This window comes from Burkholderia sp. AU15512, from assembly GCF_002223325.1.
GTDB lineage: Bacteria > Pseudomonadota > Gammaproteobacteria > Burkholderiales > Burkholderiaceae > Burkholderia.
On sequence record NZ_NKEX01000005.1, the window covers coordinates 228,099 to 283,318 of the forward strand.

Sequence of the window (55,220 nt, forward strand, 5' to 3'; positions counted from 1 at the left end):
CCGACCGCTACCTGAACGACGGCGACCGCTGCGCGTTCGGCGCGCGCTACCTGACCGTGCGCGCGACGCCCGGCCACACGAGCGGCTGCATCAGCCTCGTGCTCGACGACGAATCGATGGCGTTCACCGGCGATTGCCTGCTGATCCGCGGCACGGGCCGCACCGATTTCCAGCAGGGCGACCCGCGCGCGCTGTATCGCGCGGTGCACGGCCGGCTTTTCACGCTGCCGGCCGCGTGCCTGCTGTATCCGGCGCACGACTATCGCGGGCTCACGGTGACGAGCGTCGGCGAGGAGCGGCGCTTCAATCCGCGTCTCGGCGGCGACCTGAGCGAAGACGATTTCGCGGGCTACATGCGCAACCTCGGGCTCGCGCATCCGCGCCAGATCGACGTCGCGGTGCCGGCGAACCTGCAGTGCGGCGTCGCCGCGAACGCGCCCGATGTGCAGGCCGCGCCCGACTGGGCGCCGCTCGTCTATACGTTCGCCGGCTTCTGGGAAATCGATCCGCAATGGCTCGAGGATCATCTGCCGGCGGTGCAGGTCGTCGACGTGCGCGAGCCGGACGAATTCACCGGCCCGCTCGGCCACCTGCCCGGCGCGACGCCGATTCCGCTCGGCGAACTGGCCGCGCGCGCCGGCGAGATCGCGCGCGACCGACCGGTCGTGACCGTGTGCCGGGCCGGCGGGCGCTCCGCGCAGGCGACCGTCATTCTGCTGAAGGCCGGCTTCGACACGGTGGCGAATCTCGGTGGCGGGATGCTGCGCTGGCGTGCCGAAGGGCGCGTCGTGATGGACGGCCGATCGTAACGCCCCCACTCGCACGGCAAAATAAATGCCGACTCGCTGTCGAAACGGCCGCGTGCCGTTCGTCGTCAAGGTATCCGATCACGTGGCGCCGCATCACGCGGCGCCGAAACCCTGAGAGACCGCACGATGATGCCCACGCTCTACGCCCATCCCTTTTCGTCCTACTGCCAGAAGGTGCTGACCGCGCTGTACGAGAACGGCACGCCGTTCGCGTATCGCGTGCTCGCGCACGACGATCCGAAGCCGATGCAGGAGCTGGCCGCGCTGTGGCCGCTGAAGCGCTTTCCGGTGCTCGTCGATGCCGGCCGCACGGTGATCGAGGCGTCGATCATCATCGAGTATCTCGGCCTGAATTATCCGGGCCCCGTGCGCCTGCTGCCCGACGATCCGCACGCGGCGCTCGAGGTGCGGACGATGGATCGTTTCTTCGACAACTACGTGTCGACGCCGCAGCAGAAGGTCGTGTTCGACGCGCTGCGGCCGGAGGCCGAGCGCGATGCGCGCGGGGTGGCCGATGCGCGGGCGATGCTGGAGACGTCGTACGCGTGGCTGGACAAGAAGATGGCCGATCGCGAATGGGCGGCCGGCGACCGCTTCAGCCTCGCCGATTGCGGCGCGGCGCCGTTCCTGTTCTACGCGGACTGGACGCACCGGATCGATCCGTCGTTCGCGAACGTGCTGGCGTATCGCCGGCGTCTGCTGGCGCGGCCGTCGTTCGCGCGCGCGGTCGACGAGGCGCGGCCGTTTCGCCCGTTCTTTCCGCTGGGTGCGCCTGATCGCGACTGATCGGCGCGGGCGACGCGCGGCGCGCCGCCACTGCGCATGGCCGGCAGCGCGTGCCGGGGCGGCGGAACGTCAGCAGCGGCAGCATCGCGGCGTCTCCCCGTCACATCGTGTGGGTGGCTGACTGCGCGAGCGTCAGCAGTTCGTCGAACTGCGTGATCAGCTCGAAGCACAGCAGGAACGCGAGCGTATAGGCCGGCGCGGGAAAGCGCTTGATCATCGCGAGCACCTGCGGCGCGAAGCGCGAACGGATCGTATCGCGCGTCAGCAGCCACGCGAGCGCGATGCCGATCGCGGCGCCCGCGATCAGGTCGGTCGGGTAGTGAAAGCCGAGATACGCGCGCGGCACGCAGATGAACACGACCGCATACAGCAGCGCGAACACGCCGACGCGGCGCGCGATGATGAAGATGCCGGTGGCGATCGCCATCCACAGCATCGCGTGATCGCTCGGAAACGAACTCCATGCCTGCAGCGTGGCCGCGCGGAGCCCCGCCGACGGAAAGTGCAGGTGCAGGTCGGGGTTGTAGATCGGCCGTACGCGGAACGGCAGCACCTGCGCGAGCAGCCGGCCGAACGCGAGCGCGACGAGCCCGCTCGCGATCGTCGCGACGACCAGCTCGCGTTGCCGCTCGCGGTTCGGGCCGGGCTGGAACCACAGCCAGCACAGCACGGGAATGAGCACGAAGCCCTTGAACGTGTACAGGCCCGCGATCACGCGGATCGCGTGATTCATCAGCGGGCCGAACGTGATGTGGGTGAGGAAGGTCTGGATCGGGGTGTCGAAATCGTTCATGTTCTGTGCGACCCGGGCGGACGCTCAGCGCATGACATGCGGCCGGCAGGATCGAAAAGCGCGCTCGTACCGGAGCGCAACGGGGGGCAAGTATGTCACCCGATATTTCGAAGAAAATGCGAAAAAATACCGGGAATCCCCTGATAAAACGGGGCTTTGCGGTGGGGCCGGATGGGCGAGCGCCACGTGGCGGGGCGCATCGAATCGTCCGACGTTTTCGCATCGATGCGCACGGCCGCCGGAAAAATAATCGGTTGAACTGGACATTCGTTCGAGCGGGTGCGGACCGTGCGCGGAATGGGAGCTTTTCGTGCCGAATGCGCACGAATCGGCCGGGCTGCGCCGCGTCATGCGTGCGGCGATCGAAAATAAAAGAAAAGGCGGGCAAGCCCTGTGGGCCTGCCCGCCTTGGGCGTGCGATGCGGAATTTCAGTGGCGCCAGATCCGCACGGCGAGCGCGGCGAGCGACGTCACGACGGCCAGCCCGGTCACCGCATTCCAGCCTAGTTGCGCGAGCAACAAACTGCCGATCGCGGCGCCGGCCGCCATCCCGATGAACATGCCGACGAACAGCACCGCGTTGAGGCGGCTGCGCGACGCGGGGTCGATCCGGTAGACGATTGCCTGGTGCGCGATCAACGTGGCCTGCACGCCGAGGTCGAAGCCGATCGTCGCGACCGCGAGCAGCACGAGCTGGGCATGCGCCGACATCAACGGTGCGGCGGCCATCGACGCGAACGACACCGTCGCGATACCGATGCCGATGCGCGTGACGCGTTCGGGGCCGTGATGGTCGGCCAGGCGCCCGGCAATCGGCGCGGCCAGCGCACCAGCCGCACCTGCGAGCCCGAACGCGCCCGCGGCCGCGCTGCCGAGGTGGAACGGTGCGCCGTGCAGCATCACCGCGAGCGTCGACCAGAACGCGCTGAACCCGACGGCCAGCAGCCCCTGCGCGAGCGCGGCGCGGCGCAGCGCCGGATGCTGGCGCCACAACTGGCCGAGCGACCCGATCAGTGCGCGATACGGCAGGCGCGTGGTCGGCTCGAAGTGCGGCAGCCCGCGCGCGGCCACGACGCCGATCACGGCGACGCTGACGGCCGCGAGCGCGAACATCGCGCGCCAGCCGGCCGTTTCGGCGACGAATCCGGCCACGACCCGCGACAGCAGGATGCCGAGCAGCAGCCCCGTCATCACCGTGCCGACGATGCGGCCGCGATGCGCGTCGTGCGCGAGCGTCGCGGCGGCCGGCACGACGTCCTGCGCCATCGTCGCCGCGAGGCCGATCGCGAAGCTCGCCGCGAGCAGCAGCCCGAGCGACGGCGCGATGGCGGCGAGCAGCAGCGCGACGACCAGCGTCGCGGCCTTGGTCACGATCACGCGGCGCCGGTCGAAACGGTCGCCGAGCGGCGCGAGCAGCAGGATGCCGAGCGCATAGCCGAGTTGCGTGAGCGTGGGGACGAAGCCGATTGCCCGTGCCGACGCGCCGAGATCGGGCCCGAGCGCGCCGAGCATCGGCTGCGCGTAGTAGAGCGGCGCGACCGCGAGGCCGGCGGCGGCCGCGAGCAGCAGCACGAGCCGGCGATCGGGCATCGAATGGGCGGCGGGCTGGGCCGGGGCGTGAGCGGCGCGGGGCGCGGCATCGAGACGGGACGGGGTGGACATGGCGTACATCCTGGTTGCGATGAAGGAATGGACGCGAGTGTGGCGGCATGCGGCCGGCCACGGTAGTGCCGCCCTGCGCAGATTTGTTATACGCTCCACGAATGACCGAAAAATCTCCGTTCTCTCCCGCTGCTGGCGGGTCTCCGCGCATTCAGTCGGTGCCGGTGGACGGCGCCGGCTATCGTTTCGAGCTGATGGAAACCTTCGTGCGCATAGTCGAGGCCGGCAGCCTGTCGGCCGCGGCCGCGCAACTGCATACGACGCAGCCGACGATCAGCCGGCGGCTGCAGGCGCTCGAGCGCTCGCTCGGCATGCGGCTCCTGCAGCGGACCACGCACACGATGCGGCTGACCGTCGACGGCGAGCGCTGCTTCAAGCGCGCGAAGGAACTGCTGGCGAACTGGGCGGCGTTCGAGGCCGATCTGCGCGGCGCGCAAGAGGAGCCGGACGGGCTGTTGCGGGTCGCGGTGCCGCACGCGTTCGGCCAGGAGCGTTTCGTCGAGCCGCTCGCGCGGTTCCTGCGCGACTATCCGCGCGTGTCGGTCGAGTGGCTGCTGCAGGACGAGGTGCGGGATTTCGTCGGCAGCGGCATCGATTGCGCGATCCAGGTGGGGGAGCCGACCGATCCGGCCGTGGTCGCGATCCGGCTCTCGAAGGTGCCGCGCTTCGTGGTCGCCGCGCCGTCCGTGCTGAACGGCGCCGACGTGCCGGCCGACCCCGATGCGCTCGCCGCGCTGCCGTGGCTCGCGCTGCGCACGTATTACCGCACGGAGCTGGCGCTCACGCATTCGGTCACGGGCGAGACGCGACGCATTGCGATGCGCCCGCGCATCACCACCGCGAACCTGTACGCGCTGCGCAGTGCGGCGCTGCTGGGGGTGGGGGCGTGCGTCGGCTCGTCATGGATGCTGGCCGATCACCTCGCGCGCGGCGAGCTCGTGCACCTCGCGCCCGAGTGGCAGGCCGCGCCGCTGCCCGTCTACCTGACCTACCCGCATGCGCAGTTCTATCCGTCGCGGCTCGTGCGGTTCGCCGCGATGATGCGCGAGGCCGTGCCGGGGCTCGTCGAAGGGCGCGATACCTGACCTCCGATGCGGGATGTGCCGCAAGCGGAGGGCGGTGGGCGGCCGCAGCGGCTTCAGCCGCGCCGGATCCCTTCGGGCAGCGCGCTGATGCGGCGCACCTCGGGCGAATCGAGCCACGCGCGCGACGTCGCGCAGTCGGCGAACATGTCGGTCGCATCCTCGCCCCAGAACAGGTCGCCGTCGAGTGCGAAGGTCGGCACGCCGAATACGCCGTGCGCGATCGCATCGTCGGTGTTCGCACGCAGCGCGTCCTTCACCGGCTGGGCGTCGACGGCCGTCACGCCTTCCGGAAAGCCGACCGCTTCGCACAGCGCGGCGAAGCCTTCCGGCGTCGACACGTCCTGGCCGTCACGCCAGATATGCCGGAAGATCCGCCGGATCGCGTCGGGAGAATTGCCCATCGCGATCGCGAGGCGCAGCGGCTTGATCGGATTGAACGGGTGCGCGGGCGGCATCCGGAACGCAATGCCGAGCTTGTCCGCGCGGTATTGCGCGTGGCGATAGGTGAAGACGCGTTTCGCCGCGATCTCGGCCGGCGCTTTCTGGCCCCAGTGCGCGAGCAGCGCGCCGAGCACGATGGGCTTCGGCTCGAACGCGGCGGCGGCCGGCAATCGGTCGAATTGTTCCTGTTGCAGATAGGCGAACGGCGAAACGAAATCGAAATACCAGGTAGCGGTGCGCGCGGCGTTCATGGTGGCGGCCCTCAAGCGTGTCCGGTTGGCGGTGGCTCGCGCGGCACGCCCGCAGGCGGCGCGCGATGCATGCATCGGCGGCCAGTGTCGCACGCAGCCGCCTTTTGCGCAGTGGCGTGGCCAGGCGCGCGCCGCTGTCGGTTATGACGCCGCGTCGCCGTGGTCCGCTGGCGATGCGAGCCGCGCGAGGCTGTCGCGCACGGCCGCTGCGTCGTAGCGTGCGCCCGAGCCGCCGAGCGCGACGGTCGCCTTCTGCGCGAGCGGCAACAGCATCGCGAGCGCCGCCGCCATGGCCGGTGCGTCGGCGAGCCGCGATTTCGGGCCAGATACGGTCAGCGCGCCGACACACTCGCCGGCCGCCCCGAACACGGGCGCGGATGCCGACGCCGTCTCCGGGTCGCGCTCGCCGTACGACGCGGCCCACAGCTGTTCGCGCACGTCGTGCCATTGCGCATCCTGCATGTCGGTAAACGCCAGCAGCACCTTCCCGGACGCGCCCTGGCGCACCGGAAACTCCTCGCCGACACGAATCGACACGCGCACCGCACGGGCGGGCTCGACCCGGTACAGCACCGAGCGCATGTCGCCCTGGCGCACGTAGAACGACGCCGTTTCGCCGAGTTCGCGGCTCAGCGTCTCGAGCAGCGGCTCGACCACCGGGCCGACCCGGAACGAACGCTGATACAGCGCCGCGAGCCGCAGCGGCTCATGTCCGATCGCGTACTGGCCGTCGTCGAGCTTGCGCATGAAGCCGCCATGTTCGAGCGCCGTGAGCAGGCGCAGGATCGTGCTCTTGTACAGCCCAGTGCGGCGCGACAGCTCCGCGAGCGACAGCCGGTCGTCGGTCTGCCCGAACGCACGGAGGATCGCGAACGCGCGATCGAGCACGGCGACGCCGCTGGACGCTTCTTCGACCGGTGAATCGGGCTCGCTGCCGGCGTGATCGGTTTGAGTCTTGGGCACTCCCTGCTTCCTTCTGAGGACGATCGATCGACTATATCGTTCTGTCTGACAGAACTCAAGTTCCAAAAAATCGCAATCTCACGGGTATACCCCGCTTACCGCCCATTTAACGCGCGCATAGAGTTCTATCAAACAGAACGATGTTCTTTCAGATAGAACGATGGGGTGTCAAATGAGCGTTTCCGAATATCCGAAGGTGCTGGTCAGCGAGGTCGGGCCGCGCGACGGCCTGCAGAGCATCCAGGCCGTGATGCCGACGGCCGGCAAGCTGCGCTGGATCACCGCGCTGGCCGCGGCCGGCCTGCGCGAGATCGAGGTCGGGTCGTTCGTGCCGGCGAAGCTGTTGCCGCAGATGGCCGATGTGCGCGAAGTCGTCGCGCACGCGCTGGCGATTCCCGGGCTGCACGTCGCCGCGCTCGCGCCGAACCTGCGCGGCGCCGAGGGCGCATTCGAGGCCGGCGTGCACAAGCTGACGCTGCCGGTCTCGGTCACGGAAGCGCATTCGCTGGCGAACATCCGCAAGACGCCCGCGCAGATGATCGACGAGGTGCGTGCGATCGTCGCGCTGCGCAATGAGCGGTTTCCGTCGGTGCAGATCGAGGCGGGCGTGTCGGTCGCGTTCGGCTGCACGATCGCGGGCGCAGTGAGCGACGACGAGACGATTGCGATGGCGGCGGCGATGGCCGAATGCGGCGTCGACGAGATCGGGCTGTCCGACACGAGCGGCTATGCGAATCCGGCGCAGGTGCGCCGGCTGTTCCTGCGGCTGCAGCGCGAAGTCGGCGACAAGGCCGGCGGCGCGCATTTCCACAACACGCGCGGGCAGGGGCTCGCGAACGTGGTCGCGGCGCTCGACGCGGGCGTGACCACGATCGACGCGAGCCAGGGCGGCCTCGGCGGTTGCCCGTATGCGCCGGGCGCGACCGGCAACATCGTCACCGAGGATCTCGTGTTCCTGCTCGAGGCGATGGGATTCGACACGGGTATCGACGTCGACGCGCTGCTCGCCGCGCGCGCGATCCTGCACGCGGCGCTGCCGGCCGAGGCGCTATACGGCCATGTGCCGGACGCCGGGTTGCCGAAGGGCTTCCGTTACGCGGACGGCCGCGCTCCGAGCGCGATGCAACCGGAAGGATGCCTGACGGGAGTCGCGCAATGAACGACCAACAACCGGCTTCGACGCTGCCGTACGCAGGCACGCGCGTGATCGAGATGACGCACATGGTGATGGGCCCGACCTGCGGGATGCTGCTCGCCGATCTCGGCGCGGAGGTCATCAAGATCGAACCGATCGCGGGCGACAGCACGCGCGCGCTGCGCGGTTCCGGCGCGGGCTTCTTCGGGATGTTCAACCGCAACAAGAAGAGCCTTGCCGTCGACGTGAAGGATCCGCGCGGGCTGGAGATCGTGCTGCGGCTCGTGGCGACCGCGGACGTGTTCAGCGAGAACTTCAAGAGCGGCACGATGGACCGGCTCGGCCTCGGCTATCCGGCGCTCTTCTCGCTGAATCCGCGCCTCGTGTACGTGTCGCACAAGGGCTTCCTGCCGGGGCCGTACGAGCATCGCACCGCGCTCGACGAAGTGGTGCAGATGATGGGCGGCCTCGCATACATGACGGGCCCGGAAGGGCGGCCGTTGCGCGCGGGGGCGAGCGTGAACGACATCATGGGCGGCATGTTCGGCGCGATCGGCGCGATGGCCGCGCTCGCGCAGCGCGAACGCACCGGCCGCGGCCAGCAGGTGCAGAGTTCGCTGTTCGAGAACAACGTGTTCCTCGTCGCGCAGCACATGATGCAGTTCGCGGTGACCGGGCAGGCCGCATCGCCGATGCCGAGCCGGATTTCCGCGTGGGCCGTCTACGACGTGTTTTCAGTCAAGGATGACGAACAGATCTTTCTCGCGGTCGTATCGGACACGCAGTGGGCGCTGTTCTGCGATGCGTTCGGCCTCACCGCGCTGAAGGACGATCCGCGCCTCGCGACCAACAACCTGCGCGTGCAGGCGCGCGAGTGGCTGTTGCCCGAATTGCGCGCGCGGCTCGCGCCGTATTCGGCCGCGGAGATCGGCGCGATCTTCGAATCGAACGGCCTGCCGTACGCGCCGATCACGAAACCGCAGGACCTGTTCGACGATCCGCACCTGCTCGCCACGGGCGGCCTCGAGGCCGTGACGCTGCCGGCCGACGCGAGCAGCGCCGGGCGGCCGGTCGACACGCGCACCGCGCTGCTGCCGCTGACGCTTGCCGGCGAACGCCTGCGGCTGCGCGCGGCACCGCCCGCGCTCGGCCAGGACACGCGCGCGCTGCTCGGCGAGCTCGGTTACACGCCGGACGATGCGCGTGCGCTGATCGAAGCCGGCGTCGTCGCGGGCCAGCAGGGCGCGGACGATGCGGCGCCGGGCGGCGCGCCGTCACCGAACGAACTGGCGAGCGCGTAGCGCGGCCGCGATTCATCGAACGAACAAAGGCGTCCCGGCCGTGCCCACGCACGGGCGCTGCCGCCCCCTCCACGGAGACAACCATGACATCCGCTTCCCCGGCACTGGCCGACGATCGCGAGACCGACGCGTCGCTCGAGCAACGGGCCGTGCGCAAGGCCGCGTGGCGCTTCATTCCGCTGCTCGCGCTCGCGTACTTCTTCAACTATCTGGACCGCACGAGCGTCGGCTTCGCGGCGCTGACGATGAACCGCGACCTCGGGCTGACCGCGACGCAGTTCGGCTGGGGCGCGGGGATCATGTTCGCCGGCTACTGCTTGTTCGAGGTGCCGAGCAATCTCGCGCTGTACCGTTTCGGCGCGCGGCGCTGGCTTGCCCGCATCATGATCACGTGGGGGCTGATGGCGGCTGCGACCGCGCTCGCGACCGGGCCGACGAGTTTCTACGCGATCCGGCTGCTGCTCGGTATCGGCGAAGCCGGATTCTTTCCGGGCGTGATCTTCTTCCTTGCCGTGTGGTTTCCGGCGAGCTACCGCACGCGCGTGCTGGCGTGGTTCACCGTGTCGACGCCGCTGTCGTCGCTGATCGGCGGTCCGTTGTCGACGTGGCTGCTGCAGCTCGACGGCGTGCTCGGGCTGGCCGGCTGGAAGTGGATGTTCATCGTCGAAGGGCTGCCGGCGTGCGCGCTCGGTTTTCTCGTGCTGAAGCTGCTGTCCGATTCGCCGGCGCATGCCGCGTGGCTGTCCGACGACGAGCGGGCGGCGCTGCAGCGTGCGTTCGAGCGCGACGGCGCGGCCGCCGGCCGCAAGAAGCGCTTCGGCGTCGCGCTGCGCGACGTGCGCGTGTACCTGCTCGCGCTGATCTCGTTCGGCTTCACGATGGGTTCCTACGGGATCGGCATCTGGCTGCCGCAGATGCTGAAGGCGCACGGCATGTCGACGATGCAGACGGGCTGGCTGTCCGCGGTGCCGTACTTCTTCGCGACCATCGCGCTGCTGTGGTGGGCGAAGCGCGTGGACCGGCGCGGCGGCCCGGTCGCGAACCTGGCGATCGGGCTGTTCATCGGCGCGGTGGCGCTCGGCGTGTCGACGCACTTCCTGACGCTCGGGCCGGCACTCGTCGGCATCACGCTTGCGCTGATCGGCACGATCGCCGGCCGCACGATCTTCTACACGCTGCCGTCGCGCTTCCTGTCCGGCCAGGCCGCGGCCGGCGGGCTCGCGCTGATCAACTCGATCGGCGCGCTCGGCGGCTTCGCGGGCCCTTATCTCGTCGGCTACCTGAAGGACAGCTTCGGCACCTTTACCGCCGGCATGCTCGGCCTCGCGATCGTGCTGGCGATCACGACGCTGCTCACGCTGTCGTTGTATGCGTTCGACCGGAGCGAATGACATGGATATGACGATGTCGATCAAGCGACGCCGGCTGCTCGGCGCGGCCGCCGCCTCGCTCGCGCTGCCCGCGTTCACCAAGGCGCGCGCGGCCACCCAGGAAGGAGTTTCCCGCATGACGACGCAAAGCAACTATCTCGCGGTCCGCCCCGACTGGCTCGCGTCGGCGCTCGAACCCGCGCTCGAGCCCGACCTGCCGATCGTCGACGCGCATCATCACTTCTATGAGCGGCCGGGCTGGATCTACATGCTCGACGACTATCTGCAGGATGCGCGCTCGGGCCACAACATCCAGGCGTCCGTCTACATGCAGGCGCAGACGCGCTATCGCGACTCGGGCCCGGCCGAACTGAAACCGGTGGGCGAGACGGCCTACGTCGCGGGCGTGACCGAACCGCTGCAGCACGGCCCGGTGGCGGTCGCGAAAGGCATCGTCGGCCACGCGGACCTGCGTCTCGGCGAACGCGTGCGCGAGGTGCTCGAAGCGCATCTCGAAGCCGGTCGCGGGCGCTTCCGCGGCGTTCGTCACCTGACGACCTGGGACGCCGATCCGACGCTCGCCAATCCGCTGTCGGCGGTGCCGCGCGGGCTGCTGCTCGATCCCGCGTACCGGGCGGGCGTCGCGCAGCTCGCGCCGCTCGGGCTGTCGTATGACGCGTGGCTGTTCTTTCCGCAACTGCCCGAACTGTTCGAACTGGCGAAGGCGAACCCCGACACGCGCGTCATCGTCAATCACTGCGGCGGTGTCGTGCGGATCGCCAGTTATGCCGACAAGCGGCCGGAGGTGTTCGCGCGCTGGTCGGCGTCGATGCGCACGCTCGCGCAACTGCCGAACGTGTACGTGAAGGTCGGCGGGCTCGGGATGCGCATCAACGGTTTCGATTTCGAGAAGGGCGAACGGCCGCCGTCTTCCGCGCAGCTCGCCGACACGTGGAAGCCGTGGATGATGACCTGCATCGACGCGTTCGGCCCCGGGCGCTGCATGTTCGAGAGCAATTTCCCGGTCGACAAGGGCTCGTATTCGTTCGTGAACGGCTGGAATGCGTTCAAGCGGCTGACCGCGCAGGCGAGCCCGGACGAGCGCGACGCGCTGTTCCGCGGCACGGTCACGCACGCTTACCGGCTCGGCTGACGCGCGCCGTCGGCCCCGGCGCGGCGCTGGCTCATCCAGCTTCCACCAGCGCCGCGAGCCGCGCCAGCGCCATCTGCCAGCCGGTCTCGTTGTCGGCGGCCGGCACGCCCGGCGGCACCCCGTCGTGCACCGCGTCCACGCGCGTGCCGCCGGCTTCGTCGGACAGCGTGATCGTGATCGTCATGGCGCCGCGCAGCATCGGATCGTCGGTCTCGAACACGTCGATCTCGACGATCTGCTCGTCCGGCACGAGCGTGACGAAGCGGCCGTGATAGGTATCGGTGCGCGCGGTGGTCTTGCCGGCGCCGGCCGACGGCGCGTCGTAGCTCAGCGATACCCGCAGCGCACCGCCTTCGCGTGCGTCGTACGCATGCACGCGGCACGTCATGCCGTCGGGCACCTTCCATTGCTCGACCGCGTGCGGATCGAGCAACGCGCGGTAGACGCGCCCGCGCGGGGCGTTCAGGTGCCGGCTGACCCGGGTCGAATGCGTGTGCGTGTGCAACATGTGGCCTCCCGCGGCGTGCGCACGACGGTGCACGCCGGCGGCCGGCGTGTCGTCATGCTTCCTTCAGGAATCCTAGGCGCGCGAACGGCGGCATGCAATGACCGCACACGCGGTCGCGCTCGGCTCAGCGCAATGCGGCCGCGAATTCGTCGAGCTGCGTGATGCAGGTGTTCCAGCCCTCGAAGAAGCCGAGCGCTTCGTGGCGCTCGCGCGTGGCGGCGTCCGGATGCATCACGCGCGCTTCGTAACGGCTGCCCATATCGTCGTCGGCCATCGTGATGATCGCGGTGAAGCCCATCCACGGCGCCTGCGGCCGCCAGCCGCCCGTGAGCATCGACGTGAACGCGATGCGCGATTCCGGCACGATCTCGAGGAAGCAGCCGGGATTGTCGCTGGTGCCCCCATCGGGGCCGCGCATGTAGGTGTGGAAGGCGCCGCCCGGCCGCAGGTCGAACGCGCGCACTTCGGTGGTCCACGGTTTCGGGCACCACCATTGCTTCAGCAGTTCGGGGTCGGTCCATGCACGCCACAGCGCGTGGCGCGGCGCACGCAGCGTGCGCGTGATGACGAGATCGTGGGCTTCAACGGGGTCGACGGGGCTGGCTGACATCTTGCTCCTCCTGGTGACGGCGTTCGACGAATTCGACGAGACGATCGGATCGGGCTTCCCACAGCGCACGCTGCTCGGCAAGCCATGCCTCGGCTTCGGTCAGCCGGCTGCCGACCAGCGTGCAGGTGCGCGAGCGGCCGGCCTTGCGGGTCTGGACGAGACCGCTGCGCTCGAGCACGGCGACGTGCTTCATGAACGACGGCAGCGCCATGTCGAACGGTTCGGCCAGCGCGGAGACGGTCCGTTCGCCGTGGCCGAGCATGCTGACGATCGCGCAGCGCGTCGGATCGGCGAGGGCGTGGAAAACGTCGCTGATGCCCGGTTGAAAGTTAGCCATGTGGCTAAGTATAGGGGAGGCGAACGGCGATGCAACGGAATTTATCGTCGCGTAGGATGATGGGGCGGTAACACGCGCCGACCCGTTGCGGCGTTGCCGAGCGCCTGCCGGCGTTGCGCGAGCCGCGACGGCCGGCCGGTGTTCCTTCCCATCTGGGCGCACGCCGAACCCGCGTGTGCGGCCCAACTGACTACCGGAGTTGGCATGACCGAATCCGTTACCGTCCGCCGCGTCGGCGCGGGCGAAGCGAAGCGCTGTGTCGAAGCACTGGCCGACGTGCTGATCGATTGCGTCGAGGGCGGCGCGTCCGTCAGCTTCATGTTGCCGATCGAGCGGGCGACGGCCGTCGCGTTCTGGACGAATGTCGCCGACGGCGTCGCGAACGGCGAGCGCATCCTGCTCGTTGCCGAGGACGCGGCCGGCCGGATCGTCGGCACCGTGCAGGTCGTGACCGCGCAGCCGGAGAACCAGCCGCATCGCGCCGATATCTCGAAGATGCTCGTGGCGCGGCACGCGCGCCGGCAGGGCATCGCCGCGCGGCTGATGGCGGCGGCCGATGCAGCCGCACGCGACGCGGGCAAGACCGTGCTCGTGCTCGACACCGTGACGGGCGGCGACGCCGAGCGGCTGTACGAGCGGGCCGGCTGGCAGCGTGTCGGTGTCGTGCCGAACTATGCGCTGATGCCCGACGGCACGCTCTGTGCGACGACGTATTTCCACAAGCAGCTCGGGTAACGGCATTCGTCATGCATCCCGTCGCCCCGGCGCTCCTGTTCCTCACACTCGCGGCGGGTGTCGTGGCGCTGACCGCGCCGGTGTTGCTCGCGGTCGCATGGCGGCGCCGCACGCAGGTGCCGTTGCGGGTGTTTTTCTACGGGATGCTGACCTTTTTCGTGTTCCAGCCGGTGCTGCGCCTGTCGTGGCAGGTGCCGTTGTTCCGCTGGCTCGCGCACGATCCCCGCTGGCACCTGACGATGCTCGTGTTCGCGGCGCTGACGGCTGGCATCTTCGAGGAGTGCGGGCGCTGGGTCGCTTTCCGGTATCTGCTGCCGAAGCGACATGATGCGCCGACGGCCGTGATGCTCGGGCTCGGGCACGGCGGGCTGGAAGCGATGCTGCTGGTCGGCGTCGGATTCATCGCGCTCGCTGCCGCCTACCTGCTCGCGCGAGCAGGCGTCGTGGTGCCTGAAGGCGCGCAGTCGCTGATCGGGTCGCAGTTCTCCGGCATGACACTTGCGTCGCCGTTACTCGCGCTGTTCGAGCGTGTGAGCGCCATGGCCGCGCACGTGGGGCTGTCGCTGATCGTGCTGCAGGCATTCGTCCGCGGCACGAAGCGCTGGCTCGCGTATGCGATCGCGTTTCATTTCCTGTTCGACCTCGCCGCCGTGCTGCTGACGCGGTACTGGCATGTCGATACCGTGCTGGTCGAGGTGCTCCTGTTCGTGTGCGGTGTCGCGCTTCTGTGGCTGGGTGTTCGCTGGAGCCGCCGGATGACGGGTGCCGGCGAGGCCAGCACGGGGCCTGTTGCCTGATTGGCAAGGCGCCGTTCGAGAATCGAGCAGGGCCGCGGACATCGCCGGTCCGATATATTCACGCAGGAAGACTTCAGCAGAACGAGAACGCCCCGGAACCACCGCCCCGATGAAACGCTCCCATGTCGCTTTCGCCCTCACGGGCCTGCTCGTCGCGCTGCCGATTGCCGCGTATGCGCTCGTCAAGCCGTTGCGCGTCGTCGCGCCCGCGCTGGTCCCCGGTGTGTCGTGCCCGAGCGCCGATATCTGCACGGACGATGCCGCGAAGCTCGGCGACGCGCGGCAGCTCTATCGCGACGGCTATGCGCGCGCGGCGGCGGCCGTCGGTGCATTCCAGGCGGCGCCGCGCGTCGTGTTCTGCTCGACGCGAGCGTGCGCCGATGCGTTCGGCTTGGGCCAACGCGCGGCGCTGACGCTCGGGAATTTCGGCGTGGTGATCGCACCGCGCGGCTGGCAGACCTACTTTCTCGCGCACGAGCTGATCCATCACCGGCAGGCCGAAGTGCTCGGCAACCTGGCCGTCGCGACCCGGCCGCGCTGGCTGATCGAAGGGATGGCGTATTCGCTCAGCGACGATCCGCGCCACCCGCTGGCGGAGCCGTTCGAAGCATGGCGCACGCATTTTGCCGCCTGGAATGCGGCGCGCGGTGCGCAGCCGCTGTGGGATGCCGCCCGGGCGGTCGAATAGCGCGGCGAGACGTTGAACCATCACCGCGCACGCCGACACGCGGCACCGGCCGACGCACCATGACGTCTTGGCGCGGCTACACCCGCGCGCCCGGAGCGTCGCGCCCAACGGTGAGCGTCTCCCGCGCGGCGGCGAGGATCTCGTCGGCCAGCGCCGGATCGGTGCCGGCGATCGCGCGCGATAGCACGAGCGCGCCGACCATCTGGCTGAAGACCGCGACCGCATCGCGACGCGTCTGCGCCGACGTCGCGCCTTCCGTGGCCACCATCCGTTCCAGCCGATCGAGGTAGGTGGCGAGGCCGTGCGCATAGCATGCACGCGCCGCGTCGGTCAGGCGCGGCGCATCGCCCGCGAAACCGGACAGCGGGCATCCGGCCTCGACGTTGTCGCGATGCGCGGCCGACAGATACAACGCCACCTGCGCGTCGAGACTGCCGGCGTTCGGCGAATCCGCGCGGTCCTGCATCGCCTTTTCCATCACCTCGGCCACCAGCGCGTCTTTCGACTTGAAGTGGTTGTAGAAGCCGCCCTGCGTGAAGCCGGCTTCCTTCATCAGCTCCGTGAGCCCGACCGCGTCGACGCCGCGCGCGCGGAACAGCCGCTCGGCGGCCGCGACGATCGCGCTCCGGTTCTCGGCAGCCTGCTGTCTTGACACGCCCATAGATCCCTCCCTGATTTTGTCGATCGCGTCGATTGGAAAACACAATGGCGATCACCATTGACATGCCCGAGGGGCGAGAACACAATGCACCGCAAAGACGATGGTGATCGACATTGACATCGAGTGTAGCCGACTTGGCGGCGGGCGCAAAGCCGCGGCCGGCACACCGGATGGCAATCGGTCGGGGTCTTGGGCGCCGCCGGGTCACGGGCAGCGGGCGGCTCGCCGTCTGCCGGCGGCGGCGCCACGGTTCGGTAAGCAAGGGCAGGCTGGTTTTCCACCGGATCTCAGGCGCGCGGCGAGCCGGCGCGCATGCGATTCATCATGCGAAAGGAACGAACATGAAGATCGAAGGTGCAGTGGTGTTCATCACGGGCGCGAACCGCGGGCTCGGGCTCGAGTTCGCGAAGCAGGCACTGGCGAGAGGGGCGCGCAAGGTCTATGCGGCGGCGCGCGATCCGGCCACCGTGACGCTGCCGGGCGTCGTGCCGGTGAAGCTCGACGTGACCGATCCGGCAGCCGTCGCCGCGGCGGCCGATGCCGCCCGCGACGTCACGCTGCTGATCAACAACGCGGGCATTGCGCGGCTCGGCAGCCTGACCGACGACGGCGCGCCCGACGCGTTGCGCGATCACTTCGAAACCAACGTGTTCGGGATGCTGGCGATGTCGCGCGCGTTCGCGGGCAGCCTCGCCGGGAATGGCGGCGGCGCGATCCTGAACATCCTGTCGGTCGCGAGCTGGGTGAACCGGCCGATCCTGGCGGGCTACGGCGTGTCGAAATCGGCTGCGTGGGCACTGACCAACGGGCTGCGCCATTCGCTGCGCGAGCAGCACACGCAGGTCGTCGGGCTGCATGCCGGCTTCATCGACACCGACCTGACGGCCGGCCTCGACGTGCCGAAGGCGACGCCGGCCGACGTCGTGCGCCAGGCGTACGAAGCGATCGAGGCGGGAGAGGAGGAAGTGTCGACCGACGAGTTCACGCGGCAGGTGAAGGCCACGCTGTCGTCGGGCGTTTATCTGGAAGAACCGGCGCCGCGTTGAAGCCGCCGGTATCCCGAGCCCGCTGCCCCGGCTGCGCGTGCAGCGGGGGCGGCGGGCCGTACCGTCAGACGGTGGTGTCGATGATGCCCGGGATCTTCACGTCGGGGTTCACGTCCGCGTCGTAGTCGACGCCGGCGATCTCGAAGCCGAACAGCCGCAGGAACTCGGTCTTGTAGCCGGTGAAGTCGGTCAGCTCGTACAGGTTCTCGTTCGTCACGTGGTTCCACTGCGCGACGACCTTCGCCTGCACCTGCGGATCGAGCTCCTTGTAGTCCGCGCGCAGGCGGCCTTCTTCGTCGACGTGCGGCGTCGTGCCATACAGGCTGTCCTTGAACAGGCCGTACACCTGCTCGATGCAGCCTTCGTGCGTGCCGGCTTCCTTCATCGTCTTGAACAGCAGCGACAGGTACAGCGGCATCATCGGGATCGCCGAGCTGGCCTGCGTGACGACCGCCTTCAGCACCGACACGCGCGCGTCGCCGCCGTGCGCGGCGAGCTTGTCGCGGATCGACAGCACTTTCTTGTCGAGATCCTTCTTCGCTTCGCCGATCGAGCCGTTCCAGTAGATGTCGTGCGTGATCTGCTCGCCGAGATACGTGAACGCGGTGGTCTTCGCGCCGTCGGCCAGCACGCCGGCTTCATCGAGCGCGTCGATCCACATCTGCCAGTCCTCGCCGCCCATCACGGCGACGGTGCCGTCGATCTCTTCCTGCGTCGCCGGCTCCAGCGTGACGTCGCGGATCACTTCCTTGTCGGTGTCGAGGCCGCGGAACGTGACCGTCTTGCCGATCGGCTTGAGCGTCGAGCTGATGGTTTCGCCCGTCTTCGGATGCGTGCGGCGCGGTGCCGCGAGGCTGTAGACGACGAGATCGACCTTGCCGAGATCCTGCTTGATGGTGTCGATCGTGACTTGCTTGACCTTGTCGGAGAATGCGTCGCCGTTGATGCTGCGCGCATAGCGCCCCTTTTCGGCGGCGAATTTCTCGAACGCGGCGGTGTTGTACCAACCGGCCGTGCCCGGCTTCGTCTCGCTGCCGGCACGCTCGAAGAACACGCCAAGCGTGTCCGCGTCGGCGCCGAAGGCGGCCGAGATCCGGGCGGCGAGGCCGTAGCCGGTCGACGCGCCGATCACGAGCACCTTTTTCGGGCCGTTAGCGATCGGGCCGTGCGAAGTCACGTAGTCGATCTGTTCCTTGACGTTGGCTTCGCAGCCGACCGGATGAGTCGTCACGCAGATGAAGCCACGCACGCGCGGTTTGATGATCATGGAAACCTCTACTCTAGTCAGAAAGGCTGGGACGGCCTGAATTCGGAAAATCCCGCGCATTGTAAAGGAAGCGGCCGATCGCGGGCGGACGCTTCCGGAACCGGGCGGCTCGTCCGGTTATTTCTCTCTTGACAGAAATAACTGAAATGCCTAAATTTCACGTCATGGAACTCACACCGATTGCCGAACGATTCATTCTCCACTGGGGCGAAATGGGCTCGCGGTGGGGCGTCAACCGCACCGTCTCGCAGATCCACGCGCTGCTCTATCTGGCCGGCCGGCCGATCGCGGCTGACGAGATCGCCGAGACGCTCAACGTGGCGCGCTCCAACGTCAGCACGAGCCTGAAGGAGCTTCAGGCGTGGCGGCTGGCGAAAGTCGTGCACGTGCTGGGCGACCGCCGCGACCACTTCGAGACGTCGACCGACATCTGGGAACTGTTCAAGCTGATCGTCGAAGGGCGGCGGCAGCGCGAGATCGAGCCGACGCTCACGGTGCTGCGCGACTGCCTGACGAATCCCGAGATCGCGAACGAGAGCCGTGAGACCGAGCAACGCATCCGCGACACGCTGCAGTTCGTCGAGACGCTCACGACCTGGTCGGACGAGATGCTGCGGCTCAAGCCCGATACGCTGATGAAGGCGCTCGGCATCGGCGCGAAGATCAGCCAGACGGTCAGGCGCAAGCCGTCGAAGTAAGCAGGACACGCGGTGCGGGCAGCCAGCCCGCTTTTTTTGGGGTCGTTATTTCTGTCTGTACAGAAATAACTGTAAATAGAGGATAAAAATGGACACCGTCTTGCCGTCGACCTGCCCGCCTGGCCGCACCGGGGCGCGCAGCATGACCGTGCTCGTGTGCGGGGCGAACGGCTTCATCGGGCGGGCACTGTGCGCGCGGCTCGAAGCCGGCGGCCATCGCGTGCTGCGCGGCGTGCGTCAGGCGGCCGGCCCGTCCGACGTCGCGATCGACTTCGCGAAGGACGTCGACCCCGACGCGTGGCTCGCGCGGCTGGAAGGCGTCGACGTAGTGATCAATGCGGTCGGCCTCCTTGCCGATCAGCGCGGCGCGACGCTCGACGCCGTGCATCGCGCCGCGCCGTGCGCGCTCTTCACCGCGTGCTGCCGCGCAGGCGTGCGGCGCGTGATCCAGATTTCGGCCCTCGGCGTCGAGCGTGGCGATACGCGCTACTTCGCGAGCAAGGTCGCGGCCGACCGCTTCCTGCAGACGCTGCCGATCGACTTCCGGATCGTGCGTCCCGCGCTCGTCTACGGCACGGACGGCGCGTCGGCGCGGTTTTTCCGGATGCTCGCGAGCCTGCCGGTGCAGGTGCTGCCGGCGGGCGGCCATCAGCGGCTGCGCCCCGTGCACGTCGACGATCTCGCCGAAGTCGTCGCGCGGTGCGTCGATGCGCCGGCGGCCGGCCACCCGGTGATCGACGTGGTCGGCACCGACGAAGTCGAATACCGCGAGATGCTGGCCCGCTACCGCGCCGCGCTGGGGTTTGCGCCGGCCGTTCGCATCGGATTGCCGGGCCCGCTGGCCGGTGTGGCGGCCGTGCTCCTCGGCACGCTGCCGGGCGCGATGTTCACGCGCGATACGTGGACGATGCTGCGTGGCGGGAACACCGGCGATCCGGCTGCCGCCACGGCGATGCTCGGCCGGCCGCCGCGCGGAATCGACGGCTTCATCGGCGCGGACGCCGCGGCGCTGCGTCGCGACGCGCTCGCGATGTGGCGTCGTCCGCTGCTGCTGGGCGCGCTGGCGATCGTGTGGATCTGGACGGCCATCGCCAGCGCGTTCATCCATCCGCGGCACGCAAGCCTCGCGCTGCTCGCACCCGCGCACCTGACGGGGCTGCCCGCGCTGATCGCGCTCTATACGGCCAGCGCGCTGGACTTCGCGTTCGGCGTCGCAACCGTCGTCGCGCCGTCGCGCCGCCTGTGGGCCGCGCAAGCCGCGCTGATCGTCGCGTATTCGGCCGTCATCGCGGTCACGATGCCGGGCCTGCTCGCCGAACCGTTCGGCCCCGTGCTCAAGAACGTACCGATTCTCGCGATCCTGTTGATCCTTTTTGCAGAAGAAGAACGAGCATGAATACCTATCTCGTCATCAAGGCGCTTCACATCCTGTCCTCGGTGCTGCTGGTTGGCACGGGGTTCGGCACCGCGTTCTACCTGTTCTTCGCGAACCGCACGCGCTCGGTGCCCGCCATTGCGGCCGTGTCGCGGCTCGTGGTGCGCGCGGACTGGTGGTTCACGACCCCGGCCGTGATCTTCCAGCCGGCATCGGGCCTGTGGCTCGCGCATACGGCCGGCTGGCCGTGGGATACGCCGTGGCTCATGGCGTCGATCGTGCTGTACGCGATCGCCGGCGTGTGCTGGCTGCCGGTCGTGTGGCTGCAGGTCGAACTGGCCGCGATGGCGAAGCTCGCTCATGCGAGCGGCGAGGCCGCGCTGCCGGAACGCTACTGGCTTTACGCGAAGCGCTGGGAACTGCTCGGCTATCCGGCGTTCTTCGCAATGCTGACCGTCTACTTCCTGATGGTGCTCAAGCCGATGTAAGTGTGCCGGTGCCGCTGAACAGAAGCAGCGGTTCGGCACAGCGGAAAGCAGTCGATCGATTCATGAGGCATGCGACAGAAAAAAGAAGGAATGCGAATCATGGACTCAAGTGAACTGGTGCTGTACTTCGACGGACGATGTCCGTTATGCGTGGCGGAGATCAAGCGTCTCGGGGCCCGCGACGCGCGACGCCGGCTGGCTTTCGTCGATATCGCCGAGCCGGGTTTCGATCCCGCGCCGCTGGGCGTCGACCTGCCCGCGCTGAACCGCGAATTGCACGCGCGTTTGCCCGACGGACGCATGCTGACCGGCGTGGACAGCATCCTGGCCGCCCAGGCGCTGACCGGCCGTCGCTGGGTCGTCCGGTTGCTGCGCGTGCCGGCCGTGCGCGGTGCGTTGGCGCTGCTATATCGCCGCTTTGCGCGCAACTGGCATGCGGTATCGCGCTGGCTCGGCTATCGCGCCGAAGCGCCGTGCGACGGAGCGGCGTGCGGTAGCGGTCGCGACCGTGCTGCCGCACCCACGGCGGATCGTCCGGTGGGTGACGCGGCGCGCCGGATCGTCGTGACCTGGATGTACTGCGCGGCGCTTGCACACCTGCTCGTCGGCGTTGCCGTTCCTTGGGTTGCAAGCGCGCCGTGGCTCGACGCGTATCACCGCGCCATCGAGCTGCATTTCTGGACGGGAACGGCACCTGACGCGGCGCATGCGCAACAGATCTGGTGGATGTCGCTGATGGGCGCGACGGTGCAATGTGCGTCGGTCTGGATGCTGGCGCTCGTGCACCTCGGCAACAGGTTGCAGAAACGGGAAGTGTGGGGATGGCTGCTGGCCGGCCTGCTGATCTGGGCGCCGCAGGACATGCTGTTTTCATTGCAGGCCCAGGTATCGGGCCACGTGGCGATCGACGCGGCGGCACTCGTCGCGATGGTGCCGCCGCTTGTCTGGCTTTGGAGGAGGGACGCGGTATGAACACCTTGCCTGCTTACGACTGGGCGCTCAACCTGCTGATCGTGCAGGGCGCGATGGGCGCATTCGATACGCTTTACCACCACGAACTCACGCAGGATCTGCCGCATAGCCCGCGCGCGCGGCTCGAGCTGGGAATTCACGCGGTGCGCTCCGTGCTTTACGGTCTCGTGTTCGCATCGATCGCGAACGTCGCCTTTCACGGCGCGTGGGTCGCGGCCCTCGCGGTGGTGGTCGTCGTCGAGGTGGTGCTGACGTTGTGGGATTTCGTCGTCGAGGACCAGAGCCGCAAGCTGCCGGCGACCGAGCGCGTGCTGCACACGCTGCTGGCCGTCAACGGCGGCGCGCTGTTCGGAATGATCGCGATGCAGCTGGCCACGTGGGCGCACGAGCCGACCGCGCTGCAGGCGCTCGACCTCGGCTGGCACGGCTGGTTGCTCAGCCTGTTTGCCGTGGGCGTGACGATTTCGGGAATCCGCGACGGAATCGCGGCCTGCCGGATCGCGCGACGCGAGCCGGTCGTCAATCCGTTCGCGGGGCAGCCGCCGGGGAATGTGCTCGTCACTGGCGGGACCGGCTTCATCGGCGAAACCCTCGTGAACCATCTGCTCGATGCTGGGCATGCGGTCACGTTGCTGGCGCGCGATCCGCTGCGCGCGGCCTACGCGTTTCACGGCCGCGTGCGCAGCGTCACGTCCGTCGAGCAGTTGCAGCCGCACGAGCGTTTCGACACGGTCATCAATCTCGCGGGCGCGCCGGTGCTCGGTGCACGCTGGAGCAAGCGCCGGCAGGCGGTGCTGCTCGCGAGCCGCGTCGGCGTGACGGAATCGCTGATGCGCTGGGTCGAGACCGCCGAGGTCAAGCCGCGCACGTGGATCCAGGCATCGGCGATCGGTTACTACGGCGTGCGTCCTTCGGACGAGCGGCTCGACGAAGGCAGCAGCGCCGGCAGCGGCTTCATGTCGGCGCTGTGCCGGCAGTGGGAGCAGTCGGCACAACCGCTCGAGCGTCATGGCGTTCGTTCGGTCGTTTTGCGGCTGGGCGTCGTGTTCGGCCCCGGCGGCGCGCTGCGCCCGATGCTGTTGCCGCACTACTTCGGGATGGGCGGGCGCTTCGGTGACGGCGCGCAGGTGATGAGCTGGATCCACCGGGACGACGTGCTGCGGATCATCGCGCGTGCGATGGCGAATTCGGGCATGCACGGCGTCTACAACGCGGTCGCACCCGCGCCGCTGACCCAGCGCGAGTTCGTGCAGGTCGTGTCGAAGGTGCTGCATCGCCCGGCCTGGCTGCACGTGCCGGCCGCGCCGCTGCGCGTCGCGATCGGCGAGATGGCCGAGCTGCTGCTGGACGGCCAGCGCGTGATGCCGGCGCGGCTGCATCAGGACGGATTCATGTTCCGGTTCCCGACGGCCGAGCACGCGCTGCGTGACCTGACGCATCGTCCGCATGCGGATTTTCCGCGGACGGGCTGTCGTTTGCCACAAGGTCGTGTATAAATTCGGCGTGAACGCGTTCGGCGCGTGTCGTGCGTCCCGAATGCTCCGCATCCGACCTCACAAGGAGACTGCATGCTGCACATCCTCGGCAAGATCCCGTCCATCAACGTTCGCAAGGTGCTGTGGCTGTGCACCGAGCTGAACCTGCCGTTCGAACAGGAAGACTGGGGCGCGGGCTTCCGCACGACCCACGATCCGGCCTATCTCGCGCTGAATCCGAACGGTCTCGTGCCCGTCATCAAGGACGACGATTTCGTGCTCTGGGAATCGAACACGATCATCCGCTACCTCGCGAACCGCTACGGCGGCGATGCGCTGTATCCGGCCGAGCCGCAGGCGCGCGCGCGGGTCGATCAATGGATCGACTGGCAGGGCGCGGACCTGAACCGCTCGTGGGTCGGCGCGTTCCTAGGCCTCGTGCGCAAATCGCCCGATCACCAGGATCCGGCCGGCATCGCGCAGTCGATCGCGGGCTGGACGAAGCACATGCAGGTGCTGAACGCGCAGCTCGAAGCGACCGGCGCGTACGTGGCCGGCAACGGCTTCACGCTCGCGGACATTCCGATCGGCCTGTCGGTGAACCGCTGGTTCGGCACGCCGTTCGAGCATCCGGATTTCCCGGCGGTGTCGCGCTATATCGAACGTCTCGCGACGCGCGAAGGCTTCCAGAAATACGCGGGCAGCGCGAACCCGTGATGCTTCGCAGGTAGTGTGCGGTGTGGCGATGTGGCGGCGTGGCAAGCGCCACCGCGTTCGCGTCACGACCGATATGCACGGGCCCTCGGGCCCGCTTTCATGCGCCGGGCGCCGGCACCGCGTCGAGCACGCGCGCGAGAAACGCCTCGTGATTCCACGCGGATTCCGGCCGCGACAGCCCGAGCCGCACGACCACCAGCTGCCGGCTCGGCACCACGCTCACGAACTGGCCTTCATGGCCGACCGCATGAAACGCGTCGGCCGGCATCGCGACCGCATGCGGATCGCGATCGTTGAACGGCTCCGGCACCTTGACCCACAGCTGCGCGCCATACTCCTGTCGCGCCGACTGCGGCGTCGTGCGCGTCAGGTAGCGCACCCAGCCTTCCGGCAGCAGCCGCTGCCCGTCCCACACGCCATCCTGCAGCAGCAGTTGCCCGAAGCGCGCCCAGTCGCGTGCGCTCGCATACATGTACGACGGGCTGACGAGCGTGCCGGACGCATCGGGCTCGAACACCGCGCTGCGCATCCCGAGCGGCGCGAACAGCGCGCGGTGCGGTAACGCGAGGTAGTCGCCGTCGCTGCCGCCCAGTGCCTCGCGCATCACGCGCGCGAGGATCGCGCTCGTGCCGCTCGAGTAGGACCACTGCGCGCCGGGTGCCGCGGCGAGCGGCTTCGCCGACGCGAACCGCGCGGTATCGGGCTGCGCGTACAGCATCAATGCGACGTCGGACAGCGGGTCGTCGTAGTCCTCGTTGAATTGCAGGCCGCTCGTCATGCGCAGCAGCTCGTCGAGCGTGATGGCGGCGCGCGGATCGCCGCCGCCGCGCCATTCGGGCAGCAGCGCCGACGCATCGGGCGACAGCTTGTGCTGCGCGACGAGCGTGCCGACCAGTGCGGCCGTGACGGTCTTCGTCATCGACCAGCCGGGTAGCGGCGTGTCGGCCGTGAAGCCGGGCGCATAGCGTTCGGCGATCACCTGGCCGCGCCACATCACGACGACCGCGCGCGTGCGCCGCGGCCGCGCCGGATCGGGCTCGTCGAACGCGCGGTCGAGCGCGGTCTGCAGCTTCTGCGCGTCGATGCCGGCCGGCAGCGTGACCGGTGCCGGCTGGGTGGACGGCGGGTCGGGGAGAGGCGGCAGCGCGGCCGGCAACGCGCCGGGCGACGGCCCGAGCGCGAGCGTGCAGCCGAGCCCGGGCCGGAAGTCGGCTTCGCGTTCGGCGAAGCCGGCGAAGGTCGCCGTCGCGCGATGATGATCGGGGTCGATCGACGGGTGTACCAGTTTCAGCAGCGGATGCACGCCGGCCATGATGTCGACGTCGATCACGGACGCGGCCGGGCGGCCCGACACGTACACGCCGGAACACAGTGCCTTCGCCGCATAGCCGGTCGCGATCGGCGCGAGCCGGGACAACATATGGCCCGTGTAGCCGACCGCGGCGACGACGGCGAGCGCGACGCCGCGCAGGATCAGCTTCTTGAAGGGGATCGTCATGCGCGAGCGTCCTCGATTGTCGGCAGGCGGAACCTGAACCGGCAGTGTCGCAGGTTCGGGCCGGCGGTGGCAATCGCGGGTGGGTGCGACGCCGGGCGGCGCCGACCGCGCGCAAGGTGCCCGGCGTGTGTGACTCGCATGTGTCGATCGTCTGGAGCGAACGGGCCGCATGCGGCCCGTCCAGGCGGCGCGTTACTGCGCGTTGTTGTGGTCGGAGCGCAGGGTCCAGACCGTCGCGGTATTCGTGTTGTCGTCGACGGCTGCGAATTCCAGCTGGCCTTTGCTGCCGTGCCCGAACGCGAGGCCGAACGCGGCCCCCGGCACGGTGTCGACCTGCATTTGCGCGACGAAGCGCCCGTCCACCGTGAATTCGACGATCTCGCTCGGCTGCTGCGGGTCGGCGTTGACCGCATCGCCGTTCGCGGTCACGAGATGGCCGTTCGGCGCGAGCGCCAGCGCGAGCGGGCCGTGCAGGTGTGCCACGTCGAAGTAGATCATCCGTCCGACGCCGCCGTTGCGATTCGTCGACGCCGCGTTCTGGATCGCGAACACGGCGTTGTCGCCGGTGGACGCGACATACAGCACGTCGATGTTCGGGTCGTAAGCGAGGCCAGTCGGGCCGACGACGAGTGCACTGGGATCGGTTCGATTCACGTAGCCCGACGCGATGACGCGCGAGCCCGGCAGCATCGTGACGCCGTTGTCGCCGATCGCGAGTTCGATGCGCGAGACCGTCCCGTTCAGCACGTTCGACACGAACGCGGTCACGCGCTGGCCGCGATCGATCACGGTCATGTCCCACGGCCCGTCGAGCAGCGCCGCACTGCTGAGTTGCGTGACGAGATTGCCTTGCGGACCGATGACGAGCAGCGACCCTGGCGGCACGACGGTCTTGCCGTCCGGCGCCGGGACGTTGCCGACCAGCACGAAGCCGCTGCGCAGCACCGCGAGCGCGGTCGTCAGGCCGAGATTGCTGCCCTGGAAGAAGGCCGCCGGCGTCTTGCCGGGCGACAGCTTCACGATCGTCGTGCCGGTGCCTTGCGTGTTCGACGCCGCGTTGAAGTTGGACACGGCGACGTCGCCGGGTTTCAGCGTGCTCCAGCTCGGCACGCCGCGCGGCACGAACGCGATGCCGTACGGATTGACATCGCCGTTGGCGGGCACGGTCGACGCGGTAAACGATGGAATCGGCAAGATGATGTCGCTGCCGCCGGCCCAGGCGAACGCCGACGACAACGCGACCAGCCCGGCGCCGCATGCCGCGCGGCATAGCGAGTGCGCAAGCGTGCGCCGGACGCGCGCGACGACCGGCGGATCAACCGCAAGGACGGGCGTGGCGGGGGAACGACAGGAGGGGAGAGGGTCCATGGCATGACTCCGGTTGATGATCGCGAGCAGTCATCCCGGCTGCCGGCCTGCGCAGCCGACGGGTGTCCGGCGCAGGTTCGCGATCGTGCTGTTGCCGCGTGAACCCACGCTCGAAACAAACGGATGGCGACGGCCGGATATTCCATTCCGTTACCGATGCTGCAGGCGAGCCGGCGGCCATTGTTCGCCGCAAGGGCGATGCGGCCTGACAAGTTGAAATCCGACCGGCCGTCGGCCGATAATCGTCCGGCATCGCTTTCTCCCTCTCCCAGTCCAACCGTTATCGGAAAACGCCATGTCCTACGACAACAACAACCCGTTCGCCAAGATCCTGCGCGGCGAACTGCCGTGCGTGAAAGTCGCGGAAGACGACGCGACCCTCGCGATCATGGATCTGATGCCGCAGGCCGACGGCCACGTGCTCGTGATCCCGACGGAGCCGGCCGCGCAGATCTTCGAGTTGTCCGGCGACGCCGCCGCGGCCGGCATTCGCATGACGCAGCGCGTCGCGGCGGCGGTGCGCGCGGCGCTCGAACCGGACGGTGTATTCATCGGCCAGTTCAACGGCGCGGCCGCCGGCCAGACGGTGCCGCATGTGCACTTCCACGTGATTCCGCGCTGGGAAGGCGCCGAGTTGCGGATGCATGCGCGCGAGATCGCCGACGCGGCGACGCTCGAAGCGCTCGCGCAGCGCATTCGCGCGCGTTTCGTGTAACGCGTCGATTGCACGCGGCGACGGCACGGCATCGCGTACCGGCCCGCCGCCGTGCCAACGCCTGTTTCAGCGGTCATGCGAGGTAACACGTGTAACCGCCGACGAAACTCGGCCAGGCCCACCCGGCGCTAGACTCCGCGCATTGCTTCACCGAGCGACAGGAAGGGCGGATCGCCTCTTCGTGCCGGCCGCCGCCCTTCACGGCGGCACGGCTTTCGCGAGGTGCCATTCGTCTTTCGCGCCGGGAATCGAGCCATGACCAGACTTCTCATCACGCTTGCCCTGATCGGCGGCCTGTCCGGCTGCTACGTCGCGCCGCCGTACGGCTACGCGCCCGCGCCGGCCTACTACGGCTATGCGCCGGCGTATTACGCGCCGCCCGTCAGCGTCGGGATCGGCGGCAACTTCCGCATCCGCTGATCCGGCATCGGGCGCAAGTGCTGGCCGCATCGGTCAGCGCCGACGCGTGGCGCCGGGGACTCGCGCGGATTCTCGTATCGCATGACGGCGGTGCGCTGCGCGGCGTGCGCGCGCTTCCTATACTTCACAGGAAAGCGCATTCCGCGTTTCTGTGAGGCAGCCATGGCAGTCACCCGCAAGATCGCAGTCGCGTCGGCCCTCTCCACGCTCGTCTATCTCGGGCTCGCGGTGCTCGGCAGCGGCGGGTTCGCGGCCTTTTTCTCGCATCCACAGCTGACCGTCGTCGTCGTCGCGACGCTCGCGATGGCCGTCGCCGCGCTGTTCACCGAAGGCAACCTCAGCAGCGGCGAGCGCGAGAACCGCGACAACCGCTGGGTGCTCGCGGCGTTCGGGGTGAGCGGGTTCCTGCTCGCATACCTGCCCGCGCTGACCGACCGGCTCGACTTCTGGACTTTCGGCGGCGAGGCGGTGCGCTGGATCGGCGTCGTGTTGTACATCGTGGGCGGTGTGCTGCGCATCTGGCCCGTATTCGTGCTCGGCAAGCGCTTCAGCGGGCTCGTCGCGATCCAGCCGGGCCATACGCTCGTGACCGACGGCATCTACCGCCGCATCCGCAATCCGAGCTATCTCGGCCTGGTCGTCAATTCGGTCGGGTGGGCGCTGGCATTCCGCTCGGGAGTCGGCTTGCTGCTGGTCGTGCTGACGATGGTGCCGCTCGTCGCGCGTATTCGCTCCGAAGAGGCGCTGCTGCGCGAGCAATTCGGCGCCGAATACGACGCGTATTGCGCGCGGACCTGGCGTCTGCTGCCGGGCGTGTACTGACCCTCTTCATTTCTTCCGCGCCGCCGTTTCAGGCGCCGCCCACGATTCGTTCCCGATGTGTTGCCACGTGTGTCGCAAACGTGCGACGCCGCCTATCGCCGGCCTGTCGTTCCGCACGGCCGAGCCCTCGGCGAAGCCAATGCTGGCGCGGGTTTGCGGGCATTCGGGTGCAGCCGTTCGAACGCGCTTATTCGTAAACAACTTGTTACCAGAATGTCCACGGCAAGGATGGGGGACCGGTGCTATTCTTCGCCGCAAGCTCAATGAAATGAATTGGTCCGCGGTTCGGCACAATGCCTGACACGACGTCGATCGATTCAGATCGTCGTACCGAGCGGACCTTCAATAACCAGATTGCGAACAAGGAAGAATACGGGAATGTGGAAGAAAATCGCCCCCGCTCTCGTCGTCGCCGCTTTGACCGGCGCGACTGCACTGCCGGCCATGGCAGGTGACATGAACAACGCGCTTGGCGGCGCGCTCGGCGGGGTAGCCGGCGCAGCGGTCGGCGGTGCGCTCGGCGGCAGCACGGGCTCGGTGATCGGCGGCGCCATCGGCGGCGGCGCGGGTGGCGCGGTGACGTCGAACCGTCACGAGCGCACCGGCGCGATCATCGGCGGCGCCCTCGGCGGCGGCGCAGGTACCGCGGCAGGCAACGCGATGGGCGGCCGCACGGGCGGCCTGCTGGGTGCGGCGGTCGGCGGCGGCGCCGGCGCGGCGCTCGGCGGCAACATGTCGCGCAGCTCGTACGAGCGCGATTACGGTGGTCGCGGCGATCGTGGCTACCGCCACCGCAAGCATCACCATCACCGCGACTGGGACTGATCGTCGCTGGCGCGGCTCGGTGCGTGAACCGCGCACCGGCGCGCCGACGGCGTCGGCACCCGACGCGAGATTCGGCCCGGCAGCCTGCCGGGCCGTCATCGCCGGCCAGACCGGCGAATACCTTCCGGCTCCCTCAGCCGCGGCCAGATGCCCGATCGACGGGCCGGCAAGTTTCCTCCTCGCTGTATTTCCCCGCTTTCCGACTCCATCGACTCTCGTGACTGAATGCGTCCGAGTAGCGCCGATACCATTCGCGTTCCATTCGATTCCCGTTGGCCCCCGTTCTGCGGCCTGACGGCGGCTCATGACTGGCGCGGTGCGGCTTGCTGCCGTGCGCACGTCGTCGCGCTCCAGTCTGCGTAACCGGATGTGTCGCGAACCGCGTGTGTCGCGACAGCGGCTGCGGCTTTTCATCTGTCCGGTAGCGTCCGGGCGAACATGCACGTAGCCCCGTCCGTCAGGATTTCCCTGATAGCCAGAGCGTCGTTTCGCGCGTCCTCACCGCGTATCGCGGCTGCCGGCTAGTAGTGGGAAATCGAATGCAATCCATCGCAACATTTAATTGGTCGATTGCGAACGACTTCGCTATCGTCGGCGATGCTCGCGTACGGCATCGCACCGTGCCGCTGGCCGCGCCTCGCCGCATGATCGCGAGCGCCACGGCCCGGTCGCCGGCCCCACAAGCATGGGCCGCCGCGTCCGAAGAACCGGACGAACCCGTCGCGAAGCCTGGCCGACCGAACGAAGGCGCATGCGCCTTCAAGCCACCCCGGCAACGATGTCCCGCCGCCGCATGCGTGCCCCACGCGCGTACGTGCCGCCCGATGCCGTTGGCACCCGGGGCCGGACCAACCCATTGCCTGGATGCACTATGTCTAAGACAACGTATTACGCGCCGCACGGCGGCCACCCGCCGCAGACCGATCTGCTGACCGATCGCGCGATGTTCACCGAGGCGTACGCGGTGATCCCGAAGGGTGTGATGCGCGACATCGTCACGAGCTGGCTGCCGTTCTGGACGAACACGCGCCTGTGGGTGATCGCCCGCCCGCTGTCGGGTTTCGCGGAAACCTTCTCGCAGTACATCGTCGAAGTGAACCCGGGCGGCGGCAGCGACAAGCCCGAGCAGGACAAGAACGCCGAAGCGGTGCTGTTCGTCGTCGAAGGCGAGGCCGAGCTGACGCTGCAAGGCACGAAGCACGTGCTGAAGCCGGGCGGCTACGCGTTCATTCCGCCGGGCGCGGACTGGACGCTGCACAACGTCAGCGATGCCGCGGTGCGTTTCCACTGGGTGCGCAAGCACTATCAGGCCGTCGACGGCATTCCGCTGCCGGAAGCCTTCGTGACCAACGAGCAGGACGTCGAGCCGATCCCGATGCCGGGCACCAACGGCGCATGGGTGACGACGCGCTTCGTCGACATGAGCGACATGCGCCACGACATGCACGTGAACATCGTGACGTTCGAGCCGGGCGGCGTGATTCCGTTCGCTGAAACGCACGTGATGGAGCACGGGTTGTATGTGCTGGAAGGGAAGGCGGTTTATCGACTGAACCAGGATTGGGTCGAGGTTGAAGCCGGTGACTTCATGTGGTTGCGCGCGTTCTGCCCGCAGGCGTGCTATTCGGGTGGGCCTGGGCGCTTCCGTTATCTGCTGTACAAAGATGTGAACCGTCACATGAACCTGTTGCTGAATCCGGCGCGGTAAGCGTCGTTCAGGCAGTTGGATGTGAAAGCCCGCCGGCGGATGCCGGCGGGCTTTTTTTCGGCTTCTTCGTGGGTTTCCGGGGGAGCCGTTTGACGCCCCGTTTCCGACGGTCGAGTGGCCGCGGTTCCAACGGCAGATGTCAGCTGCGGATTCAACCTGGCATCGACGGAATCCAGCCGGTGCGTGTTGCGAACACACCGACCGTCAGTCGGATGCCGCCGGCGACTCATTACCCTGCGTCGCGCCACATTGATGGCAATGGGGGAAGAAGAAGAAATTCCGGCCACCGCATCCGCATACGTTGAAGAGCCGCAATCCGCAATGCACGCAGAACGTAGAGTCGTCGCCGCCGAGATTCCATTGTTTGTCGCATGACGGGCAGCGTTTTTTTTCGAGTGAGCGAACGGCCTTTTCGTATCCGATCGTGCGCGCACGTTCTCCCTGATCCTGCTGCAATTCGAGCCGCTTACGTTCGGCATAGCGCTGAAAGGCCTTCATCATGTAAAGGCCGGCGAACACCGTGAGCGCAATGCCGACCAGGACCCGGACATAGCCGCCGAAATTCGGCAAGTACGGGACCAGTTCGATGAAAAATGCGCTCAGTGAAAACAGGCCGAAGCCATATACGAAAGGCCAGTAGCGCATCTTGCGATAGCGCACGAACAGCCAGATCGCCATCAGCAGAATCGGCAGCGTGAGCGCAAGCCGCAGTCCGAACACCTGCAACTCGTAATGCCGGTCCGCCTTTTCGAAGCGCTGTTGGGCTGCCGCGTCCGCGTCGGCGATTTGCGTGTCGACTTGAGCCTGCTGCGACGCCAGGGCCCGTTGCTGGTCGCCGACCGCATCGATCTGATGCTGCCAGTTGACGACCACGGCCTGGAGCGTATCCAGCTTGCGAGTTCTCGCCAGAATGTCCGGGTCCCTCGCACTGTCTCCCGTCACTGAGCGGGTTGCCAGCCAGTTGCGGAAACTTTCTTTCTCGGCCGCGTACTCCTTCGCGGCGCGTCCGCGAGCCACCTCCATTGCGTCGGCCTTCTCGGCAAGCGCGTCGTGCCGTGCCTGCAGATCGCGTCGGGCTGCATCCAGCCGCGCCTTCAATGGCGCATCCGCGAATTGCTCGACGACGGGCGGCCCGCCCCTCGGAGCGAAGGCCATGTCGCGAATCACGAGACTGCCGAGCATGTTCAGAAAGACAGCGAAGATGATCGCAATTACCCACGAGGCGAGCCGCAGGAGACGTGCCGGACTGGTCAGGCCATCGCTGGAAGTCATCATTGTTTTGCCTTTGTTGGAATGGTTATATAAGCGGGCTTGATTGTCGACGATTCCCGCACCCTTGTCGAACGTCCCCTCCTGGCCGGGAGCCGTCGGTCTTCCCGCGTTCCCCGGGAATTCATGATGAACCCGTTTTCACGGGCGATGCGTGTGGCTACAGGTCGAGCGCAGCCGCCGCGAGCGTCGCGACCTGCAGCCGTGTATCGGGCGACAGGCCGTCTTCGATCAGCCACACGGCCGACAAACCCGACCACGCGAGAATCCACTGCAGCAACCGGCGCCTATCGAGCCGTGCAGCATCGGCCACGACCATGACACGCTGTTCGAACCGCACCGGATCGACCGCAACGTCGTGTGAAGGATTGCAGAACAGGTTCGCGTAGTCGAATGCGCGATCGCCGCGCAGCCCTTTCGGATCGATCGCACGCCAGCCGCGATCGCCGAAATGGAGAATGTTGCCGTGATGGATGTCGCCGTGCAGGACGACTTCGTCGACGGGCGGCCCGTCCAGCAGCTGGCGCGCGACCGTTCCCGAGCAACGAAGCACGACACTGGCTGAAGCGTCGGACAGCAGCGCCTGAAACCAGTCATGCAGCGGCACGACCGAAGGCGGCTCCGAAGCACGATACGCATGCAGCCGCGCGACGACATCGCACGCGATGCGCATCGCATCGTCGTCATGCCCCGATGCCGAAAAGCCGGCCAGCGTCGGTTCCGGCTGCGCCCGTTCGAGCAGAATCGCATCGCCGTCGTGGAGCCACACCTGCGCGGCGCCTTGCCCGTTCCACCAGGTCATCAGCGCATTGCCGCGACGTTCTTCGTCGCAGGTAGCGACTTTCAACATCGCCGGCCGCGATTGCCAGACGACGGGCAACAGGCCGCCGCTAGCGGTCACGATCGGGCCGCCGTCAGGAACGAGGCCCCACAGGCCAAGGTATCGATCGAACATCACACGATGCTACCGCCGAACCGGCTCGCGCGCAGCACGGTTCGTCCAACGATGCGTCACGCGGTCGCAGATACGACGTGAACGGCCCGGCGCACTTTCCTAAATAAAATTTAGCCAGCCAAACTTTGGCTAAAGAATGTTCCGGTTTCGTGCCATCCCTTCGACAATGCGCGCCTTTCGTGACCGTCGGTGCCTCTCGCGCACCGGCCGTCGCAGCATCGAAGAAGGAGCCCGACATGACCGACCACACCGCATCCCCGCCGCCGCCATCGGCGCCACCGCCACGCCGTCGCCGTGTGTGGCGCACGCTCGCGGGCGCGCTGCTCGGCCTGACGGTCGCCTGCGCGGGCATCGGCGCATGGACGATCCAGCGGATCTGGACACAATTGCCGTCCGTCGAGCACCTCGCCGTGTACCGTCCCGCCCTGCCGCTGCGGATCTTCTCGCGCGACGGCGACCTGCTGGCCGAATACGGCGTCGAGCGGCGCGAGTTCGTGCCGCTCGAACGCATCCCGCCGCTGATGCGGCAGGCGCTGCTCGCGGCCGAGGACGCGAAGTTCTACCAGCACGGCGCGGTCGATTTCAACGGCCTCGCGCGCGCGACGTTCGCGAACGTCTTGACGGGGCAGCCGGGGCAGGGCGGCAGCACGATCACGATGCAGGTTGCGCGCAACTTCTACCTGACGCGCGACAAGGTGCTGAGCCGCAAGCTCGCCGAGATCCTGATGGCGACCAAGCTCGAACGCGAATACAGCAAGGACAAGCTGCTCGAGCTGTACATGAACGAGATCTATCTCGGCGAGCGGGCCTACGGTTTTGCGGCGGCCGCGAACGTGTATTTCGGCAAGCCGCTCGACGCGCTGAGCGCGGGCGAGGCAGCCGTGCTCGCGGGGCTGCCAAAGGCGCCGTCCGCGTTCAACCCGGTCGTCAATCCGGCACGCGCGACCGCGCGGCGCAACTACGTGCTCGGCCGCATGCATGCGCTCGGCCAGCTCGACGACGCGACGTATCACGCGGCCGTCGACGCGCCGATCGTGCTGGCAACCACGCCGCCGCCGGGGATCATGGCAGCGCCGTACGTCGCCGAGCGCGCGCGCCGGATGATGGTCGAGCGTTTCCATGACGACGCCTATACGCTCGGCCTCGACGTGACGACGACGATCTCGATGCGCGACCAGCGCGCGGCCGAATCGTCGCTCGCCCGCACGCTGAGCCGCCAGCCGCGCGCGCAGCGCGATGCGCGCAACGGGCTCGAGGGCGCACTGGTGTCGCTCGACGCGGCCACGGGTGACATGCTCGCGCTCGTCGGCGGCGCGGATTTCAACCGCAACGTGTTCGACCATGCGCTGCAGGCGTATCGTCAGCCGGGGTCGAGCTTCAAGCCGTTCGTCTATTCGGCGGCGCTGGAAAAGGGCTACTTCCCGGGCGTGCTCGTCGACGATACGCAGCGCACGCTCACGCATGAGGAAACCGGCGCGCGGCCATGGCGCCCGCGCAATTTCGCCAACAACTACGAAGGCTTCATTCCGGTGCGGCGCGGGCTCATGCGCTCGAAGAACCTGGTGGCGGTCAGCCTGATGCAGGCCACCGACGCGCGCTACGTGCAGCAGCACGCGGTGCACTTCGGCTTCGACGCGCAGCGCAATCCGGCGTCGCTGCCGCTCGCGCTCGGCGCGGGCGCCGTGACGCCGCTCGAACTCGCGAGCGCGTACAGCGTGTTCGCGAACGGCGGCACGCGGATGGAGCCGCGCCTGATCCTGTCGGTGAAGCAGCGTCACGGCGGTGCGATGTACGAGGCGACGGCGCCGTCGGGTGAGCGCGTCGTGTCGGCGCGCAATGCGTTCGTGATGGACAGCATGCTGCGCGACGTCGTGAAATCCGGCACCGCGCGCGGCGCGCTCGCGCTGCGCCGCGACGACGCGGCCGGCAAGACGGGCACGTCGAACGGGTCGAAGGACGTGTGGTTTGCCGGGTATTCGTCGGGCGTCGTCGCCGTCGCATGGCTCGGCTACGACACGCCGCGCCCGATGGGGCGTGCGACCGGCGCGTCGCTGGCGCTGCCGGTCTGGCTCGACTACATGAAGACGGCCGTCGACGGGCGTACGCCGGTCGAGGCGACGCCGCCGCAGGACGTCGCGCTCGTCGACGGCGACTTCGTCTACGCCGAATACACGCGCGGCACGTGCACGGCCGACGTGCCGTCCTACATCCGCAGCCGCTTCGCATGCGGCGGGGCGGCAGCGGCGGCGGTGGCTGGTGCGTCCGACGTGCGGGGCGACAACGGCAAGCCCATCGAATCGACACCTGCCGCGGTCGATGCGGCCGAGCGCGAGCGCGTGCTCGATCTGTTCCGCACGGATGACTGACGCGCACCATGCATACGCTTTATCTGATTGCAATCGTCGCGGAAGCGATGTCGGGGGCGCTGATGGGCATGCGCCGCGGGATGGACCGCTTCGGGCTCGCACTCGTCGGCGCGGTGACGGCGCTCGGCGGCGGCACCGTGCGCGACGTGCTGCTTGGCCACTATCCGCTCGGCTGGATCGCGCATCCCGAGTACCTGGTGATCACGCTGGTCGCGGCAACCGTCGCGTCATGGGCCGCACGGCATGTCACGCGAATGAAGACGCTGTTCGTCACCGTCGACGCGATCGGCCTCGCGGCGTTCACGATCATCGGCTGCGACGTCGGCGCATCGACCGGCACCGCGCCGATCATCGTCGTGCTGGCCGGCGCGATTACGGGCGTCTGCGGCGGGATGCTGCGCGACCTGCTGTGCAACGAGATGCCGCTGATCCTGCGCGAGGAGCTGTATGCGAGCGTCGCGTTCGTTACGGGCGGGCTCTATGTCGGGATGCTGCATCTCGGCGTCGATGCGGGCTTCGCGACGGTCGTCGCGCTGGCGGCCGGCTTCTCGATGCGGATGCTCGCCGTGCGACTCGGCTGGAAGATGCGGACGTTCGGCGCGGCGGATCTCGAGCATTGAGCGGGGGCGCGCCGGTCGCGCGGCGCTGGGCGACGGCGATGCCGGCCGGGGCGTTTGAGTGAGCGCCCAGTCCGAACGGAACGTCAGTCGGCCTGCATCACCTGGAAGACGTTGCCTTCCGGATCGATGCCGTCGTACATCGTGTACGCGAACCCGTCGTAGCGCTTGAGATCGCGCACCGTCACGCCGCTGCCGGCCAGTCGATTGCGATGTGCGGCGATGTCCTGGCCGATCGAGAACACGAACTTCACGTGGCTGGATTCCGCGCGCGCTTCCGTGTGAGCCGTCACCGCGCGGCGGAACGCCGGGCCGGCGAGATGCAGCGCGAGCTCGATGGCGCCTGCGCCGAGCACGACCCACTCGTGTTCGATTTCCTCGATGACGGGTAGATCGAAATGCCGTTGGTAGAACGTCTTCAGTGTTGCGACGTCCTGGACGTACAGGATGATGCGGGTCATCGGAAGCGGCACGTGGGTCTCCTTGAAGGGGATGCGCGAAGCGCGAATGATGCGTTGTGAAAGTCGTTGCGATCGATCATGCGATGACATCGCGCGGCGTAATGCGCACGCCACACGCGCTACGCCGGCACCATCACCGGCGGCGCACCGTCGCCGGTTTCCACCATCTTCACCGCGAATCCGTAGCACCGCGCGATATGTGCCGGCGTCATCACGTGGCGCGGCGTGCCGTGCGCGACGATCGTGCCGTCGGCGAGCATCGCGATCGTATCCGCATGCCGCGCGGCGAGGTTCGGATCGTGCACGATCGCGAGCACGCCGAGCTGCCACTCGCGTGCCACGGCGCGCACGGTTTCGAGCAGGCGATGCTGATACGACAGATCGAGTGCGGCGGTCGGCTCGTCAAGCAGCAGGTAGCGCGGGCCGCTTTCCATCGCATCGTCGTCCGGCCACAGCTGCGCGAGCACGCGGGCGAACTGCACGCGCGCGAGTTCGCCGCCCGACAGCGTCGTGACGTCGCGGCCGACGAGCGCCTCGGCGCCCGCGCGTTCGAGCGCGCACCACGCGATGTCGCGATCGCGATGCGACGTCGCACCGCTGCGCCGCGCATGCGGATAGCGGCCGAGCAGCACGATTTCGTCGACGCTGAACGGGAACGCCGGCTGCGCGGCCTGCGGCAGCACCGCGCGCAGGCACGCGAGCCGCGGTGCGTCGATGTGTGCGAGCGGTTCGCCATTCAGCGTGATGTCGCCGGTCACGCGCACGCCGTTCGGCGCGACGCCGCCGGTGAGTTCGCCGGCGAAGGTCTTCAGCAGCGTGCTCTTGCCCGCGCCGTTGCGGCCGAGCAGCGCGGTGACGCGGCCGGGTTCGATCGACAGCGACAGGTCGCGCAGGATCGCGTTGTGTCGACGGGCGACGTCGAGGTGATGGGCGGTCAGCATGATCGTCGTGAAAGAAGGGTTAGCCGCCGAGCGCGCCGCGGCTCTTCCACAGCAGCGCGAGAAAGAACGGTGCGCCGAGCAGCGCGGTCAGTACGCCGAGCGGAATTTCGGCGGGCGCGGCAACAGTGCGTGCGGCGAGATCGGCGGCGAGCGTCAGCAGCGCGCCGAGCAGCGCGGCGCCCGGCAGCACGACGCGCTGGTCGGGGCCGCACGCGAGCCGCACGCAATGCGGCGCGACGAGCCCGATGAAGCCGATGATGCCCGCGCACGACACCAGCGCGCCGACCGCGAGCGCGACCGCGACGAGCACGCGCCGCTTCAGCCGCTGCACGGGCACGCCGAGGTGCAGCGCCTCGGTTTCGCCGAGCTGCAACGCGTTCAGCGCGTCGCGTTCACGCGCGAGCATTACACCGCCGATCGCGACGCACGGCGCGACGGCCGCCAGCGCGGACCATTGCGCGCCGCCGAGGCTGCCGAGGCTCCAGAAGGTCAGCGAGCGCAATTGCGCGTCGTCGGCGACGAACGTGAGGAGCCCGATCGCCGCGCCGACCAGCGCGTTGATCGCGATGCCGGCGAGCAGCAGCAGCGGCAGCGCGAGCCGGCCGCGCGACGCGGCGAGCCGGTAGACGAGTGCGGCAACCGCGAGCGCACCCGCGAACGCGGCGACGGGCAACGCGGCCGCGCTTACGTGCGAGGCAAAGAGCGCGGGGCCGAGCACGATCATCGTCGTCGCGCCGAGCGCGGCGCCGCTCGACACGCCGACGAGCCCCGGATCGGCGAGCGGGTTGCGGAACAGCGCCTGCATCGCGGCGCCGGTCGCGCCGAAGCCGCCGCCGACCAGCAACGCGAGCGCGACGCGCGGCGCGCGGATGTCGAACAGCACCGCGCGCGCCTGCTGCGCGGCCGCATCGCCGGTCAGCGCGGCCCAGGCTTCCGCGAGCGGAATGCGATAGGCGCCGACGCACAGCGCGACGACGGACATCGCGCATACGAGGCAGGCGAGCGCGGCCAGCGCGAACGGGGCGAAACGGCGCGACGTGCCGATGCGCGCGGCACCGGCGCTTGACGCGGGCGACGATGCGGGGAAAGGCGAAGCGTGAGCGGGCATCGGGGCAGTCCGGAATCAGGCGAGCGCATCCGACAGGCGTCGGTGCAGGGTCGTGACGGCGAGCGGCAGGCGCGGGCCGAAGCCGAGCAGGAACAGCGCGTCGAGCGCCACCACGCGCTGCGCGCGGCCGGCCGGCGTCGCGCCGAAGCCGGGCGTCGCGAGCAGCGCGGCGCGGCCGCCGACGGCCGCGAGCCCTTCGTCGGAGATCAGCACGACGTCGGGCGCGGCGGCGGCCAGCGCCTCGGTCGTCAGCGGCTTGTAGTGATCGAAGCCCTGCATCGCGTTGCGCGCGCCCGCGTAGCGGATCATCGCGTCGGCGGCCGTGCGCTGGCCGGCGACGAGCGCCTGGTTGCCGGTATGGTTCAGCACGAACAGCACGCGCGGCGGCTGCGCGCCGCCGGGCGCACGGGCGGCGACCGCCTCGCGCGCGGCCTGCCAGTCGCGGTCGAAACGTTGCAGCAGCGCGGTGCCCGCGTCGCGCACGTCGAGCGCCTGCGCGACGCCGGTGATCTTCGCGCGCACCGATTCGACGTCGTGGCGTTCATCGAACGTCGTGACGGCAACGCCGGCGTTCTTGACTTGCGCGATCGCGGTGGGCGGGCCGGCTTCGGCCGATGCGAGCACGAGATCGGGCCGCAGCGACAGCAGCCCCTCGGCCGACAGCGCGCGCTGGTAGCCGACCTTCGGCAGCCGCTTCGCGGCGTCGGGGTACGTGCAGGTCGTGTCGGCGCCGACGAGCCGGTAGCGCGGCGTTTCCGCGCCGCCGAGCGCGAACGAAGTTTCCGCGAGTGCGCCGCCGATCACGACCACGCGTTTCGGTGCGGCCTGCGCACCCTGGGCGAGCACGCTGCCGGGCAGCGCGCCCACGAGCGCGCCGGCCGCCGCGCTCGCCAGCACCGCGCGGCGGCGCGGATCGAACGGTCGCGCGCTCACCGCGCGCCTCCGCGTGCCGCGGCCGGCAGCGTCGCGACGAGCGCGCGCCAGTCGTCGCGTTCGACCTTGCCGGGCTTGCGCTCGCCGAACAGCAGCGCGACGTGGTCGCCCTGCCGGTCGAACAGTTCGAGCGACGTGACGATGCCGTCGCTCGTCGGCTTCTTCACGACCCACGCGGCGGCGATCAGGTCTTCGCGCACGTGCAGGTTGAAGCCCGGGTCGAGCACGTTGATCCACGCGCCGACCTCGCGCACGTTCGCGACGGGGCCGGTATGGATCTGGATCATCCCCGCGTTGCCGACGAACACCATGATCGGCTGGCCGCTCCGAGCGGCCTGCTGGAGCACGTGCCGCAGCGCATGCGTGGTTTCGACCGGATACGCGTATTGCGGATCGGCGAGCCGCAGCGCCTGCATGCGGCTCACGCCGAAGCGCTGCGTGATGCCGAAGAACTGGTGTGTGTCGGTCATCGCGTCCCACGCGGCGCGGAAGCCCGCGACGTCGATCTCGGTGTCGGCGCGCTCGGGCGTTTTCGGCGCGGCGGGCGCAACCTCGAGGCCCGGCTCTTGCGACGGCGCACGCCAGCGCTCGACGAACGCGTCGTACGCGGCGTGGTCGCTGTGCGCGCGCAGGTAGACCTTGTGGATCGCATGACCCTGCGCGTCGAAGAACTGCAGGCTCTTCAGCGGGCCGTGCGCGGTCTCGTCGCGCACCGCGAATGCCGATACCCAATGACGATAGAAGATGCGCAAGTCGATATCGCCGAGCGCGAGGCCGACGGGACCGTCGTGGCTCATCTGCGCGTATTCGCCATCCTTTTCGTGGACGGCCGTGTCGTTGCGCGTGAGCGCCATCACGCGGCCGAGGCGCGGCATTTCCTCGAACATCGCCGGAAAGCGCGCGTCGAGCCGCACGACGTGCTCGCCGACGAACGCGGCGAGCGCCTCGCCTTCGCTGACGCCGAGCGCCTGCGCGACGTCGCGGTTGCGCAGCTGGCGCTCGGTCTTGAGCTGGATGAACGCGTCGCGCAGCGCGGCGGCTGCGCGGGCCGGCGTGGCCGGTTGACCGGGAAGGGCGGATTGCATCATGTCGGACTCCTTCAAGTAACGGTTGGGGTGGCAGCGCGGGCGGCGCGCATCAGAAATCCACTTTCATGCTGACGGCGACCGTGCGACCGGACGACGTATAGGCGTCGAGCACCTGCGAATCGGCGGCGATGCCGCGCACGTCCGACCAGTTCCAGTACTTGCGGTCGAACAGGTTGCGGATGCCGATCGTCGCACTCACGTGCTTGTTGAAGCGATAACCACCGCGCAGGTCGACGACGAACGACGACGGCGGCGAGAAGCACGCCTTGTTCGAGCAGTCGGACTTGTCGATGTCCTTGTCGCGTTTCGCGGCCTGGAACAGCAGGTCGGTCTGCACGTACCAGCGCTCGGTCGGCTCGTAGCGCACGCCGAACACGGCCGAGAACGGGTTGACGGTGTTCAGCGGCTGGCTGGCCGCGCCGTCGTTCTGCGTCGAGCCCTTCGTGAACGCCATCGCCGTCTTCAGCGTGATGCCGTTCGGCATCACCCATTCGGCGCGGCCTTCGAGGCCATGAATGCGTGCGTCGGCGAAGTTCACGTACTGGAACACGAACGGGTCGGTGGGCCGGCCGCTGCCGGCGATCGTCGTGCGCGAGATGAAGTTGCGGTAGCGGCCCGTGAACGCGGCGGCGCTGTAGCGCACGACGCCGTAGCCGGTGCCGGCCTTGCCGCGCAGGCCGGCTTCGAACGTGTCGCTCGTCTCGGGCTTCAGGTTCGGATTGCCGATCGACGTGTAGCCGTACACCGGGTTCGAGAAGCTGCTGTTCACCTGGTCGGGCGTCGGCGCGCGGAAGCCGTGCGCGTACTGCACGTACGGAATGACCGCGGGCGTGATCTCGTAGAGCACGGCGACACGCGGCGACAGTTCGTTCGCGCTCGTCGATACCGCCTTGCCGGTGAACAGCGGATCGTTGGCGGTCGGGCTCAGCCGGTACGTGTCGAAGCGCAGGCCCGGCGTGACGAGCAGGCGGCCGTAGCCGATCTGGTCCTGCACGAACGCGCCGAACAGCGTGTAGTCGGTGTCGGGGAACGCCTTGTTCGGGAACGCCTCGCCGACGCCCGGCACCGTGCCGTCGCGCAGGTTCGTCACGCGCGACACGCTGCCGTCGACGCCGTAAAGCAGCTTGTGCGCGAACGGGCCGGTCGCGAAGCCGCTTTCGGCGAACGCGGAGCCGCCGAACGTGCGCTCCTTGTACTGGTTGTCGCGCGAACGCGAAGCCGCCCGGCCGCGCGTCTCGAACGCGTACTGGTCCTGCTTCGCGTCCTGGTAGTAGAACTGCACGTGCGCGGTCTGGAACCAGCGGAACGCGTCATCGCGGAAATCGTAGTCGACGCTGAAGCGGTTGCGCTCGAGCCGGTCGTAGGTCGTGAGGCCGAGCGTGGTCGGCGGGCTGATCGCCGACAGCACGTCGGTGCTCACGCGCCGCTGCACCGTTTCGGCGGTGAACTTGATCGTGTCGCGCGTGGTGGGCGTCAGCACGAGCTTGCCGAGCAGCGATTCCGAATAGACGTCCTGCGGGTTCGACGTGGTGCGCAGCGTGCTCGCCGAGTTGTTGCTGCCGCGCGTGTCGACCTCGTGGCCGCGCCGGCCGTCGGCGATGATCATCCCCTGCACGCGATCGTTGCCGCCCGTGGCCGACACGGTCGCACCGACGCTGCGGTCGGCCGAGTCGTAGCTCGGCCGGAACGAGAAGTAATAGGGTTTGTTGTAGATCGACAGCAGGTCGCGCGGATCCTTCGTGATGAAGTTCACTGCGCCGGTCAGACCGTCGCTGCCGTATAGCGCCGAAGCCGGCCCGCGCAGGATCTCGATGCGCTTGAGCGTGTCGAGATCGGCGTAGTCGCCGCGCCCCGCTTCGAGCGGGCCGAACGAAAACGCGTTCGGCAGGCGGATGCCGTCTTCCATCAGCAGCACGCGATTGCCTTCGAGGCCGCGGATGTTGATGCTCGAATCGCCGTCGCGGCCGCCGCCGAGCGCGGCGCTGCCGGGCCGGTACGCGGTGCGGCGCACGGTGACGCCCGGCTCGTAGCGCAGCGCGTCCTTGATGTTGGTGGCTTGCTGTTCTTCCAGATCCTCGTCGGTGATCACCGACACGGACGCCGCCGTGCGGCTCGCGGCCGTGGCGGTGCGGTTGGCCGTGACGGTGACGGGATCGAGCAGCGCCGCATCGCCGCGCGTGGACGCGGCGACGAGGAGGGCGGCAGGCGGGTGGGCGCCTTGCGGCGTCGAATCGGCGTGAGCCGTGGCGGCGGACAGGCCGAACGCGCCGAACAGCGCGGCACAGATCGGCCGCCGCGCCAGCGTATAGCAATGCACAGGTGGTCTCCCATTGATGATGACAAGCCCGAAGGCTGGCTGGGTGACGCGTTCACCTGGCTGGCCCGCCCGCGCACGGAAGGCGGCGAGCGGCGAATTGAAAGGCAACTGATAATTTTGCCAGTGTAAATGAGAATTATTATCAATACAAGAAAGGAAAGCGGCTCGCGTGGGTGAGCGCTTACCTGTGCGGCTCGGGTGAGCCGCGGCGGGAAATTCGGGAAAAACGCGGGCGCTGGCTAGGCCAGCGCTTCGATGCGGATCAGCAGGTTGCGCGCATGCGTGATGAACGCGTCATGCGTCGCGCGATCGCCGTGGCCTTCGAGGCCGGCCTGCTCGGCGAACGCGATCTGTTCGGTGTAGAGGTCGACGAGCGCTCGGCGTGTGTCAGGGGGAAGCGCGCGGATCATCGACACGATCAGCAGTTCCTGCGCGCGAAGCGTGCCGGACAGCGTCTGGACGTTCATGCTGGCCTCCATCGGACGATGCGGCGGCGAGCCGCTCTTTCCATACTAGGCGGTCGGCGGTCGCAGCGCAGGCGCGGTGTTGGCGACGAGGCGGCGGAATGCGATTCGACGCGGTAATCGACGCTGCCGTTGCGCGGCGCGAAACGCGCCACGCGTGCCCAGAACACCGCGAATCGAAGCGTGCAGGGAAGCGAACGGAATCAGCCGGCCGCTTTCGTCGCCTGCGCATCGCGCACGACCTGCGCGACGCGTTCGACGAACTCGACGTCGACGCTCGACAGCGCTTCGCGCTTGCCGTCGGGCATCTCCACCATCAGGCGATACGTGACGTCCTGCGTGGCCCAGGCGAGATAGCCGACGACGGCGAGCATCACGCCGACGACGAGCGCGGCGCTCGATCCGGCGATGCCGCCTGCGACGGCGACGGCCGCGCCGATCAGCGAGATCAGCGACGGCACGAGGCGGTTCTTCGGAATCTTGACGACATCGACCTGGCGGATGTCACGGAGTGCGAATACCTGCCCGGCGGCCGACAGGCCGTTGCGCGTGATCATCACGCCACGTTCGTTGAATGCGTTTTCCATCGTGTGTTGCGTGGACGAAAACGCGCAGCGTAGCAGGTTTCGTTGCGGCATCAAACGAGACCGACTGCCGCACGATGGGTGCGGCGCGGGTGAAACCGGGCAAGCGGATGGAGCGGGTAGGCGTTCAGAACTGCAGGCGGCCGTCGCCGTAAAGCCGGCCCGGCACGTGCGAGGCGACGACCTCGGCGATCTCTTCGTCGGTCGATTCGGCCGGCACGATCTGGCGCCGCGCGGGCGCGTCGAGATGCATCGTCCATTCGACGAGGCGATACGGCCGGCCCCACGGGCGCTGCATTTCGACCGATACGCGGCAGCTCTGGACCGGCATCGAGTGTTGGCACGTCAGAATCGCGTGCAGATGGCTGAAAACGGTATCTTCGATCATCATGGCCTCCGATCCTGTCTTGTCTTGTGGGCAATCGATGGCGGCGCCGTCGGCGGTTCAAAAAAAAAGCCGCCGATGTTCAGGCGGCCAACAGGGGGGGTGAGAGCATCCTCTCAGCCCAGAATTAAGCGAAACTTAAAAGCCCATAAAAAAGCGCCCCGCGTGGAGCGGGGCGCTTCTTGCCGTCGTGATCCGCGTGTTAAGCGGATGCTTTAGAACTTGTGACGGATACCGATACGTGCGGCGATCTGGTTCTTCGAACCCGTGCCCGACGTATTGAAGTAGCTCGTGCTCGAGCCGATCTGCGCTTGCACGCCCTTGCCCGACGCTTGCTGGTACACGACCAGGCCGTACACGTCCGTACGCTTGCTGAGTGCGTAGTCGGCGATACCGTTGACCTGGTTCCAGTGCCACGAGTTGCCGCTCTGCGTGGCGTTCGTGTACGTGTAGCCGAGGCCGCCCGACAGCGCCGGCGTGAAGGCGTACTTCGCGCCTGCTTCATACGCGTTGTAGAACGTGCCGCCCGCGCCCGACACGGTCGAGAACTGCGTACGCGTCCACAGCAGCCATGCCGTTGCCGGGCCCCAGACGTAGCGGCCACCGACGCCGTACGTACGCAGGTCGCGGACGTTGCCCGTTGCGATATTCGCGATCGTCGTCGAGAAAGCCGGCGTCGACTGGCTCGGGAAGCGGATGTCCGTGTACGCTGCGCCCAGCGAGAACGGGCCGTTCGCGTAGTTCAGGCCGAAGCTGTATGCGCGCGACGAGCCTGCCGTCGTCGTCGTGCCCGTCGTCGTCGCCGGTGCGCCTGCGAAGTCCGTCGAGTTCGAGAAGCCGTACAACGCGCCGAACGTGAAGCCCGAGTAGTTCGCGCTCTGGAACTTCACGGCGTTGTTGATGCGGCTCGACGTGAGCTGGTCGAGGTCGTTCACGTGGTACGCGTAGTTACCCGCGACCGTGTTGCCGCCCGTCGAGTAGTTCGAGCCGAGGATGTCGGTCGAGAACGAGTACTGGCGGCCGAACGTGACCGTGCCGTATTGCGACTGGCTCAGGCCGACGTAAGCCTGGCGGCCGAAGATCGCGCCACCCTGGCCGAGCGTGCCGTTACCGCTGTTGAAGCCGTTTTCGAGCACGAAGATCGCCTTCAGGCCGCCACCGAGGTCTTCGGTGCCGCGCAGGCCCCAACGGCTGCCCTGGGCAACGCCGTCGTCGTACTTGAACAGCTTGCCCGTACCGCCGTTGGCGGTCTTGCTGTGGTTCACGTAGCTGATACCGGCATCGATGACGCCGTACAGGGTCACGCTGCTTTGTGCGTGCGCCGTGCCGGCCGTTGCTGCCAGAGCGGCGATGGTCAACAGTTTCTTGTTCAAAGGGTTCTCCGAGCGAATAAATGGCGTGTCCAGTTGCGGTTCCGGCGCTCTCTATGGGCGCTTTCACGGACCGGCGGCAACTTTATCGAGGGGCCACGTAATGAATATGACAGCGACTGTCATATGAAGAATCTGTGGCGTCGATGCGACACCGAATTCTGCCCGGTTGTATAGCCGGTGGTTATACCGATTCAGACTGAGATTCGACCGGAATCAGGAATATGCACATGAAATAAGCTTGGTTGGCGGCGTTCCGGCCCCATGCCACGATCCGTGTTCCAACAAACGACACGGGACAGAGGACACCATGCGACGTTCATTCCTGACCGGCCTCGGCGCACTCGCCGCCGCGCTGGCATTCGCGGCGCCCGGCGCGCACGCCGACCCGCAAACGCTGAAAATCGGCACGATGAGCGGCCCCGACGCCCAGATCTGGACCGAGGTGACGAAGGTCGCCGCGCGCGAAGGTCTCGCGATCAAGGTCATCGAATTCAACGACTACGTGCAGCCGAACGCGGCGCTCGATTCCGGCGATCTGGACGCGAACGGCTTCCAGCACCAGCCGTTCCTCGACAGCCAGATCAAGCAGCGCGGCTACAAGATCGTCAACGTCGGGCTCACGTACACGGCGCCGATGGGTTTCTACTCGAAGAAACTCAAGTCGCTCAAGGACTTGCCGGTGGGCGCGAAGGTCGGGATCCAGAACGATCCGTCGAACGGCAACCGCGCGCTGTTGCTGCTCCAGAAGTACGGGGTGATCAAGCTGAAGCCGGGCGTCGGCGCGAACGGCGTGAATGCGACGCCGCTCGACATCGCCGAGAACCCGAAGAAGATCAAGATCGTCGAGCTCGATTCCGCGCAGCTGCCGCGCGCGCTGCCCGACGTCGATGCCGCGTCGATCAACACCGACTATGCGGTGAAGGCCGGGCTCACGCCGGTGAAGGATGCGATCGCGATCGAGGATCTGCGCGGGCCGTACGCGAACCTGATCGCGGTGCGCGCGCAGGACAAGGACAAGCCGTGGGTGAAGAAGCTCGTCGCGGCCTATGAATCGGACGACGTGCGCAAGTTCATCGACCAGAAGTTCGGCGGCGCGATCATCCCGGCGTTCTGAACGTTTTCACGTACCAGATGGCCGGATATCGACGATCCGGAAAGCCAATCGCCCGCGCAAGCGGGCGATTTCGTTGGTGCGGGCGGGTATGCGCGATACGTGCGCGCCGTGCTCCGGCGCGCACACCGGCCGCTCAGGCCGACAGCAGCGAACCCGTGCGGATCGCGGTCGCGCCGGCAATCCGCGCGACTTCCATGCCGGCTGTGGCGAAGCGCACGATCTGGCGCGCGTACAGCACGCCCGACACGCTGCTCTTCAGCGTGACGACGCGATCGGTCAGCGGATCGACGATGTCGGCCACGGCCTGGCCGGCCTCGATCATCACGCCGACCGGCGTGCGGAACACGATCACGCCCGACACCGGCGCGACGAGCGGATCGGTGCCCGCGAGCGGCGTGGCCGGATGCGCGAGCGGCGGCAGCGGCGCCGGCGTGCCGTCGACGACCCCACGCTCGGTCAGGTATTCGACGATCGCCTGTGCGTCCTTTTCGGCGAACTCGTACGACACGTCGCGCTCGCTGCGCAGCTCGATCGTGACGGAAATCGCGCCGTTCGGGATCGGGAAGCGGTCGCCGAAGCGGCTGCGCAGATCCGACCAGCAGAAGCTGTGGATCTCGTCGAACGGGTTGCCGACCGAATTCAGCGCGAGCAGCGACGCCTGCGCGTCGAGGTAGCGCGACAGCGGCTCGACGTCCGGCCACAGATCGGGATTCGTGTAGAGGTGCATCACCGCATCGCTGTCGCAGTGCAGGTCGAGCACGATATCGGCGTCGAACGACAGCTTCTGCAGCGCGAGGCGTTGCGAGTCGAGCTCGGTGCGCGGCTTCTGCTCGTCGAGCGCTTCGCGCATCGCGGCGCGCACGGCGACGAGGTTGTGCTGCGCGTCGTGGGTCAGGCGGTGTTCGACGCGCGGCAGCACGAGCGCCGCGAGATCGTAGAAATTGCGGTTGAAGTTCTGCATCGAGCCGAGCTCGAAGCGGCCGAGGTGATCGCCGAACACGTGTTGCGACAGGCCGATCGGGTTCGGCACCGGCACGATGACGACTTCGCCGCGCAGCTTGCCGGCCGTCTCGAGCGCGGCGATCTTGCGGCGCAGCAGCGTGGCGACCAGCATGCCGGGCAGTTCGTCCGCGTGCAGCGAAGACTGGATATAGACCTTCTTGCCGCCGCGCGGGCCGTAGTGAAAGCTCGTGATCTGGCGTTCGGTACCGACGGCGGGGGAAATCAGCGGATGGGTCTGCGTTTGCATGATGGGGGAGTGCGGCGCAGCCGCGAATGATCCGGTGTGCGTGGAAGATCGATTGTACGTTGCCTTCCTCGCCGCCATCAAACCGGCGCCAGAACACGCCGTTTCCCTTTGAGAATCATCAGGTTGGGGCGGAAAAAATAACGCTGCCGGCACGGCCCGCGCAAAAAAAACGGGCTCCTTGCGGAGCCCGTTCGTGCCGAAGCGAAGCGTGCGCTTGCCGGGCGGATTACTTGCCGTAGACGTCGAAATCGAAGTACTTCTTCGCGATCTTGTCGTACGTGCCGTCCTTGCGCATGCCGGCGATCGCGCCGTCGATCTTCGCCTTCAGGTCGGTGTCTTCCTTGCGCAGGCCGATGCCGGCGCCGTTGCCGAGCGTCTTCGGATCGTCGATGTCCTTGCCGGCGAAATCGAAGTTCGCGCCGCGCGGGGTCTTCAGGAAGCCGATTTCAGCTTGCACCGCGTCCTGCAGCGCGCCGTCCAGGCGGCCAGAGATCAGGTCGGCGTAGACCTGGTCCTGGTTCTGGTAAGGCACGACGTTCACGCCCTTCGAGGCCCAGTACGTCTTCGCATAGGTTTCCTGGATCGTGCCCTGCTCGACGCCGACCGACTTGCCCTTCAGCGATTCGGCCGTCGGCATCAGGCCGGTGCCCTTCTTCGTGACGAGGCGCGTCGGCGTGTTGAACAGCTTCGCCGAGAAGGCGATCTGTTCCTGACGCGCCGGCGTCATCGACATCGACGACAGCACGCCGTCGAACTTGCGGGCCTTCAGCGCCGGAATCATCCCGTCGAAGTCGTTTTCGATCCACACGCACTTCGCGTTCATGCGGCGGCAGATTTCGTTGCCGAGGTCGACGTCGAAACCCACAACCTTGCCGTCGGCGCCTTTCGATTCGAAAGGCGGGTAGCTTGCGTCGACGCCGAACCGCACGGTCGTCCAGTCCTTCGCATACGCGGTGCCTGCCGATACGGCGAGCAGGGCTACGGTCACAGCCGCAAGAATCTTTTTCACTCGGTGACTCCTCGTTTTGTTCGATGGGTGCGCGGTTGTGCCGCGCCGTAAGCCTTCGGCCCGGCGCGGCTTCGCGACAGGCTGTCCGTTTCGCCCACCCGATGCGGGCGCGCGACGTGCGGAAGATTATCAAGACAAAATACCGGCAGGGCGCCTAGGACAAGCCCCGATACCGGGCCCGGCGGCGGCGCATGAGGGGGCGCCGCCGTTTCAGACACAGGAACGATTCAGCCGAGCGTTTCGTTGACCGCGCGCTGCAGGCACGTGACGAATTGCGTGACGGCCGGCGTGGGCAGCAGGTCGCGCCGCGCGATGATCGACAGGTCGAAGCGCGGCATGGCTTCGTCGAGTTCCGCCGTGCGGATGCCCAGCGGCGCGACCATCGCGGCGAGCGGGCGCGTGAAGCAGCCGATCACGTCCGAGCGCGCGACGAGCCCGAGCGTCACCGCGAACGACATCGGCGAGCGCAGCAAACGTTTGGGCAGCGGCAGCCCGTGCGCCTCGAACATCCCGACCATCACACTGTGCGGAAACTGCTCGGCGCCGACAGTGACGATCCACTCGGCATCGAGCAATGCCTCTAACCGGCGTGCATGCGCAAGCGGGTGGCCTTCGCGCATCACGACGGTGAATTCGGTCGACAGCAGCGGCAATTGCGTGAAATCGCGGTCGAGCGCGGGCACGTGGTGCATCGCAGCGATATCGAGCGTGCCGTTGCGCAACTGCGCGAGCGCGTCGGGCACCGTCACTTCCTCGAGATGCAGGCTCACGTTCGGCATCGACTGGCGGAACGCCGTCACCGCGTGCGGCAGCGCGGTCAGCGCGATCGACGGCATCGTGCCGACCGCCACGCGCCCCGACATCTCGCCTTTCACCTGCTCGACGGCCTCGACCGTGCGGCGGATATCGCCGAGCAACTGCTCGGCGCGCGGCAGCAGCGCGTGGCCGCACGCGGTCAGCTCGACGCCGCGTACGCTGCGCGCGAGCAGTTCCGCGTTGAGCGCCGTCTCGAGCTCGCGGATCGTGTGCGTGACCGCGGGCTGCGTGACGCCGAGTTCGCGCGCGGCGGCGCGCAGGCTCTTGTGATGCGCGGCGGAGACGAACGCCTGGAGCTGCGCGAGGTTCAGGGGGTTACGGATGCGGGTCATCGGTCGGGTCCGGTTGGCGCGATGCTGCGGCGGGCGATAGGGTGTGGCGGAATTTGATTGCAATCCTGACGGTTGCGTGCGCATGGGTTTATGCCACCTTGGCTCGGGCATGCGGCAGGTGCGGTTGCGGCCGCGACGGCGATCGTCGTCGGGCGGGGCGTGATCAAGCCGTTTTGATGCGGATAGCCTGCACGTGCCGCAATGGCAGGTGCGGCGACGCCCTACGCCAGCGCCATTTCGACAGCCGTCAGCGTGCGGCGCCGAATCCAGCCGCTCGCCATCCGGATCGCGAGCCAGTACGGCATGAACAGCAGCCGCGTGCGGGCGGTCGGGCAATGCACGAAGGTTTCGGTGCGCAGCAGGTGCGCACCCGACGCGAGCCCGACGACTTCGAAGCGGAGCACCAGCTTCGCATCGCGCGGATCGTCGTGCCGCACGAACGCCGCCGCGTCGGCGATCCTCAGTACGCCGAGATCCGGGCGCCAGAAGCGGCCGACGAGGCCGAGCGACAGCGACGTTTCGTCGCGATGCAGCGGCGTGAACGCATGGAGGCCGAAGCGTTCTCGTTCGACGCGTGTGGCGCCGGAGCGCAGCGATGCGGCAACGGCTGCCGGGAATTCGCGGACGTTGAGCAGCGCGTCGACGATCGGATCCGTGCGCATGTCGAGCGTGGCGACCGTGTCGATGATGCGCGCCGGCGCGGCATCGATCGGCTTCGATTCGTGCACTTCGTGGAAGCCGAACGACGGGATGAACGGCGGCTTGCGCGCCAGCGTCCGGGTGCTCGATTCGGAAACGATGCCGAACGCGTTCATGGGGGCCCCCAAAGGCAAAGTCCGATCGTAGCACCGGGGGCGGATTCGCGCCGCACTGCGCCCCATCAACAAAAAAAGCCTGGAAACTTGCGTTCCCAGGCTCGGAGACCATCAACGATGATGGTGGAGGAGACGATGTCGTCCCGATGCGCGCCGTCCTTCTGCCGGCGACGTCGCGCACGATTCGCTGATCAGATCGCCCAGCCGCCGAGATAGAACGTGACGAGCACGGCGGCGATGAGCACGGTGCCGATGTTGAGCTTGCGGAATTCACCGCTGGCGATGCGGCCGATCACGAGCGTCGAGAAGCCGAGCATGATGCCCGTCACGATGTTCGCGGTCAGCACGATGAACACCGCGCACACGAGGCCCGACATCGCGTCGACCATGTCGTCCATGTGCAGCTTGCTCACGCTGCCGAGCATCAGCAGGCCGACGTACATCAGTGCCGGTGCGGTGGCGTACGACGGCACGAGGCCCGCGAGCGGCGAGAAGAACATCACGACGAGGAACAGCAGGCCGACCACGGCGGCCGCGAGGCCCGTCTTCGCGCCGGCGGCCACGCCGACGCTCGACTCGATGTAGGCTGCCGCCGGCGCACCGCCGAGGAAGCCGGAGAAGATCGAGCTGAGCGAATCGGCGGTCAGCGCACGGCCGCCGTTGATGATGCGGCCGTTCTCGTCGAGCTGGCCGGCCTGGCCCGCGACCGCGCGGATCGTGCCGGTCGCGTCGAACACGGCGGTCATCACCAGCGCCAGCACGCTCGGCAGCACGGCCATCGACAGCGCGCCCTTGATGTCCATCGCACCGATCAGCGACGCATGGCCCGGTGCGCTCAGCGACGGCAGCGCGAAGATGCCGTGGTATTTCACGCTCGGATCGAAGATCAGCCCGAAGATCGAGATCGCGATTACGACGAGCAGGATGCCGCCCGGCACGCGACGCTTCTCGAGGCCGAAGATCGCGGCGAGGCCGATGATCGACATGATGACCGGGAACGCGGTGATCTGGCCGAGCGAGACCGGCAGGCCGGCGCCCGGGTTCTTGATCACGAGGCCGACGTCGTTCGATGCGATCAGCAGCAGGAACAGGCCGATGCCGATCCCGGTGCCGTGCGCGACGCCCGCGGGCAGGTTGCGCAGGATCCACGAACGCACGCCGGTCACCGAGATGCCGGTAAACACGAGGCCCATCAGGAACACGGCGCCGAGCGCGACCGTCGGCGACAGCCCCTTGCCGAGCACGAGGCCGAACGCGGTGAACGCGGTCAGCGAGATCGCGCAGCCGATCGCGATCGGCAGCTTCGCCCACAGGCCCATCAGCAGCGAACCGAACGCGGTCGTGAGGCAGACCGCGACGAACACGGCGCTCGTGTCGAAGCCGGCCTTGCCGAACATGCCGGGCACGACGAACACGGAATAGACCATCGCGAGGAAGGTCGTGACGCCGGCAATGATCTCGCGGCGCTGCGTGCTGCCGCGCGACGAAATGTCGAAGTACCGGTCGATGACTCCCTTGGTGCCAAAGTCAGTTTCTTCCGCGCCGACGCCGACCGTCGGCTGCACCGGGGTATCACTCATGAGCTTGCTCCTTTATCAGCATGCTGAAACGGCCCGTAGCGAACCGTCGTCAGGGTGTCTCGTATCTAGTTGGGATTGTCGGCAACGTCGTGGGGACGAATGACGCGTGATCCGTGTCGTTCCGTGCGAATCGAAACGATCGCGTGGGTGTCGCGTCGTGCGACGCGTTGTGGTGTCGACCCCGTCACGTGTGCTTTGCCGTAGCGAAGGTTAGGCGAACCGCCCATCACGTCCCATTGGGGGAAGAGCATGCAGCGCATGTCTCAGCGCTTATATCGGCGTGCAACGGGGCTCCGTCGTGTCGACCCACGTGTATACGCCTAGTTCGAATCCGTTAAGGCGATTATTTGAATGCAGGGTCGACGGGCAAAGGGGAAGCGGGGGATGCATCGGAAATTACAAATGTCTTTCATGATGGCCGGGCAGGCCAGTGGAAGCAGGGGCGGTGACGGGACGCGCCGCCGCGCGCAACCTGCATTCGGACGATGGCGCCGTCGCGCAGGGGCGGTTTTCGTCGTCGCCTCGGCCTCAATTGTGCGCGAGATGGTCGAGGTAGGCGCGGAACATGTCGGCCATCGCGTTCGCATACGCGTCGATTTCATCGGGCGAGCGCTCGCTTTCCGAAAACGCCTTGCCGGCCGCGGTGAGCGTGGTGATGATCAGGTCGCATGCCAGTTCGCGCGTGGCGTCCGGTGCATCGGGCAGCGCCTCGCGCATGAACGCCTGGAAGATGCGGTTGCCGGCCGCCTTCGCTTCGTGTGCCTCGGGCGCGTCGCGATAGAGCGGCGCGGCGTCGTCGAGCGCGATGCGCATCCGCGCCTCGTCGCATTCCGAACGGATGAACGCGCGAACGGCCGTGCGCAGCCGCTCGGGCGGTGTCCGGTTCACGTCCTCCAGCATCCCGCGCAGCATCTCGGCCGTCTGCCGCCACTCTTCATGCTGCAGCCGGAACAGCACGGCCGCCTTGTTCGGGAAGTACTGGTACAGCGAGCCGACGCTCACGCCGGCGCGCTCGGCGACGCGCGCCATCGTGAAGCGCTGTGCGCCTTCGCTCGCCAAAACCTGAACAGCGGCCTGGAGGACGGCCTCGACGAGCTGGGTCGAGCGAGCCTGCCGAGGCTGCTTGCGCGTGGCAATCCGGGCGTTCGGGCGGTCGGTCATGCGTGGCTGGCCAATGCGAATAGTAAAACCTGAATAGTTCGTCATATTCTAACCAGGTGCACCGACGCACTCAACCTGAACCCGGAGATACGCATGACCACCCTGACGCTCGACCCGCTGGCCTCGCTGCTGGCACGCCTGTTCGACGAAGCCGACGCCTCGTCGCCTGCGACGAGCCCGGACTTCGCCAGCCTGTCGCGCGACGAGCAAGCGCGGCTGATGCGCAGCAAGACCGACTACACCGACTTGTATGCGCGCCTGAAGGACTATCCGCTCGCGGTGTCGCGCGAGACCGGCACGCTGCTGTACATGCTCGCGCGCAGCGGCGGCGCGCGGTCGATCGTCGAATTCGGCACGTCGTTCGGCATTTCGACGCTACATCTCGCGGCTGCGCTGCGCGACAACGGCGGCGGCCGGCTGATCACCAGCGAATTCGAGCCGTCGAAGGTCGTGCGGGCGCGGGCGAACCTGGCGGCGGCCGGGATGGCCGATCTCGTGGAGATTCGCGAGGGCGATGCGCTGCGCACGCTGGCCGCCGATCTGCCGGATTCGGTCGACCTGCTGCTGCTCGACGGTGCGAAGGCGCTGTATCCGGAGGTGCTTGCACTCGTCGAGCAACGGTTGCGGCCCGGCGCGTTCGTCGTTGCCGACAATGCCGATTTCAGCCCCGACTATCTCGCTTACGTGCGCTCGCCGGAGAACGGCTATCTGTCGGTGCCGTTCGGCGGCGATGTCGAGTTGTCGATGCGGATCGGCTGAGCATCACGGACGCTGAACGACGGCAGGCATCCGACCGTTAAGAAT

General features: G+C 67.9%; 55 protein-coding genes (1 of these 55 only partly in view). 26 read left to right on the plus strand and 29 right to left on the minus strand.

The window, feature by feature from the left end; all coding sequences use genetic code 11:
- Both CFB43_RS18555 and CFB43_RS18560 read left to right on the plus strand, forming a co-directional pair.
- Positions 1–809 carry the 3' portion of an MBL fold metallo-hydrolase gene (locus tag CFB43_RS18555; protein ID WP_089428891.1) on the plus strand. It extends 262 nt beyond the left edge of the window, so 809 of the gene's 1,071 nt are visible here — the last part of the coding sequence; the start codon falls outside the window, past its left edge; the stop codon is at positions 807–809.
- 126 nt (positions 810–935) lie between these two features.
- On the plus strand, positions 936–1,595 hold the full coding sequence (locus tag CFB43_RS18560) for a glutathione S-transferase family protein (protein ID WP_089496054.1): 660 nt from the start codon (positions 936–938) through the stop codon (positions 1,593–1,595).
- A gap of 100 nt (positions 1,596–1,695) precedes the next feature.
- Here the strand turns inward: CFB43_RS18560 and CFB43_RS18565 are convergent, their stop codons facing one another.
- A complete protein-coding gene (locus CFB43_RS18565) occupies positions 1,696–2,388 on the minus strand; it encodes a phosphatase PAP2 family protein (protein ID WP_089496055.1) in 693 nt (230 codons plus the stop codon).
- Between the two features lie 429 nt (positions 2,389–2,817).
- A complete protein-coding gene (locus tag CFB43_RS18570) occupies positions 2,818–4,050 on the minus strand; it encodes an MFS transporter (RefSeq protein WP_089496056.1) in 1,233 nt (410 codons plus the stop codon).
- 101 nt (positions 4,051–4,151) lie between these two features.
- Here CFB43_RS18570 and CFB43_RS18575 point away from each other — a divergent pair, with 101 nt between their 5' ends.
- Positions 4,152–5,135, plus strand: a complete 984-nt coding sequence (locus tag CFB43_RS18575) for a LysR family transcriptional regulator (protein ID WP_089496057.1) — start codon at positions 4,152–4,154, stop codon at positions 5,133–5,135.
- A 53-nt stretch (positions 5,136–5,188) separates the two neighbouring features.
- Here the strand turns inward: CFB43_RS18575 and CFB43_RS18580 are convergent, their stop codons facing one another.
- The gene (locus CFB43_RS18580) at positions 5,189–5,827 is read right to left on the minus strand and encodes a 2-hydroxychromene-2-carboxylate isomerase (RefSeq protein ID WP_089496058.1); all 639 of its coding nucleotides are present in this window, start codon (positions 5,825–5,827) and stop codon (positions 5,189–5,191) included.
- Positions 5,828–5,968: 141 nt separating this feature from the next.
- Positions 5,969–6,790, minus strand: coding sequence for an IclR family transcriptional regulator (locus tag CFB43_RS18585; RefSeq protein ID WP_089496059.1), 822 nt, complete (start codon positions 6,788–6,790; stop codon positions 5,969–5,971).
- A gap of 172 nt (positions 6,791–6,962) precedes the next feature.
- Between CFB43_RS18585 and CFB43_RS18590 the strand changes: the two genes are divergently transcribed.
- The 4 genes from CFB43_RS18590 (at position 6,963) to CFB43_RS18605 (ending at position 11,749) form a co-directional block, all read left to right on the plus strand.
- Positions 6,963–7,949 carry a hydroxymethylglutaryl-CoA lyase gene (locus tag CFB43_RS18590; RefSeq protein ID WP_089496060.1) on the plus strand — a complete coding sequence of 329 codons (987 nt, stop codon included), beginning with the start codon at positions 6,963–6,965 and terminating at the stop codon, positions 7,947–7,949.
- Complete coding sequence (locus CFB43_RS18595) at positions 7,946–9,226, plus strand: CaiB/BaiF CoA transferase family protein (protein ID WP_089496061.1); 1,281 nt, start codon at positions 7,946–7,948, stop codon at positions 9,224–9,226. Before CFB43_RS18590 ends, CFB43_RS18595 begins: the two co-directional genes overlap by 4 nt.
- A gap of 83 nt (positions 9,227–9,309) precedes the next feature.
- Positions 9,310–10,617: an MFS transporter gene (locus CFB43_RS18600; protein ID WP_089496062.1), complete on the plus strand. Its 1,308-nt coding sequence runs from the start codon at positions 9,310–9,312 to the stop codon at positions 10,615–10,617.
- 7 nt (positions 10,618–10,624) lie between these two features.
- Positions 10,625–11,749 (plus strand): amidohydrolase family protein, encoded by a 1,125-nt coding sequence (locus CFB43_RS18605; RefSeq protein WP_089496173.1) that lies wholly within the window; start codon positions 10,625–10,627, stop codon positions 11,747–11,749.
- A 31-nt stretch (positions 11,750–11,780) separates the two neighbouring features.
- Here CFB43_RS18605 and CFB43_RS18610 read toward each other — a convergent pair whose 3' ends face one another.
- The 3 genes from CFB43_RS18610 to CFB43_RS18620 form a co-directional block, all read right to left on the minus strand.
- Positions 11,781–12,257 carry an SRPBCC family protein gene (locus CFB43_RS18610; protein ID WP_059684055.1) on the minus strand — a complete coding sequence of 159 codons (477 nt, stop codon included), beginning with the start codon at positions 12,255–12,257 and terminating at the stop codon, positions 11,781–11,783.
- 124 nt (positions 12,258–12,381) lie between these two features.
- Entirely contained in the window at positions 12,382–12,867 is a 486-nt protein-coding gene (locus CFB43_RS18615) for an SRPBCC family protein (RefSeq protein WP_089496063.1), read from the minus strand.
- Entirely contained in the window at positions 12,839–13,204 is a 366-nt protein-coding gene (locus tag CFB43_RS18620) for an ArsR/SmtB family transcription factor (protein WP_089428903.1), read from the minus strand. Before CFB43_RS18620 ends, CFB43_RS18615 begins: the two co-directional genes overlap by 29 nt.
- Before the next feature lie 204 nt (positions 13,205–13,408).
- Between CFB43_RS18620 and CFB43_RS18625 the strand changes: the two genes are divergently transcribed.
- The 3 genes from CFB43_RS18625 to CFB43_RS18635 all read left to right on the plus strand — a co-directional run bounded on the left by CFB43_RS18625 (position 13,409) and on the right by CFB43_RS18635 (position 15,424).
- Positions 13,409–13,939 carry a GNAT family N-acetyltransferase gene (locus CFB43_RS18625; RefSeq protein WP_089496064.1) on the plus strand — a complete coding sequence of 177 codons (531 nt, stop codon included), beginning with the start codon at positions 13,409–13,411 and terminating at the stop codon, positions 13,937–13,939.
- A gap of 11 nt (positions 13,940–13,950) precedes the next feature.
- Positions 13,951–14,736, plus strand: coding sequence for a YhfC family intramembrane metalloprotease (locus tag CFB43_RS18630; RefSeq protein ID WP_089496065.1), 786 nt, complete (start codon positions 13,951–13,953; stop codon positions 14,734–14,736).
- Between the two features lie 109 nt (positions 14,737–14,845).
- On the plus strand, positions 14,846–15,424 hold the full coding sequence (locus tag CFB43_RS18635) for a hypothetical protein (RefSeq protein ID WP_089428906.1): 579 nt from the start codon (positions 14,846–14,848) through the stop codon (positions 15,422–15,424).
- 76 nt (positions 15,425–15,500) lie between these two features.
- Here CFB43_RS18635 and CFB43_RS18640 read toward each other — a convergent pair whose 3' ends face one another.
- Positions 15,501–16,085 (minus strand): TetR/AcrR family transcriptional regulator, encoded by a 585-nt coding sequence (locus CFB43_RS18640; RefSeq protein WP_089496066.1) that lies wholly within the window; start codon positions 16,083–16,085, stop codon positions 15,501–15,503.
- A 341-nt stretch (positions 16,086–16,426) separates the two neighbouring features.
- Between CFB43_RS18640 and CFB43_RS18645 the strand changes: the two genes are divergently transcribed.
- Positions 16,427–17,131, plus strand: a complete 705-nt coding sequence (locus CFB43_RS18645; RefSeq protein ID WP_089428908.1) for an SDR family oxidoreductase — start codon at positions 16,427–16,429, stop codon at positions 17,129–17,131.
- Between the two features lie 64 nt (positions 17,132–17,195).
- Here CFB43_RS18645 and fabV read toward each other — a convergent pair whose 3' ends face one another.
- A complete protein-coding gene (gene fabV, locus CFB43_RS18650; protein ID WP_089428909.1) occupies positions 17,196–18,398 on the minus strand; it encodes an enoyl-ACP reductase FabV in 1,203 nt (400 codons plus the stop codon).
- Between the two features lie 164 nt (positions 18,399–18,562).
- Here fabV and CFB43_RS18655 point away from each other — a divergent pair, with 164 nt between their 5' ends.
- The 6 genes from CFB43_RS18655 (at position 18,563) to CFB43_RS18680 (ending at position 24,123) form a co-directional block, all read left to right on the plus strand.
- Complete coding sequence (locus CFB43_RS18655; RefSeq protein WP_011353812.1) at positions 18,563–19,096, plus strand: GbsR/MarR family transcriptional regulator; 534 nt, start codon at positions 18,563–18,565, stop codon at positions 19,094–19,096.
- A gap of 88 nt (positions 19,097–19,184) precedes the next feature.
- Positions 19,185–20,492, plus strand: coding sequence for an SDR family oxidoreductase (locus CFB43_RS18660; protein ID WP_089496067.1), 1,308 nt, complete (start codon positions 19,185–19,187; stop codon positions 20,490–20,492).
- Positions 20,489–20,959 carry a DUF2269 family protein gene (locus CFB43_RS18665; RefSeq protein ID WP_089496068.1) on the plus strand — a complete coding sequence of 157 codons (471 nt, stop codon included), beginning with the start codon at positions 20,489–20,491 and terminating at the stop codon, positions 20,957–20,959. The genes CFB43_RS18660 and CFB43_RS18665 overlap by 4 nt, the downstream gene beginning before the upstream one ends.
- A gap of 99 nt (positions 20,960–21,058) precedes the next feature.
- Complete coding sequence (locus tag CFB43_RS18670) at positions 21,059–21,931, plus strand: thiol-disulfide oxidoreductase DCC family protein (protein ID WP_089496069.1); 873 nt, start codon at positions 21,059–21,061, stop codon at positions 21,929–21,931.
- Positions 21,928–23,427, plus strand: a complete 1,500-nt coding sequence (locus tag CFB43_RS18675) for a TIGR01777 family oxidoreductase (protein WP_089496070.1) — start codon at positions 21,928–21,930, stop codon at positions 23,425–23,427. Before CFB43_RS18670 ends, CFB43_RS18675 begins: the two co-directional genes overlap by 4 nt.
- A gap of 72 nt (positions 23,428–23,499) precedes the next feature.
- A complete protein-coding gene (locus tag CFB43_RS18680; protein ID WP_089428914.1) occupies positions 23,500–24,123 on the plus strand; it encodes a glutathione S-transferase family protein in 624 nt (207 codons plus the stop codon).
- A 97-nt stretch (positions 24,124–24,220) separates the two neighbouring features.
- Here the strand turns inward: CFB43_RS18680 and CFB43_RS18685 are convergent, their stop codons facing one another.
- Both CFB43_RS18685 and CFB43_RS18690 read right to left on the minus strand, forming a co-directional pair.
- Positions 24,221–25,621 (minus strand): serine hydrolase domain-containing protein, encoded by a 1,401-nt coding sequence (locus tag CFB43_RS18685; RefSeq protein WP_089496071.1) that lies wholly within the window; start codon positions 25,619–25,621, stop codon positions 24,221–24,223.
- Between the two features lie 192 nt (positions 25,622–25,813).
- The gene (locus tag CFB43_RS18690; protein WP_179254852.1) at positions 25,814–26,989 is read right to left on the minus strand and encodes a hypothetical protein; all 1,176 of its coding nucleotides are present in this window, start codon (positions 26,987–26,989) and stop codon (positions 25,814–25,816) included.
- 295 nt (positions 26,990–27,284) lie between these two features.
- Between CFB43_RS18690 and CFB43_RS18695 the strand changes: the two genes are divergently transcribed.
- From CFB43_RS18695 to CFB43_RS18710, 5 genes are all read left to right on the plus strand, one after another.
- Positions 27,285–27,704, plus strand: coding sequence for an HIT family protein (locus tag CFB43_RS18695; RefSeq protein ID WP_089496072.1), 420 nt, complete (start codon positions 27,285–27,287; stop codon positions 27,702–27,704).
- A gap of 255 nt (positions 27,705–27,959) precedes the next feature.
- Positions 27,960–28,124 carry a hypothetical protein gene (locus tag CFB43_RS38430; RefSeq protein WP_011353821.1) on the plus strand — a complete coding sequence of 55 codons (165 nt, stop codon included), beginning with the start codon at positions 27,960–27,962 and terminating at the stop codon, positions 28,122–28,124.
- A gap of 162 nt (positions 28,125–28,286) precedes the next feature.
- Entirely contained in the window at positions 28,287–28,946 is a 660-nt protein-coding gene (locus CFB43_RS18700; RefSeq protein WP_089496073.1) for a methyltransferase family protein, read from the plus strand.
- 378 nt (positions 28,947–29,324) lie between these two features.
- A complete protein-coding gene (locus tag CFB43_RS18705) occupies positions 29,325–29,771 on the plus strand; it encodes a hypothetical protein (RefSeq protein ID WP_039349867.1) in 447 nt (148 codons plus the stop codon).
- 871 nt (positions 29,772–30,642) lie between these two features.
- Positions 30,643–31,479: a bifunctional allantoicase/(S)-ureidoglycine aminohydrolase gene (locus CFB43_RS18710; protein WP_039349877.1), complete on the plus strand. Its 837-nt coding sequence runs from the start codon at positions 30,643–30,645 to the stop codon at positions 31,477–31,479.
- Between the two features lie 204 nt (positions 31,480–31,683).
- Here CFB43_RS18710 and CFB43_RS18715 read toward each other — a convergent pair whose 3' ends face one another.
- Together CFB43_RS18715 and CFB43_RS18720 are read right to left on the minus strand one after the other, a co-directional pair.
- Positions 31,684–32,751, minus strand: a complete 1,068-nt coding sequence (locus tag CFB43_RS18715; protein ID WP_179254860.1) for a zinc ribbon domain-containing protein — start codon at positions 32,749–32,751, stop codon at positions 31,684–31,686.
- A 157-nt stretch (positions 32,752–32,908) separates the two neighbouring features.
- Positions 32,909–33,703 (minus strand): aminoglycoside phosphotransferase family protein, encoded by a 795-nt coding sequence (locus tag CFB43_RS18720; RefSeq protein ID WP_089496075.1) that lies wholly within the window; start codon positions 33,701–33,703, stop codon positions 32,909–32,911.
- 236 nt (positions 33,704–33,939) lie between these two features.
- Here CFB43_RS18720 and CFB43_RS18725 point away from each other — a divergent pair, with 236 nt between their 5' ends.
- Entirely contained in the window at positions 33,940–36,069 is a 2,130-nt protein-coding gene (locus CFB43_RS18725; RefSeq protein WP_089496076.1) for a penicillin-binding protein 1A, read from the plus strand.
- Positions 36,070–36,077: 8 nt separating this feature from the next.
- Positions 36,078–36,689: a trimeric intracellular cation channel family protein gene (locus CFB43_RS18730; RefSeq protein WP_089496077.1), complete on the plus strand. Its 612-nt coding sequence runs from the start codon at positions 36,078–36,080 to the stop codon at positions 36,687–36,689.
- Positions 36,690–36,772: 83 nt separating this feature from the next.
- Here the strand turns inward: CFB43_RS18730 and CFB43_RS18735 are convergent, their stop codons facing one another.
- From CFB43_RS18735 to CFB43_RS18780, 10 genes are all read right to left on the minus strand, one after another.
- Positions 36,773–37,159: a VOC family protein gene (locus CFB43_RS18735; RefSeq protein ID WP_089496078.1), complete on the minus strand. Its 387-nt coding sequence runs from the start codon at positions 37,157–37,159 to the stop codon at positions 36,773–36,775.
- Between the two features lie 107 nt (positions 37,160–37,266).
- Positions 37,267–38,088, minus strand: a complete 822-nt coding sequence (locus CFB43_RS18740; protein ID WP_089496079.1) for a heme ABC transporter ATP-binding protein — start codon at positions 38,086–38,088, stop codon at positions 37,267–37,269.
- A gap of 19 nt (positions 38,089–38,107) precedes the next feature.
- A complete protein-coding gene (locus tag CFB43_RS18745) occupies positions 38,108–39,196 on the minus strand; it encodes a FecCD family ABC transporter permease (RefSeq protein ID WP_089496080.1) in 1,089 nt (362 codons plus the stop codon).
- A gap of 15 nt (positions 39,197–39,211) precedes the next feature.
- Positions 39,212–40,129: a heme/hemin ABC transporter substrate-binding protein gene (locus tag CFB43_RS18750; protein WP_089496081.1), complete on the minus strand. Its 918-nt coding sequence runs from the start codon at positions 40,127–40,129 to the stop codon at positions 39,212–39,214.
- Positions 40,126–41,217 carry a hemin-degrading factor gene (locus CFB43_RS18755; protein ID WP_089496082.1) on the minus strand — a complete coding sequence of 364 codons (1,092 nt, stop codon included), beginning with the start codon at positions 41,215–41,217 and terminating at the stop codon, positions 40,126–40,128. The genes CFB43_RS18750 and CFB43_RS18755 overlap by 4 nt, the downstream gene beginning before the upstream one ends.
- A 49-nt stretch (positions 41,218–41,266) precedes the next feature.
- On the minus strand, positions 41,267–43,534 hold the full coding sequence (locus tag CFB43_RS18760; protein ID WP_089496083.1) for a TonB-dependent hemoglobin/transferrin/lactoferrin family receptor: 2,268 nt from the start codon (positions 43,532–43,534) through the stop codon (positions 41,267–41,269).
- Between the two features lie 239 nt (positions 43,535–43,773).
- Entirely contained in the window at positions 43,774–44,001 is a 228-nt protein-coding gene (locus CFB43_RS18765) for a hypothetical protein (RefSeq protein ID WP_039350095.1), read from the minus strand.
- Positions 44,002–44,201: 200 nt separating this feature from the next.
- Complete coding sequence (locus CFB43_RS18770) at positions 44,202–44,585, minus strand: DUF6232 family protein (protein WP_089496084.1); 384 nt, start codon at positions 44,583–44,585, stop codon at positions 44,202–44,204.
- 124 nt (positions 44,586–44,709) lie between these two features.
- Entirely contained in the window at positions 44,710–44,970 is a 261-nt protein-coding gene (locus CFB43_RS18775) for a DUF2866 domain-containing protein (protein WP_011353838.1), read from the minus strand.
- 212 nt (positions 44,971–45,182) lie between these two features.
- The gene (locus tag CFB43_RS18780) at positions 45,183–46,340 is read right to left on the minus strand and encodes a porin (protein WP_089496085.1); all 1,158 of its coding nucleotides are present in this window, start codon (positions 46,338–46,340) and stop codon (positions 45,183–45,185) included.
- A gap of 307 nt (positions 46,341–46,647) precedes the next feature.
- On the opposite strand from CFB43_RS18780, the gene CFB43_RS18785 reads away from it, so the two are divergent.
- The gene (locus CFB43_RS18785; RefSeq protein ID WP_089428930.1) at positions 46,648–47,454 is read left to right on the plus strand and encodes a MetQ/NlpA family ABC transporter substrate-binding protein; all 807 of its coding nucleotides are present in this window, start codon (positions 46,648–46,650) and stop codon (positions 47,452–47,454) included.
- 133 nt (positions 47,455–47,587) lie between these two features.
- Here CFB43_RS18785 and CFB43_RS18790 read toward each other — a convergent pair whose 3' ends face one another.
- The 6 genes from CFB43_RS18790 to CFB43_RS18815 form a co-directional block, all read right to left on the minus strand.
- Entirely contained in the window at positions 47,588–48,703 is a 1,116-nt protein-coding gene (locus CFB43_RS18790) for a succinylglutamate desuccinylase/aspartoacylase family protein (RefSeq protein WP_089496086.1), read from the minus strand.
- A gap of 226 nt (positions 48,704–48,929) precedes the next feature.
- Positions 48,930–49,712 (minus strand): ABC transporter substrate-binding protein, encoded by a 783-nt coding sequence (locus CFB43_RS18795; protein WP_089428931.1) that lies wholly within the window; start codon positions 49,710–49,712, stop codon positions 48,930–48,932.
- 227 nt (positions 49,713–49,939) lie between these two features.
- Positions 49,940–50,860 carry a LysR family transcriptional regulator gene (locus CFB43_RS18800; protein ID WP_179254853.1) on the minus strand — a complete coding sequence of 307 codons (921 nt, stop codon included), beginning with the start codon at positions 50,858–50,860 and terminating at the stop codon, positions 49,940–49,942.
- Positions 50,861–51,081: 221 nt separating this feature from the next.
- Entirely contained in the window at positions 51,082–51,675 is a 594-nt protein-coding gene (locus CFB43_RS18805; RefSeq protein WP_089496087.1) for a hypothetical protein, read from the minus strand.
- Positions 51,676–51,866: 191 nt separating this feature from the next.
- Complete coding sequence (locus CFB43_RS18810; protein ID WP_089496088.1) at positions 51,867–53,255, minus strand: NCS2 family permease; 1,389 nt, start codon at positions 53,253–53,255, stop codon at positions 51,867–51,869.
- A gap of 528 nt (positions 53,256–53,783) precedes the next feature.
- Positions 53,784–54,461, minus strand: coding sequence for a TetR family transcriptional regulator (locus CFB43_RS18815; RefSeq protein ID WP_089496089.1), 678 nt, complete (start codon positions 54,459–54,461; stop codon positions 53,784–53,786).
- Positions 54,462–54,509: 48 nt separating this feature from the next.
- Here CFB43_RS18815 and CFB43_RS18820 point away from each other — a divergent pair, with 48 nt between their 5' ends.
- Positions 54,510–55,175 (plus strand): O-methyltransferase, encoded by a 666-nt coding sequence (locus CFB43_RS18820; protein WP_089496090.1) that lies wholly within the window; start codon positions 54,510–54,512, stop codon positions 55,173–55,175.
- Positions 55,176–55,220 lie beyond the last annotated feature (45 nt).

What these genes read in the sequence shown, in the direction of transcription:
- CFB43_RS18560 (WP_089496054.1), top strand. Translation starts at nt 936, where the DNA reads ATGATGCCCACGCTCTACGCCCATCCCTTTTCGTCCTACTGCCAGAAG.
- CFB43_RS18565 (WP_089496055.1), bottom strand. Translation starts at nt 2,388, where the DNA reads ATGAACGATTTCGACACCCCGATCCAGACCTTCCTCACCCACATCACG.
- CFB43_RS18570 (WP_089496056.1), bottom strand. Translation starts at nt 4,050, where the DNA reads ATGTCCACCCCGTCCCGTCTCGATGCCGCGCCCCGCGCCGCTCACGCC.
- CFB43_RS18575 (WP_089496057.1), top strand. Translation starts at nt 4,152, where the DNA reads ATGACCGAAAAATCTCCGTTCTCTCCCGCTGCTGGCGGGTCTCCGCGC.
- CFB43_RS18580 (WP_089496058.1), bottom strand. Translation starts at nt 5,827, where the DNA reads ATGAACGCCGCGCGCACCGCTACCTGGTATTTCGATTTCGTTTCGCCG.
- CFB43_RS18590 (WP_089496060.1), top strand. Translation starts at nt 6,963, where the DNA reads ATGAGCGTTTCCGAATATCCGAAGGTGCTGGTCAGCGAGGTCGGGCCG.
- CFB43_RS18595 (WP_089496061.1), top strand. Translation starts at nt 7,946, where the DNA reads ATGAACGACCAACAACCGGCTTCGACGCTGCCGTACGCAGGCACGCGC.
- CFB43_RS18600 (WP_089496062.1), top strand. Translation starts at nt 9,310, where the DNA reads ATGACATCCGCTTCCCCGGCACTGGCCGACGATCGCGAGACCGACGCG.
- CFB43_RS18605 (WP_089496173.1), top strand. Translation starts at nt 10,625, where the DNA reads ATGACGATGTCGATCAAGCGACGCCGGCTGCTCGGCGCGGCCGCCGCC.
- CFB43_RS18610 (WP_059684055.1), bottom strand. Translation starts at nt 12,257, where the DNA reads ATGTTGCACACGCACACGCATTCGACCCGGGTCAGCCGGCACCTGAAC.
- CFB43_RS18615 (WP_089496063.1), bottom strand. Translation starts at nt 12,867, where the DNA reads ATGTCAGCCAGCCCCGTCGACCCCGTTGAAGCCCACGATCTCGTCATC.
- CFB43_RS18620 (WP_089428903.1), bottom strand. Translation starts at nt 13,204, where the DNA reads ATGGCTAACTTTCAACCGGGCATCAGCGACGTTTTCCACGCCCTCGCC.
- CFB43_RS18625 (WP_089496064.1), top strand. Translation starts at nt 13,409, where the DNA reads ATGACCGAATCCGTTACCGTCCGCCGCGTCGGCGCGGGCGAAGCGAAG.
- CFB43_RS18630 (WP_089496065.1), top strand. Translation starts at nt 13,951, where the DNA reads ATGCATCCCGTCGCCCCGGCGCTCCTGTTCCTCACACTCGCGGCGGGT.
- CFB43_RS18635 (WP_089428906.1), top strand. Translation starts at nt 14,846, where the DNA reads ATGAAACGCTCCCATGTCGCTTTCGCCCTCACGGGCCTGCTCGTCGCG.
- CFB43_RS18640 (WP_089496066.1), bottom strand. Translation starts at nt 16,085, where the DNA reads ATGGGCGTGTCAAGACAGCAGGCTGCCGAGAACCGGAGCGCGATCGTC.
- CFB43_RS18645 (WP_089428908.1), top strand. Translation starts at nt 16,427, where the DNA reads ATGAAGATCGAAGGTGCAGTGGTGTTCATCACGGGCGCGAACCGCGGG.
- fabV (WP_089428909.1), bottom strand. Translation starts at nt 18,398, where the DNA reads ATGATCATCAAACCGCGCGTGCGTGGCTTCATCTGCGTGACGACTCAT.
- CFB43_RS18655 (WP_011353812.1), top strand. Translation starts at nt 18,563, where the DNA reads ATGGAACTCACACCGATTGCCGAACGATTCATTCTCCACTGGGGCGAA.
- CFB43_RS18660 (WP_089496067.1), top strand. Translation starts at nt 19,185, where the DNA reads ATGGACACCGTCTTGCCGTCGACCTGCCCGCCTGGCCGCACCGGGGCG.
- CFB43_RS18665 (WP_089496068.1), top strand. Translation starts at nt 20,489, where the DNA reads ATGAATACCTATCTCGTCATCAAGGCGCTTCACATCCTGTCCTCGGTG.
- CFB43_RS18670 (WP_089496069.1), top strand. Translation starts at nt 21,059, where the DNA reads ATGGACTCAAGTGAACTGGTGCTGTACTTCGACGGACGATGTCCGTTA.
- CFB43_RS18675 (WP_089496070.1), top strand. Translation starts at nt 21,928, where the DNA reads ATGAACACCTTGCCTGCTTACGACTGGGCGCTCAACCTGCTGATCGTG.
- CFB43_RS18680 (WP_089428914.1), top strand. Translation starts at nt 23,500, where the DNA reads ATGCTGCACATCCTCGGCAAGATCCCGTCCATCAACGTTCGCAAGGTG.
- CFB43_RS18685 (WP_089496071.1), bottom strand. Translation starts at nt 25,621, where the DNA reads ATGACGATCCCCTTCAAGAAGCTGATCCTGCGCGGCGTCGCGCTCGCC.
- CFB43_RS18690 (WP_179254852.1), bottom strand. Translation starts at nt 26,989, where the DNA reads ATGGACCCTCTCCCCTCCTGTCGTTCCCCCGCCACGCCCGTCCTTGCG.
- CFB43_RS18695 (WP_089496072.1), top strand. Translation starts at nt 27,285, where the DNA reads ATGTCCTACGACAACAACAACCCGTTCGCCAAGATCCTGCGCGGCGAA.
- CFB43_RS38430 (WP_011353821.1), top strand. Translation starts at nt 27,960, where the DNA reads ATGACCAGACTTCTCATCACGCTTGCCCTGATCGGCGGCCTGTCCGGC.
- CFB43_RS18700 (WP_089496073.1), top strand. Translation starts at nt 28,287, where the DNA reads ATGGCAGTCACCCGCAAGATCGCAGTCGCGTCGGCCCTCTCCACGCTC.
- CFB43_RS18705 (WP_039349867.1), top strand. Translation starts at nt 29,325, where the DNA reads ATGTGGAAGAAAATCGCCCCCGCTCTCGTCGTCGCCGCTTTGACCGGC.
- CFB43_RS18710 (WP_039349877.1), top strand. Translation starts at nt 30,643, where the DNA reads ATGTCTAAGACAACGTATTACGCGCCGCACGGCGGCCACCCGCCGCAG.
- CFB43_RS18715 (WP_179254860.1), bottom strand. Translation starts at nt 32,751, where the DNA reads ATGACTTCCAGCGATGGCCTGACCAGTCCGGCACGTCTCCTGCGGCTC.
- CFB43_RS18720 (WP_089496075.1), bottom strand. Translation starts at nt 33,703, where the DNA reads ATGTTCGATCGATACCTTGGCCTGTGGGGCCTCGTTCCTGACGGCGGC.
- CFB43_RS18725 (WP_089496076.1), top strand. Translation starts at nt 33,940, where the DNA reads ATGACCGACCACACCGCATCCCCGCCGCCGCCATCGGCGCCACCGCCA.
- CFB43_RS18730 (WP_089496077.1), top strand. Translation starts at nt 36,078, where the DNA reads ATGCATACGCTTTATCTGATTGCAATCGTCGCGGAAGCGATGTCGGGG.
- CFB43_RS18740 (WP_089496079.1), bottom strand. Translation starts at nt 38,088, where the DNA reads ATGCTGACCGCCCATCACCTCGACGTCGCCCGTCGACACAACGCGATC.
- CFB43_RS18745 (WP_089496080.1), bottom strand. Translation starts at nt 39,196, where the DNA reads ATGCCCGCTCACGCTTCGCCTTTCCCCGCATCGTCGCCCGCGTCAAGC.
- CFB43_RS18755 (WP_089496082.1), bottom strand. Translation starts at nt 41,217, where the DNA reads ATGATGCAATCCGCCCTTCCCGGTCAACCGGCCACGCCGGCCCGCGCA.
- CFB43_RS18765 (WP_039350095.1), bottom strand. Translation starts at nt 44,001, where the DNA reads ATGAACGTCCAGACGCTGTCCGGCACGCTTCGCGCGCAGGAACTGCTG.
- CFB43_RS18770 (WP_089496084.1), bottom strand. Translation starts at nt 44,585, where the DNA reads ATGGAAAACGCATTCAACGAACGTGGCGTGATGATCACGCGCAACGGC.
- CFB43_RS18775 (WP_011353838.1), bottom strand. Translation starts at nt 44,970, where the DNA reads ATGATCGAAGATACCGTTTTCAGCCATCTGCACGCGATTCTGACGTGC.
- CFB43_RS18785 (WP_089428930.1), top strand. Translation starts at nt 46,648, where the DNA reads ATGCGACGTTCATTCCTGACCGGCCTCGGCGCACTCGCCGCCGCGCTG.
- CFB43_RS18790 (WP_089496086.1), bottom strand. Translation starts at nt 48,703, where the DNA reads ATGCAAACGCAGACCCATCCGCTGATTTCCCCCGCCGTCGGTACCGAA.
- CFB43_RS18800 (WP_179254853.1), bottom strand. Translation starts at nt 50,860, where the DNA reads ATGACCCGCATCCGTAACCCCCTGAACCTCGCGCAGCTCCAGGCGTTC.
- CFB43_RS18805 (WP_089496087.1), bottom strand. Translation starts at nt 51,675, where the DNA reads ATGAACGCGTTCGGCATCGTTTCCGAATCGAGCACCCGGACGCTGGCG.
- CFB43_RS18810 (WP_089496088.1), bottom strand. Translation starts at nt 53,255, where the DNA reads ATGAGTGATACCCCGGTGCAGCCGACGGTCGGCGTCGGCGCGGAAGAA.
- CFB43_RS18815 (WP_089496089.1), bottom strand. Translation starts at nt 54,461, where the DNA reads ATGACGAACTATTCAGGTTTTACTATTCGCATTGGCCAGCCACGCATG.
- CFB43_RS18820 (WP_089496090.1), top strand. Translation starts at nt 54,510, where the DNA reads ATGACCACCCTGACGCTCGACCCGCTGGCCTCGCTGCTGGCACGCCTG.